General features: G+C 71.3%; 48 protein-coding genes and 1 riboswitch (2 of these 49 running past the window's edge). Of the genes, 30 read left to right on the top strand and 18 right to left on the bottom strand.

Features of this window, described 5'->3' with window-relative positions; genetic code table 11:
- Positions 1–657 carry the beginning of an AbgT family transporter gene (locus tag QM779_RS12110; RefSeq protein WP_428535528.1) on the bottom strand. 996 nt of this gene lie to the left of the window's left edge, so the window shows 657 of its 1,653 coding nt (coding positions 1–657); its start codon is at positions 655–657; the stop codon falls past the left edge of the window.
- Positions 658–872: 215 nt separating this feature from the next.
- Here QM779_RS12110 and QM779_RS12105 point away from each other — a divergent pair, with 215 nt between their 5' ends.
- Positions 873–2,609 (top strand): threonine/serine ThrE exporter family protein, encoded by a 1,737-nt coding sequence (locus QM779_RS12105; RefSeq protein WP_428535526.1) that lies wholly within the window; start codon positions 873–875, stop codon positions 2,607–2,609.
- 92 nt (positions 2,610–2,701) lie between these two features.
- Positions 2,702–4,519 carry an SLC13 family permease gene (locus tag QM779_RS12100; protein WP_428535524.1) on the top strand — a complete coding sequence of 606 codons (1,818 nt, stop codon included), beginning with the start codon at positions 2,702–2,704 and terminating at the stop codon, positions 4,517–4,519.
- Positions 4,520–4,540: 21 nt separating this feature from the next.
- Here QM779_RS12100 and QM779_RS12095 read toward each other — a convergent pair whose 3' ends face one another.
- Both QM779_RS12095 and QM779_RS12090 read right to left on the bottom strand, forming a co-directional pair.
- Positions 4,541–5,920, bottom strand: a complete 1,380-nt coding sequence (locus QM779_RS12095) for an MATE family efflux transporter (RefSeq protein ID WP_428535522.1) — start codon at positions 5,918–5,920, stop codon at positions 4,541–4,543.
- Positions 5,917–6,906: a phosphotransferase family protein gene (locus QM779_RS12090; protein ID WP_428535520.1), complete on the bottom strand. Its 990-nt coding sequence runs from the start codon at positions 6,904–6,906 to the stop codon at positions 5,917–5,919. The genes QM779_RS12095 and QM779_RS12090 overlap by 4 nt, the downstream gene beginning before the upstream one ends.
- 135 nt (positions 6,907–7,041) lie before the next feature.
- Between QM779_RS12090 and QM779_RS12085 the strand changes: the two genes are divergently transcribed.
- The gene (locus QM779_RS12085) at positions 7,042–8,103 is read left to right on the top strand and encodes a LacI family DNA-binding transcriptional regulator (RefSeq protein ID WP_428535518.1); all 1,062 of its coding nucleotides are present in this window, start codon (positions 7,042–7,044) and stop codon (positions 8,101–8,103) included.
- A 133-nt stretch (positions 8,104–8,236) separates the two neighbouring features.
- Here QM779_RS12085 and QM779_RS12080 read toward each other — a convergent pair whose 3' ends face one another.
- From QM779_RS12080 to QM779_RS12070, 3 genes are read right to left on the bottom strand one after another with little or no spacing between them, the layout of a single operon-like run.
- A complete protein-coding gene (locus tag QM779_RS12080) occupies positions 8,237–8,524 on the bottom strand; it encodes a DUF2249 domain-containing protein (protein ID WP_428535516.1) in 288 nt (95 codons plus the stop codon).
- A gap of 53 nt (positions 8,525–8,577) precedes the next feature.
- Entirely contained in the window at positions 8,578–11,265 is a 2,688-nt protein-coding gene (locus QM779_RS12075; RefSeq protein ID WP_428535514.1) for a multicopper oxidase domain-containing protein, read from the bottom strand.
- Entirely contained in the window at positions 11,262–12,434 is a 1,173-nt protein-coding gene (locus tag QM779_RS12070; RefSeq protein WP_428535512.1) for a hypothetical protein, read from the bottom strand. The genes QM779_RS12075 and QM779_RS12070 overlap by 4 nt, the downstream gene beginning before the upstream one ends.
- A gap of 55 nt (positions 12,435–12,489) precedes the next feature.
- Between QM779_RS12070 and QM779_RS12065 the strand changes: the two genes are divergently transcribed.
- The 3 genes from QM779_RS12065 to QM779_RS12055 all read left to right on the top strand — a co-directional run bounded on the left by QM779_RS12065 (position 12,490) and on the right by QM779_RS12055 (position 15,466).
- Positions 12,490–13,116, top strand: a complete 627-nt coding sequence (locus QM779_RS12065; protein WP_428535510.1) for a helix-turn-helix transcriptional regulator — start codon at positions 12,490–12,492, stop codon at positions 13,114–13,116.
- Positions 13,117–13,218: 102 nt separating this feature from the next.
- Positions 13,219–13,776, top strand: a complete 558-nt coding sequence (locus tag QM779_RS12060) for a PadR family transcriptional regulator (RefSeq protein WP_428535508.1) — start codon at positions 13,219–13,221, stop codon at positions 13,774–13,776.
- Positions 13,777–13,783: 7 nt separating this feature from the next.
- Positions 13,784–15,466: an ABC1 kinase family protein gene (locus QM779_RS12055; protein ID WP_428535506.1), complete on the top strand. Its 1,683-nt coding sequence runs from the start codon at positions 13,784–13,786 to the stop codon at positions 15,464–15,466.
- A gap of 102 nt (positions 15,467–15,568) precedes the next feature.
- Here the strand turns inward: QM779_RS12055 and QM779_RS12050 are convergent, their stop codons facing one another.
- Positions 15,569–15,763, bottom strand: a complete 195-nt coding sequence (locus tag QM779_RS12050) for a DUF5652 family protein (RefSeq protein ID WP_428535504.1) — start codon at positions 15,761–15,763, stop codon at positions 15,569–15,571.
- A gap of 177 nt (positions 15,764–15,940) precedes the next feature.
- Between QM779_RS12050 and QM779_RS12045 the strand changes: the two genes are divergently transcribed.
- The 4 genes from QM779_RS12045 to QM779_RS12030 all read left to right on the top strand — a co-directional run bounded on the left by QM779_RS12045 (position 15,941) and on the right by QM779_RS12030 (position 19,657).
- On the top strand, positions 15,941–16,711 hold the full coding sequence (locus tag QM779_RS12045; RefSeq protein ID WP_428535502.1) for a carboxymuconolactone decarboxylase family protein: 771 nt from the start codon (positions 15,941–15,943) through the stop codon (positions 16,709–16,711).
- A gap of 67 nt (positions 16,712–16,778) precedes the next feature.
- Positions 16,779–17,987: an MFS transporter gene (locus QM779_RS12040; RefSeq protein ID WP_428535500.1), complete on the top strand. Its 1,209-nt coding sequence runs from the start codon at positions 16,779–16,781 to the stop codon at positions 17,985–17,987.
- A 96-nt stretch (positions 17,988–18,083) separates the two neighbouring features.
- Positions 18,084–19,031: an FKBP-type peptidyl-prolyl cis-trans isomerase gene (locus QM779_RS12035; RefSeq protein WP_428535498.1), complete on the top strand. Its 948-nt coding sequence runs from the start codon at positions 18,084–18,086 to the stop codon at positions 19,029–19,031.
- 179 nt (positions 19,032–19,210) lie between these two features.
- Positions 19,211–19,657: a hypothetical protein gene (locus tag QM779_RS12030; RefSeq protein ID WP_428535496.1), complete on the top strand. Its 447-nt coding sequence runs from the start codon at positions 19,211–19,213 to the stop codon at positions 19,655–19,657.
- A gap of 185 nt (positions 19,658–19,842) precedes the next feature.
- On the opposite strand, the gene QM779_RS12025 is transcribed toward QM779_RS12030, so the two are convergent.
- Positions 19,843–20,601: a DeoR/GlpR family DNA-binding transcription regulator gene (locus QM779_RS12025; RefSeq protein ID WP_428535494.1), complete on the bottom strand. Its 759-nt coding sequence runs from the start codon at positions 20,599–20,601 to the stop codon at positions 19,843–19,845.
- 54 nt (positions 20,602–20,655) lie between these two features.
- Here QM779_RS12025 and QM779_RS12020 point away from each other — a divergent pair, with 54 nt between their 5' ends.
- The 10 genes from QM779_RS12020 (at position 20,656) to QM779_RS11975 (ending at position 31,913) form a co-directional block, all read left to right on the top strand.
- Positions 20,656–21,873, top strand: coding sequence for an MFS transporter (locus QM779_RS12020; protein ID WP_428535492.1), 1,218 nt, complete (start codon positions 20,656–20,658; stop codon positions 21,871–21,873).
- Complete coding sequence (locus QM779_RS12015) at positions 21,870–22,703, top strand: Cof-type HAD-IIB family hydrolase (RefSeq protein WP_428535490.1); 834 nt, start codon at positions 21,870–21,872, stop codon at positions 22,701–22,703. The genes QM779_RS12020 and QM779_RS12015 overlap by 4 nt, the downstream gene beginning before the upstream one ends.
- 128 nt (positions 22,704–22,831) lie before the next feature.
- Positions 22,832–24,034, top strand: coding sequence for a phosphoserine phosphatase SerB (serB, locus tag QM779_RS12010; RefSeq protein ID WP_428535488.1), 1,203 nt, complete (start codon positions 22,832–22,834; stop codon positions 24,032–24,034).
- Between the two features lie 332 nt (positions 24,035–24,366).
- Entirely contained in the window at positions 24,367–27,717 is a 3,351-nt protein-coding gene (locus QM779_RS12005; RefSeq protein WP_428535486.1) for a S8 family serine peptidase, read from the top strand.
- 167 nt (positions 27,718–27,884) lie between these two features.
- Positions 27,885–27,955, top strand: a riboswitch (Fluoride riboswitch).
- 33 nt (positions 27,956–27,988) lie between these two features.
- Positions 27,989–28,531 (top strand): universal stress protein, encoded by a 543-nt coding sequence (locus QM779_RS12000; protein WP_428535484.1) that lies wholly within the window; start codon positions 27,989–27,991, stop codon positions 28,529–28,531.
- Complete coding sequence (locus QM779_RS11995) at positions 28,525–29,007, top strand: FluC/FEX family fluoride channel (RefSeq protein WP_428535482.1); 483 nt, start codon at positions 28,525–28,527, stop codon at positions 29,005–29,007. Before QM779_RS12000 ends, QM779_RS11995 begins: the two co-directional genes overlap by 7 nt.
- Positions 29,004–29,372, top strand: a complete 369-nt coding sequence (locus tag QM779_RS11990; protein WP_428535480.1) for a fluoride efflux transporter FluC — start codon at positions 29,004–29,006, stop codon at positions 29,370–29,372. The genes QM779_RS11995 and QM779_RS11990 overlap by 4 nt, the downstream gene beginning before the upstream one ends.
- A gap of 114 nt (positions 29,373–29,486) precedes the next feature.
- Positions 29,487–30,065 carry a metalloprotease gene (locus tag QM779_RS11985; protein WP_428535478.1) on the top strand — a complete coding sequence of 193 codons (579 nt, stop codon included), beginning with the start codon at positions 29,487–29,489 and terminating at the stop codon, positions 30,063–30,065.
- Between the two features lie 87 nt (positions 30,066–30,152).
- Positions 30,153–31,205 carry an NAD(P)-dependent alcohol dehydrogenase gene (locus QM779_RS11980; protein WP_428538423.1) on the top strand — a complete coding sequence of 351 codons (1,053 nt, stop codon included), beginning with the start codon at positions 30,153–30,155 and terminating at the stop codon, positions 31,203–31,205.
- A gap of 75 nt (positions 31,206–31,280) precedes the next feature.
- On the top strand, positions 31,281–31,913 hold the full coding sequence (locus QM779_RS11975) for a sulfotransferase family 2 domain-containing protein (protein WP_428535476.1): 633 nt from the start codon (positions 31,281–31,283) through the stop codon (positions 31,911–31,913).
- A 101-nt stretch (positions 31,914–32,014) separates the two neighbouring features.
- On the opposite strand, the gene QM779_RS11970 is transcribed toward QM779_RS11975, so the two are convergent.
- The 5 genes from QM779_RS11970 to QM779_RS11950 all read right to left on the bottom strand — a co-directional run bounded on the left by QM779_RS11970 (position 32,015) and on the right by QM779_RS11950 (position 37,533).
- Positions 32,015–34,243: a 6-phosphofructokinase gene (locus QM779_RS11970; RefSeq protein WP_428535474.1), complete on the bottom strand. Its 2,229-nt coding sequence runs from the start codon at positions 34,241–34,243 to the stop codon at positions 32,015–32,017.
- A gap of 16 nt (positions 34,244–34,259) precedes the next feature.
- A complete protein-coding gene (locus QM779_RS11965) occupies positions 34,260–35,024 on the bottom strand; it encodes a M15 family metallopeptidase (protein WP_428535472.1) in 765 nt (254 codons plus the stop codon).
- Positions 35,021–35,989: a hypothetical protein gene (locus QM779_RS11960; RefSeq protein ID WP_428535470.1), complete on the bottom strand. Its 969-nt coding sequence runs from the start codon at positions 35,987–35,989 to the stop codon at positions 35,021–35,023. Before QM779_RS11960 ends, QM779_RS11965 begins: the two co-directional genes overlap by 4 nt.
- A gap of 123 nt (positions 35,990–36,112) precedes the next feature.
- Entirely contained in the window at positions 36,113–37,024 is a 912-nt protein-coding gene (locus QM779_RS11955) for a DUF4031 domain-containing protein (protein WP_428535468.1), read from the bottom strand.
- Between the two features lie 41 nt (positions 37,025–37,065).
- A complete protein-coding gene (locus QM779_RS11950) occupies positions 37,066–37,533 on the bottom strand; it encodes a YbhB/YbcL family Raf kinase inhibitor-like protein (protein WP_428535466.1) in 468 nt (155 codons plus the stop codon).
- Positions 37,534–37,614: 81 nt separating this feature from the next.
- On the opposite strand from QM779_RS11950, the gene QM779_RS11945 reads away from it, so the two are divergent.
- Complete coding sequence (locus QM779_RS11945) at positions 37,615–38,220, top strand: hypothetical protein (RefSeq protein WP_428535464.1); 606 nt, start codon at positions 37,615–37,617, stop codon at positions 38,218–38,220.
- 147 nt (positions 38,221–38,367) lie between these two features.
- Here the strand turns inward: QM779_RS11945 and QM779_RS11940 are convergent, their stop codons facing one another.
- A complete protein-coding gene (locus QM779_RS11940; protein WP_428535462.1) occupies positions 38,368–38,688 on the bottom strand; it encodes a hypothetical protein in 321 nt (106 codons plus the stop codon).
- A gap of 189 nt (positions 38,689–38,877) precedes the next feature.
- Between QM779_RS11940 and QM779_RS11935 the strand changes: the two genes are divergently transcribed.
- The 6 genes from QM779_RS11935 (at position 38,878) to QM779_RS11910 (ending at position 47,268) form a co-directional block, all read left to right on the top strand.
- Positions 38,878–39,852, top strand: a complete 975-nt coding sequence (locus QM779_RS11935) for a hypothetical protein (protein WP_428535460.1) — start codon at positions 38,878–38,880, stop codon at positions 39,850–39,852.
- Positions 39,853–40,032: 180 nt separating this feature from the next.
- Complete coding sequence (locus QM779_RS11930; protein ID WP_428535458.1) at positions 40,033–41,835, top strand: CDP-glycerol glycerophosphotransferase family protein; 1,803 nt, start codon at positions 40,033–40,035, stop codon at positions 41,833–41,835.
- 95 nt (positions 41,836–41,930) lie between these two features.
- On the top strand, positions 41,931–43,610 hold the full coding sequence (gene pgi, locus QM779_RS11925) for a glucose-6-phosphate isomerase (RefSeq protein ID WP_428535456.1): 1,680 nt from the start codon (positions 41,931–41,933) through the stop codon (positions 43,608–43,610).
- A 92-nt stretch (positions 43,611–43,702) separates the two neighbouring features.
- On the top strand, positions 43,703–44,548 hold the full coding sequence (locus QM779_RS11920; RefSeq protein WP_428535454.1) for an ABC transporter permease: 846 nt from the start codon (positions 43,703–43,705) through the stop codon (positions 44,546–44,548).
- Positions 44,541–45,386 carry an ABC transporter ATP-binding protein gene (locus tag QM779_RS11915; protein ID WP_428535452.1) on the top strand — a complete coding sequence of 282 codons (846 nt, stop codon included), beginning with the start codon at positions 44,541–44,543 and terminating at the stop codon, positions 45,384–45,386. The genes QM779_RS11920 and QM779_RS11915 overlap by 8 nt, the downstream gene beginning before the upstream one ends.
- Positions 45,364–47,268, top strand: coding sequence for a CDP-glycerol glycerophosphotransferase family protein (locus QM779_RS11910; protein WP_428535450.1), 1,905 nt, complete (start codon positions 45,364–45,366; stop codon positions 47,266–47,268). Before QM779_RS11915 ends, QM779_RS11910 begins: the two co-directional genes overlap by 23 nt.
- A gap of 15 nt (positions 47,269–47,283) precedes the next feature.
- Here QM779_RS11910 and QM779_RS11905 read toward each other — a convergent pair whose 3' ends face one another.
- The 3 genes from QM779_RS11905 to QM779_RS11895 form a co-directional block, all read right to left on the bottom strand.
- Positions 47,284–49,698: a hypothetical protein gene (locus QM779_RS11905; RefSeq protein WP_428535448.1), complete on the bottom strand. Its 2,415-nt coding sequence runs from the start codon at positions 49,696–49,698 to the stop codon at positions 47,284–47,286.
- 82 nt (positions 49,699–49,780) lie between these two features.
- Positions 49,781–51,424 carry a fibronectin type III domain-containing protein gene (locus QM779_RS11900; RefSeq protein ID WP_428535446.1) on the bottom strand — a complete coding sequence of 548 codons (1,644 nt, stop codon included), beginning with the start codon at positions 51,422–51,424 and terminating at the stop codon, positions 49,781–49,783.
- Entirely contained in the window at positions 51,421–52,887 is a 1,467-nt protein-coding gene (locus tag QM779_RS11895; protein ID WP_428535444.1) for a phospholipase D-like domain-containing protein, read from the bottom strand. The genes QM779_RS11900 and QM779_RS11895 overlap by 4 nt, the downstream gene beginning before the upstream one ends.
- A gap of 185 nt (positions 52,888–53,072) precedes the next feature.
- On the opposite strand from QM779_RS11895, the gene QM779_RS11890 reads away from it, so the two are divergent.
- Positions 53,073–53,774, top strand: coding sequence for a copper resistance protein CopC (locus tag QM779_RS11890; RefSeq protein WP_428535442.1), 702 nt, complete (start codon positions 53,073–53,075; stop codon positions 53,772–53,774).
- Positions 53,775–53,853: 79 nt separating this feature from the next.
- Here QM779_RS11890 and QM779_RS11885 read toward each other — a convergent pair whose 3' ends face one another.
- A complete protein-coding gene (locus QM779_RS11885) occupies positions 53,854–55,440 on the bottom strand; it encodes a glycosyltransferase (RefSeq protein WP_428535440.1) in 1,587 nt (528 codons plus the stop codon).
- 190 nt (positions 55,441–55,630) lie between these two features.
- Here QM779_RS11885 and QM779_RS11880 point away from each other — a divergent pair, with 190 nt between their 5' ends.
- On the top strand, positions 55,631–56,968 hold the full coding sequence (locus tag QM779_RS11880; protein ID WP_428535438.1) for a Gfo/Idh/MocA family oxidoreductase: 1,338 nt from the start codon (positions 55,631–55,633) through the stop codon (positions 56,966–56,968).
- A 52-nt stretch (positions 56,969–57,020) separates the two neighbouring features.
- Positions 57,021–57,671, top strand: the 5' end (the start) of a protein-coding gene (locus tag QM779_RS11875) for a CDP-glycerol glycerophosphotransferase family protein (protein WP_428535436.1). The gene runs 1,854 nt beyond the window's last position; only the first 651 of its 2,505 coding nucleotides appear in the window; its start codon is at positions 57,021–57,023; its stop codon lies off the right edge, out of view.

Here is a 57,671-nt window from a genome sequence, read left to right as displayed (position 1 = left end):
CGCGGCGAACACGCCGCCCACGCCGGCGAACGCGGCCGCCAACCCGGCCAGCGGATGCCGCCCCACCGAGTAGAAGGCGGCCGCAGCGAGCGGCACCAGGATGAGGTAGCCCGCGTCGGTCGCCACCGAGGACAGGACGCCGACGAAGATCAGGATGAACGTCAACCAGCGGGCGGGCGCCACCCGGACGATGGTGCGGATCAGGGCCCCCATCAGGCCTGCGTGCTCGGCGACCCCGACGCCGGCCATCGAGACCAGCACGACCGCCACCACGCCGAAGCCCGCGAAGTTGTCGACGAAGGACGAGAAGAAGAACCGGGCGCCCTCCACCGAGATCAGGCTGCGCACCGCGATCGTCTGTTCCTTAACGACGAAGTCGGGTACCTCGGCGGGCTCGCCCGTCACCGAGTCATAGATCGACCAGGTGCCGCCCAGGTGTTCGTTGATCTGGCTGAACTCGTCCTTGGGCACCGGGACCACCATCTCGTCGGTGACCTTCACTCCCGCCAGGGACAGCACGGCCGACAGGAGGGCGACGATGCCGATGAGATAGACGAACATGATCGTCGGGTTCGGCACCTTGTTGCCGACCCGCTCGATCCAGTCCAGCAACTTTGATGACTCGGCGGCGTTGGCGGCTGGCGCTGGTGCTGTCACGGCGGTGGCCCCATCTTGATCGGCGGAAGACTGCGGCAACTCGACTACCGGTGCTCACGATAGTGATCCAGCAGCGCTGGTGGGGGTCCCGCCGAGGCCGGTGGACACCTGGTTCGCCGAGCGCGCCGACGTCGGGCATGATCCGCCTGGGCCCCGCCGCCGAGGTGAGGGACGGTGGCCATAGGCTCGGACCAGTTCGTGGAGAGGAGCCCGACGTGGGCAGCTGGTGGCGTGGCCCCGCCGTCGCCCTCACGCTGGTCCTGCTCGCGGTGGGGCTCGGTGGGACGCCCGCGTCCGCCGCTCCTGGTGTTCCCCTGCCCCAGGAGACGGCCACGTCAGCGCCGGCGGAACCGTCGCCCACCGATGAGGCGACCGAGGCCGAGCCGGGCGAATCGGCCACCCCGACCGAGGACCCGACGTCGGACGAGCCGTCCCCGCCGGCATCGGAGCCACCGAGCGTCCCGACCCCGACGCCGACCGCGACCTCGGCCCTGCCGCCCCCTCCGTCGACGGTGTCGCCGAGCCCCGCGCCCACGGGTGGTCCGACCATCGGAGAGCTGGAGCCCGTGCCGCCTGCGCTGGCCGACCCTCCGGCGTCGCCGACCTCGTGGGTGCCGGCGGTCGTCGCACTGGTGGCAGGCCTGGCGATCGGACTCGTCCTGCGCAGGAGGCAGAGTCGTGCGGCGATTCGGCGGACGCCGGCTCCCGCGCCTCCCCCGCCGGCAGGCGACGAGTCGGCGGCGGCGCTCGCCGCGCTGGAGGCGATCGGCGAGGCGATGACGGACGCGGGCTACTCCATGGCGGCCGTCCGGCAGTCGCTGGAGGAGATCTCGGCCACCAACGGCTACCCGGCCACCGAGATCGTGGCCTTTCCGACGGCGCTGATCGTCTCTGCGCGCGGTCTCGGCGACGTGCGGACGGGAGCTGTCTCCAGCGGACGCCGCGAGCTGTTCTTCAGCCAGACCGACGCCCTGGACGACCTCGTCGTGGAAGCACGCACGACGCCGACGCGTGCCAGCGCGATCACGGCGCGGATCGCCGGGATCCGGGCCATGCCCGAGCCGTACCCGCTGGCCGTGCGGGTGCTCGCCTACGTCGCGGCGTCGGCGGGGATCGCCGTCCTGCTCGGTGCCTCGTGGGGTGGAACGGGCTTGTCGACGGTGCTGGGCGCGGGGGTCGGATGGGCCCAGATCTCCGCCGAACGGCTGCGGGAACAGTTCCGGGCCCTGGTCACGGTCGGCTCGGCGTTCGTGGTCACCCTGGTCGTCCTGCTGCTGACCACCGCCGGCCACGACCCGGGTCTGCTGCCGTCGGTGATCGGGCCGCTGGTGATCTTCCTCCCCGGTGGACTGCTCACCATCGGGGCGCTGGAACTGACCACCCAGCACATGATGTCGGGCGCCGGACGGGTGGCCGCGGGCGCGATGCAGCTGGTCCTGCTGGCCGTCGGGATCGTGGGCGCCGCCGCCCTCGTGGGCGTCCCCCGGCTCGAGCTGGTCGGCTCGGCCCAACCGATCGGCCCGGTCGGACCGTGGGTGGCGGTGGCCGTGTTCGGGGTCGGCATCGTCGTCCACCAGTGCGGACGGCTGCGTTCGATCGGCTGGATCCTGCTCGTGCTGTACGTGGCCTACAGCGCCCAGGTGCTCGGCGACATCCTGTTCGGCGGCGCCCTGTCAGCCTTCGTCGGGGCGTTCGCGATGACCCCGGTGGCCGCGCTGGTGGCCCGCCAGCCGTCCGGGCCGGCGGCGCTGGTGAGCTTCCTGCCGGCGTTCTGGCTGCTCGTCCCCGGGTCGTTGGGCCTGGTGGGTGTGGCGAGCATCCTCGACGGGAACGCCGCCGGGGTGAACACCCTGCTCACGACCGCCTCCACGATGGTCGCGATCGCCCTGGGCACGCTGGCCGGCGCCGCGGTGAGTTCCCGTCTCTCCCCGGACCGTCCGTCCTTGCTCTGAGAGCACGTCCCGCCCAGCGATCGGACGGACACCTTCGGGCTCGCCATCGTGAGCAAGTAGCGTGACCGCGTGCCGAACTGCTCGGAGTCGGGATGAACGCGCAGCTGGTGATCGTGCTCGCCCTGCTGGTGGCGGCGATCGTCCTGTTCGTGATCGGCCGCCCGCGGATGGACGTGGTCGCGCTGCTGGTGCTGGTCGCCCTGCCGCTGACCGGCGTCCTGACCGTCCCGGAGACGCTGTCCGGCTTTGCCGACCCGAACGTGATCCTGATTGCCGCGCTGTTCGTCGTGGGCGAGGGCTTGACGCGGACCGGGGTGACCTACCGCATCGGGGACTGGCTGGCGGCCAACGCCGGCTCCTCCGGCGCCCGGCTGCTCGTGCTGCTGATGCTGGCCGTGGCGCTGCTCGGCTCCGTGATGAGCTCGACCGGCGTGGTGGCGATCTTCGTCCCGGTCGCACTGGCCGTGGCCAAGCAGTTGGGGACGTCGTCGCGTCAGCTGCTGATGCCGCTCAGCTTCGCCGGTCTGATCAGCGGCATGCTCACCCTGATCGCGACCGCCCCCAACCTCGTCGTCAACGCCGAACTCGTCCGGCACGGGCTCGAGCCGTTCGGCTTCTTCGCCCCGACGCCGTTCGGGCTGGTGGTGCTGGTGCTGGGGGTCGGCTACCTGCTGCTGATGCGGGGACGCCTCGGCGGCGACGCCGAGAACTCGACGGCCGAGGGGCGCCGGACGATCCCCGACCTCCTCGCGGCCTACGGTCTGGACGAGGGCAAGGAGCGCCTGCGCGTGCTGCCGGGCTCCGAACTGGCCGACCAGCGGCTCGCGGACTCCCGGCTGGCGACGCGGTACGGGATCACCGTCCTCAACGCGGAGCGTGGTCCGCAGTGGCAGCGCTCGGTGGTCGCCGCCGACGCCGGCCTGCGGCTCGCCGTCGGTGACGTGATCACGGTCACCGGTGCGCTGCCGCCGGAGGCGACGCTGCGCGATCTCGGGCTGGAGGAGGTCGGCATCAGCACGTCGAAGTTCACCCAGATCTCTCGACGGCTCGGCATCGCGGAACTCCTCGTGCCGCCCAACTCTGCCGCTGCCGGAGCCAGGATCGGAGACCTCGACCTGGAGGGGACCTACCAGGTCACCGTCATCGGTGTCCGGCACAAGGGGAGACCCGGGGGTGAACTCCGACCGGAGCAGCGGCTGGACGTGGGCGACACCCTCCTGGTGGTCGGACAGTGGCCGGCCATCCAGCGGGTCGGGGGCCGCGCGTCCCGCTTCGTCCTGCTGGACACGCCGGAGGAGGCCGCGGAGGCGGCGCCCGCCGGTAGCCGCTGGCTGTACGCGGTGCTCAGCCTGCTGGTGATGGTGGTGCTGATGGTCACCGGCGCCGTGCCGAATGTGCTCGCCGCGCTGATCGCCTGCCTGCTGATGGGAGCCAGCGGCTGCATCGACATGCCGACCGCCTACCGCGCGATCCACTGGCCCACCCTGCTGCTGATTGTCGGCATGCTCCCGTTCGCCCAGGCACTGGAGAAGACCGGTGGTATCGACCTCGCCGCACAGGGCCTGCTGTCGGCGGTGGGCGGCGCGGGGCCCCGGGTGGTGCTGGCCGCGATCTTCGTCGCCACGGCGGCGATCGGGCTGTTCGTGTCGAACACGGCCACGGCCGTCCTGATGGCACCCGTGGCGATCGCCGTCGCGCCCCAGTTGGGGGCCTCCCCCTACCCGTTCGCGATGACCGTGATGCTGGCCGCGTCCGCCGCGTTCATGACCCCCATCTCGTCCCCGGTCAACACCCTGGTCGTCGAACCCGGACGCTACCGGTTCAGCGACTTCGTGAAGATCGGGACGCCCTTCACGCTGGTGGTGGGGCTCGTCAGCGTCCTGATGGTGCCGCTGCTCCTGCCGCTGTGACCGCCCCGGGGGTTGGCTGGTCTAGGCGTTGCGGGCGAAGCGCCGTCCATCGTCCGCTGACTCGCCCCTGTGCGCGTGGTGTCGCAGGATGAGGAGGGCCGCGACGGCGGAGAGGGCTTCTCCAGCGGGGATGCTGGCCCAGATCCCGAGTGGTCCCCACGCCGACAGGACGGCGACCAGGGGGATCTTGATCGCGAGGAGGGTTCCGATCGAGATCAGGTAGGAGGGGACGGGGCGTCCGATGGCCTGGAAGTAGGCCGAGACCAGGGGCGGGATCCCGGCGAAGGTGAAGGTGATGGCGACGATCCGCAAGGCCTCGGTGGCGGTGGCGACGGTCTGGGGATCGGTGACGAAGAGCCGGGTGAGCGGGTCCGCGGTGAGCGCGACCAGCAGGCCGGTGCCGGCCCCGTAGAGGACGGTGGCGCGCAGGGCGAGGGTGCGGGCGCGGGCGACCCGATGGGTGGAGCCCTGACCGTGGTTGTAGCCGACGACGGGTTGGACGCCCTGGGTGATGCCGGTCTGGGGCATGGCGATGAAGGTCTGGATGCGGGCGGTGACCGCGAACGCTGCGAGGGCGACGGCGGCGGGGACCAGGGTGTTGGTGGCGAGGCGGGCGTTGATCAGCACGATCAGCACCGTGGCGCCGAGGCCGGCGAGGAAGGACGGGGCGCCGATCCCGAGCAGGGCGCCGATCATGCCCAGTCGGGGGCGCAGGTCGGCCGCGGTGATCCGGTAGGGCCGGCGGCGTTGGAGGAAGAAGAACCAGACGGCCATGCCGGCGGAGACCATCTGTCCGCCGACGGTGCCGAGGGCGGCTCCAGTGACGCCGAGGCCGAGCCCGTAGATGAACAGCGGGTCGAGGGTCATCTGAACCAGGACCGGGATCACCCAGAGCAGGGTGGAGAACCGGAGCCGGCCCTCGGCGCGGACCAGCGCGGAGAAGCCGGTGGAGAAGATGGCGCCGGCGATGATGACGGTGGCGTAGGGACGTGCGTAGGCGAGCGTGTCGCCGGTCGCGCCGAGGATCGCGAGGAGCGGGTCGAGAGCCCACAGCCCGATCACGGTGACCGCGACCGCCGTGGTCCAGAACACGACGAACGCGTTGCCCGCGGCGTGGGCGGCATCCTGGGGACGGCGGGCACCGAGGCTGCGGGAGACCAGGGAGGCGCCGCCGACCCCGACGGTGGTGGAGACCGCGCCGAGCAGGAGCAGGACGGGCGCGACCAGATTCACCGCGGCGAGGGCGGTCTCGCCGACGCCGCGGGCGACGAACCAGGCGTTGGTCAGCGCGTAGATGCCGTACACCCCGACCGAGAGCGTGGTCTGTGAGCAGGCGTGCCACAGCACCCGGCCGACCGGCTGGGTGCCGAGAGCGTCGGCGCTGTCCAGGGAGGCGGTCATTCGGTGTGGCCGAACGCGCCCATCAGTTGGTCCAGCTGCGCGCGGGCCCAGTCGTACTGCGCCGGGGTCTCGTGGCCGCGGTAGTGCGTCTCGATGATCATGATCAGGATCAGGTACAGGGTGTAGAGGCGCCGGCGATGCTGCTCGGCCTCGGTGAGGGCGGAGTGGCCGTAGCCGCGCATGAACGCGGCCGGATCGCCGAACGCGGGCAGGTCGATGGCGGTGAACCCGGCCTCGATCAGCGGGTCGCCGTAGAAGGCACGTTCGTGGTCGATGATCGCCACGATCCGTCCCTCGCGGACCATCGTGTTGCTGTTCCACAGGTCCCACTCGACGAAGCGGGGCTCGGTGATCGCGTCGAGCACCGGCAGGTGGTCCGCGATCACCTGCCGCACCAGCGCGTAGTCCCAGCCCAGGTCCAGTCCGGCGCGTTCCCCGTCCTCGAGCACGTCGGAGATCATGGACGCGAACGCGTCCCGCCAGGTCGGGAAGCCGGGCCCGGCGAGCGGACCGTAGTGCGGCCCGACGATCGAGTTCAGCGCGGCGTTCATCGCGCCGAGCTGCTCGTTGTACGACTCGGTCTGCTCCGGGCTCAGCGCGCCCTCCTCGGCGAGGATCCCGAAGTTGTCGGCCTCGATGAACGGCATGAAGAACCACGGCGCGTCACACAGCTCGAGCGAGTCGTCGAAATGGTCGACTGCGGGGACCGGGACGCCGGTGTGGGCCTGGACGAGCTCGAGCGCGGCGACCTCGTTGCGCATCATGTCGTGCTCGTAGGTCATCACGCTGACCCCCGGCGGTGGCGCGATCTTCAGCACGACCTGCCGGCCGTCCCGCAACCCGATCCGGTAGGCGACGTTGAACCAGCCGTGCCCCAGCTCCACGGCGAAGTCGTCGGAATCGACGACCTGGTCGGGGCCGTACGCCCGGGCGACCATCCGCCGCAGCGTCTCCGGCGACTGGCGGTTCTTGGTGATGCTCTCCATGCGTGGTTCCCTTCCGGCAGCACTGCCGAGGTTCGTGGGCTGCCGGCTTCTGGGAGCGGCCGGGCAGCCCCTGCGGCTTGTCTTCTGTATCGATTAAGATTAGCGTCCTCTGTATCGATTGAGGAAGTGGTCGGGATGGTGCTGCCAGCAGAGTCGCCGGTGACGATGAAGACCCTCGCCCACCAGATCGGGGTGTCGGTCGCCACCGTCTCCAACGCCTACAGCCGGCCCGACCAGCTCTCGGCGGAGCTGCGTCACCAGATCCTCGCGACCGCAGAGGAACTCGGCTACGCCGGGCCCAGCGTCGCCGGCCGGGCGCTCCGCTCGGGCCGCAACGACGTCTGCGGGTTCCTGTTCGGCGGCGAGCTCGCCACGGCGTTCTCCGACCCCTACTCGGTCATCTTCCTCGCCGGGCTGAGCGAGTCCGTCGAACAGTTCGGGGCGTCGGTGCTGCTGCTGAAGGCACCGGTCGGGGACGGCGCGACCCAGGCGCTGCAACGAGCCCCGATCGACGCCCTGGTCGCGAACTCGACCGTGGCCAGCCAGACCGGCATCGAGATGCTGCGCGGGCGCGGGGTGCGGATCGTGCGGACCCGGCGCTGCGAGGACGGCGACTGGGTGGGCATCAACGACGCCAGTGCCGCCCAACTGGTCGCGCGGCACCTCTTCCGGCTGGGCCACCGCGACATCGTGGTCGTCGCTGCCGGCGCCAGCACCGGCGGCGTCGACGAGTGGGCCTACCATCCCGACCGGCCCGTCCCCGGCCTGGTCGAGGGCTCCTACGAGAGCGAGCGGATCCGCGGCATCTGGGACGAACTCACCCCCCGCGCCCTGCGCGTCGTCCGCGCCGGCGCCAACACCCGCGCCGCCGGCCGCACCGCCGCCGGGCAGGCCCTCGACGTCCAGGCCAGGCCGACCGCGATCGTGGCCCTCAGCGACGTGCTCGCGTTCGGCATCCTCGACGCCGTCCGGGCGCGTGGCCTCGAACCCGGCCGCGACATCTCGATCTGCGGGTTCGACGACATCCCGGACGCGAACTTCCTCGGCCTCACGACCCTGCACCAACCGATCACGAAGAAGGGCCGCCTCGCCGGGCTCCTCGCCATGGACCCCGACCACCCCCAACGGCACAACCCCCTGCCCGTCCAGCTCGTCGTCAGAGCCAGCACCGGGCCGGCCCCCACCCCGAGGAAGTAGAAGGGCATAGAACGGCTCGACCCTCTACACCGAACGCTGCTGCCCGGCTCCCAGCCAGGCCTTGCCCTTGTGGATGACCCGGAAGCGCCGGGAAGCTCTCGTGCCGAAGCGAGGATCGGACTCAGGCCGGCGGTCAGCCCTCGCGGGTGATCCTGAGCCGCCACTCCTCGGGGTCCTCGCGCAGGTACTCGACCTCGATCGGCGCGATCGCGGCGAGCTGGCCGAGCAGCGGCAGCGGGTTGTGCGGTGCGACCAGCACCAGCGCGCCGCCGGCAGGGATCGCGCCGAAGGCGCCGATCACCGTCGCGTGGCGGATGGCGTGCGGGATCGCCCGCACGTCGAGGACCGGGTCGCCCTCGTCGTGGTGCCCGCACGCGCAGCCGCCCACGCCGGCGTTCTCGAGGTGAACCGTCTTCTGCATCCTGATCCTGTCTCCTTCGGTTGTGCTCCGGGGGGAGCGGTGGGGGTGGCCGGTCAGTCGCCGACCTGGACGTAGCCGTGGGCGCCGCGCTCCGCGTCCGCCATCACGTGGGTGACGAACGGGTAGCGGCCCGCCTCGGTGAAGACCGTCTCGACGAAGCCGCCCTCCGCCGGCTCCAGCCCGAGCGCCTGCGAGCCGCCGTCGTCGGTGCCGAAGGCGTCCCGCCCGTGACGGAGCAGGTAGGCGCCCTCGCGGTAGACGGTGTCGAACTGGGCGCCGACGACGTGGAAGCTGCTCGCCCGGTTCGGGCCGACGTCCAGCACCCAGAAGCGGACGCGCTCGCCGACCCGCGCGGTGAGCTTCGCGGTGTCGTAACCGTTCGCCACGCCGTTGAACACCACGTAGTCGGGCTCGCCCGCGGCGTGGGCGCGGTCGGCGTCCACCTCGGTGGCGGACGCGGCGTCGGTGGCCTTCGTCTGCAGGTACACCTCGGACTGCACGAGGACGTAGGAGCGGTCGACCTCCGCCAGGCCGTCCGGCTCGATCACGACGGCGCCGGCCATGCCTGCCGCGATGTGCGCGCTCATCGGCATCGTCGAGCAGTGGTACATCCACACCCCGGCACGCCCGGCGGTGAACCGGTAGGTCAGGGTCTGGCCGGGTTCGATCGTCCGCATCGGGCGGTCGGGCGCGAGCGCCCCGGCGTGGAAGTCGATTGAATGGCCCATCGTGCCGTCGTTGACCAGCGTGATCACGAAGACGTCGCCCACCCTGCCGTGCAGCGTCGGCCCGACCGGCGAGCCGTTGTACGTCCAGCGCCGCTGCCACACCCCCGGCGCCACCTCGAGGGTGACCTCGCTGACCGTGAGGGTGAGGTGGTGCTCGCGCTCGTCGGTCAGCGGTGCGAGCACCGGGTCGACCACGTCGGACGCGGTCGCCGCCGCCGTCGGCTGCGCGGTCATGCCGGTCATGTCGTGGTCGGCGGTGCCCGTGCCCGTGCCCGTGGCGGACGGCGCGGGGGAGGGGGCGGCGGCATCGTCCACCACCACGTCGAAGACCATGCCCATCTGCCGGTGGCCGACGATCGAGCAGTAGCCCTGCACGGACGCGCCGATCACGCCGGCGTCGAGCTCCGTGCGGGCGCCGGGGGCGATGCGTCCGCTGTTGGCCTGCCCGATGACGAGGTCGTGGGTGGTGGTGTCGGCGTTGACGAGGTCGACGACCAGGCGGTCACCGCTGTTCACGTGGACCTCGGCGGGGGTGAACCGCATGTCCTTCGCCGTCACCTCCACCCGCACCACCCGTCCGGTCGGCGCGACCGCCGCGGCGACCGACGTGCCGCTCGCAGCCGCGACCGAGGGGTCGACGCCCACACCGACCACGACGGCGGTCGCCAGCGCGGTGAGCCCGGCCACGAGCTGGCCGGCGGTGAAGATCGTGGGGTGCGCCGGTGTGGGCTGCGGCTTCGGGGCCGCGGGCGTGTCCGGGGCGGTCCCGTCCTCGCCGGTCCGGGCGGCGGCCGCCACGGCGAGCTCGCGTCGCGCGGCGATGCTGGCCCGCAGGCCGAGCACCATCAGCGGCAGGAACGCGGTGGCCGCAGCCAGGGCGAGCAGCGAGCCGGCCACCTTCACCCAGCTGGGCGTCGGCAGCAGCCACAGGGCCAGGCCACCGTTGATCACGACCAGCCGGAACGCGCCCGCGCGGTTGAACCACGCCTGCCCTGCCCGGACGACACTCGGCCCTCCACCGAGTACCGACGGCAACAGGTACGACAGCGCCCCGGTGAGCACCTGGACGGCGAAGCCCGCGCCCAGGGCGGCCGCCGGCCACACGAAGCCGTTCCGTACCGCCGTCCAGTCCGGAGCGGTGGCCAGCAGCCAGCCCGCCCAGGCCAGGCCGATCACCAGCCACAGCATCGCCGCGGCGACGGAGGCGGCCGCGAACTCGCGGGGCGGCTTGGTGAGCGCGGGGCGGACGAGGCCGCGTCCCCACAGGACCAGCCCGCCGAGGTAGCCGACGATGCCGGCGGCGGCCAGCCACCCCACCCCGGCCAGGGCCCCCGCGACGCCCACGATGATGGCGGCACCGAGGACCGGAAGGGCGCTCCGCGTCCACCGCTCCGCGGAGGCGTCCATCGGCGTGCGTAGCATGGTCGGCCAGAGCGTGAGCAGCGTGCCGGTGAGGGTCAGGCCCACCCAGCCGAGCAGGTTGGCCAGCGCGTGCGCGACCAGCAGTCGGCCGTGCCAGGGGTCCGGCCAGCCCCACGCGAGGGTCACCCCGAACCCCACTCCGACCAGCAGGGACGCGGCCGCCCACACGTAGTAGCGAACGGTCACCCGGAACCGGGAGGGGAGCGCGCGGCGCAGCATGGTGAACAGCTCGTAGCCGTGCCCGCCGACCGCGAGCGCGACCAGGCACGCCCCGGTCAGGGTGAGCGGCCACCAGGTGGTCGGCACGCCGGCCAGCACCATGGCTGCCCCCGCGGTGAGGAGGCCGAGCCGACGGGTGTGCCTGCGGGCCTGGTCCTCGGACGCGGGGCTGCGGAGCAGGGTCTGGGCGAAGTGGAAGCTCCACACCACGATCGAGTGCGTGAGCGCACCGAGCAGTACCAGGTGCAGCATCAGCCAGTTGGCGTCCGGGAGCCAGCGGTGGCAGAGCGCGATCACGACCGCCGCGCCGAGCCATCCGACGAGCGGCAGGTCGCGCAGGCGGGAACGCCCGCGCGTGACGGGACGGTTCATCCCCGCACCACCAGGACGACGGCGGTGACCAGGAACGACAGCATCGCGAGCACGGTGACCACCCCGCCGGCCTGCCAGGCGACGGTGAGTCCGGCCAGGGCCCCGGTGAACCGCAGGACGAGCCCCGCGTGCAGGAGCAGCAGTGGCCCCCACAGTGCCGGCCGGTAGGGCAGCGGGCGGCCGAGGACCGCCGGCAGGATCACCGGCGCGTGGGCCATCACCATCGAGACCGCGAAGCCGAGGAAGACGCCGTGGACGACCACGTCGTAGGGGCCGGTGCCGCCGTAGAGCCCGAAGCCGGTGAGCACCAGCCCGGCGAGGACCAGATCGAGGTAGCCGGCCAGGAGGGCGGTGGCGAGGTAGCGCCGCTGGCCGGTGAGCCGCAGCTGGTGGCGGACCACGTCGTTGCGCAGCAGCCAGCCACCCGTGACGACCAGCACGATCCCGACCAGCCGGTCGCCGAAGGGCAGGACGAGCGCCGCGAGGACGGCGAGGGTGAGGGCCGTCGCGAGCCCGAGCACAGCGCGGTCGGCCCGAGGCCCCATCACGAGCTGGGCGAGTTCGGCGCGCTCCGCGGCGATCGTGAGCACCACGAAGCCGACCAGCCACGGCAGGGCGGAGGGGATGTCGACGAGCAGCGCGACCAGCGCGCCACCGAGCGCGAGGACGGCGGACAACACCTGCACGGCGACCAGCGGACGCGGCGCGCGGCGCCACAGTGCGACGTAGACCACAACGAAGAGCGCGCCGGCCTCGACGTGCAGCAACTGGCCGAGCTGGACCGGCGCGGGGCTGAGCAGGGCCAGCGCGCCCGCGCCGTAGAGGGCGGGAGCGAGGTAGGCCCAGTTCCGTCCCAGCGCCTGGGCGCGTTCGAGGGAGATGAGGGTGCCGAGGAAACCGAGGACCATGACCAGGCCGTGCACGTCGCCGGCCCGCTGGGAGGCGAGCGGTGCCCAGACCTCCAGCCGGACCAGCCCCGCGTCCAGCCCGCAGAGAAGGCTGACCCCGCCGAGGGCCACCAGCGGGATGCGGGTGTTGGTGGCCCTTCGGCGGGTGGCTCCCTGCGCCGGGGGGATGGCGGCGGGAGCGGGCGTGGCGGGGGGTGCCACGGGAGGGGAGGCCGGGGAGGTGCGCCGGTCGCTGCGGGCGGCGGGAGCCGGCGTCGGCACGAGCGCCTCCTTTAAGTACATGACGGTATGGAGAAAATAGCACTAGAGTGGCGCCGTGGTCACCTCTCCCGTCCAGCGCGGTCCGCGACCGGCACGGGACGACCGTCCGCGCGAGGCGTCGCTGCGGGTGCTGCGCGCCCTCGTCCAGCACGGACCGGCGACGCTCACTGAGCTCGTCGCGGAGCTGGGAGGGCACCCCAACACCACCAGGATGCAGCTCGAGAACCTGCTCGCCGACGGCTTCGTGACCGAGCACACGCTGCCCCCGTCGGGCCGCGGCCGCCCTGCGCGCGGCTGGGTGGCCACGGTCGCGGGGCGCCAGGTGGCGCTGGAGGATCCCGACCGCGGGGCCGAGGGTGCGCTGGTCGAGGCGATCGCCGATCACCTCGCCGCCGATCCCGACCCGGTGGCCGCCGCACACTCGGTCGGACGCAGCTGGGGTGACCGCCTCGTCGACGGCTCCGGGCGGGGCCTGTACGACATCCTCGCCGGGCAGGGCTTCGCCCCGGAGGAGACGCCCGACGGGCTCGCCCTGCGAACCTGCCCGCTGCTCGCGTCCGCCCTGCGGCACCCGGACGTGGTCTGCGGCATCCACCAGGGACTGGTCGACGCCGTCTCCCCCGAGCCGCGCCGCCTCGAGCCGTTCGCCGTGCCGGGAGCCTGCCTGATCCGTCCGGCATGACCGGCTCGCGGCCCGCTCCTGAGCTCCGGGGTGTTCACGCCGACTTGGCCATCGTCGCTACGATAGTTAACGACCTATCGCTATATGACGGGAAGGTGTGCAATGGCCCATTCACGCGGAGGATCTGTCTGGGGCAAGGACGGCGAGGCGCTGCTGCGCAGCCTGACCGAGTTCGGCCTGGGCTCGCTGCACCACGCAGGCTTCGGCCCGCACGGGAGGGCACGGCGAGGGGACACCCGCTCGGCGATCCTGCTCGTCCTCGCCGAGCAGCCGATGCACGGCTACCAGATCATCCAGGAGTTGTCCCGGCGCAGTGACGGGCAGTGGACCCCGAGCGCCGGTTCGGTGTACCCCGCCCTCCAGCTGCTCGCGGACGAGGGCCTGATCTCCGCCGCGGAGAGCACGGGCAAGCGCGTCTACTCCCTCACCGACACCGGCCGGTCCGAGGCCGAGGGCCTCGCCGAGGCGCCCGCGCCGTGGGACGTGGCCGTGGCCTCCGGCGGGATGAGCGGGCTGGTCGACCTGCGCAGGGCCGGCGGACGCCTCGCGCAGGCGGTCGCCCAGGCGAGCCGGACGGGGGACAAGGCGCTGATCGAGTCGACCGCCGAGATCCTGGACGCCGCCCGCAAGCAGGTCTACGCGCTGCTCGCCGAGAACTGAGCCGCCGGTGACGTCGGCACAGCTGCGCGCCCGGTACCGGCGCATCCTCCGCTTCTTCGGCCGGATGACGCTCGGGTTCATCTGGTGGGAGATCGTCCTGCCGCGGCTCGGCCTGGGCCGGTGGGCGGACTCCCGCCGGCCCGCGCGCAACCGCCGGACCGCCGCGAGCTTCCGGGGTCTGGCCGTCACGCTCGGCGGCCTGATGATCAAGGTCGGCCAGTTCCTGTCCACCCGCCTGGACGTGCTGCCCGCCGAGATCACCGACGAGCTCTCCGGCCTGCAGGACGCGGTCCCCGCCGCCCCCTTCGACGCCGTCCGCGCCGTCGCCGAGGCAGATCTGGGCCGGCCGCTGAGCGAGGCGTTCGCGTCCTTCGAGCAGACCCCGGTCGCCGCCGCCTCGCTCGGCCAGGCGCACCGGGCTGTCCTGCGTCCCGAGGACGCGGAGGAGGCCGGGTTCGCGGACGTGGTGGTGAAGATCCAGCGCCCCGACATCGACCGCATCGTCGAGGTCGACCTCGACGCCCTGCGCAAGGTCGCCGGCTGGCTCTCCCGCTACCGTCCCGTCAGCGACCGGGCCGACGTGCCGGCACTGGTGGAGGAGTTCGCCACCACCAGCATGGAGGAGATCGACTACGAGGGCGAGGCCCGCAACGCCGCCCACTTCCGGGAGGCCTTCGCCGACGACGGGCGCCTGCGCGTCCCTGAGGTGGCCTGGGAGAGCTCCACCCGCCGCGTGCTCACCCTCGAGGACGTCACCGCGATCCCGATCGGCGACCACGCCGCCATCACGGCCGCGGGCGTCGAACTCGCGCGGGTGGCGGACGTCCTGGTCGACACCTACCTCTCCCAGATCGTCGAGGACGGCCTGTTCCACGCCGACCCGCACCCCGGGAACCTGTTCGTCGAACCCGTCGGCGAGGAGGGCGACTTCCGGCTGACGTTCGTCGACTTCGGCATGGTCGGACGCGTCCCGGACACCCTTCGCGCCGGGCTGCGGGACGCCCTCGTCGCCGTTGCCCTGCAGGACGCCGCGCGCCTGATCGGGGCGTTCCGCACCCTCGACTTCCTCCTGCCCACCGCCGACACCAAGGGGCTCGAACTCGCCGCGGCCCAGGTGTTCGACCGGTTCGGCGGAATGGGGATGAACGACCTGCGCTCGATCAGCCACGACGACATGATGAGCTTCGGCCTGCAGTTCCGTGACCTGATGGTGAGCATGCCGTTCCAGCTGCCCGAGAACCTGCTGATGCTGGGCCGCAGCCTCATGATCCTCTCCGGCCTGTGCACCGGGCTGAACCCCGACTTCAACCTGTGGTCGGCGCTCACCCCCTACGTCAACCGGCTCGTGTCCGACGACGAGGACGGGGACAACCCGCTCATGTCGGGCCTGCTCGACACCGCCAAGGGCGCCCTCCAGACCCTGGTGGCGCTCCCGGGACGGGCCGACCGTGTCCTGGCCACGGTGGAACGCGGCGAACTCGCCGTGCGGATCCCGATGGTGGAGCTCAGCGCGCGACGCCTCGACCGCACCCTGAACCGGATGACCGCCGCGCTGGTCTTCGCCGCGCTGATCGTCGCCGGGGCCCTGCTCTACGCGGCCGAGCCCGTGCTCGCGAAGGTCCTGATGGGGGTCTCCGCGCTCCCGCTGCTCACCGTCCTGTTCGGAGGCCGCGGCCACCGCCCGCGCTGAGCCGCCGGCACGCCGGGGATGGTTCCTCACGTGCCGCGGTACGCGGGGACGGTTCCTTCGTGCCCGGCACGATGGGGACGGTTCCTGCCGTGCCGCCGCCGCTCAGCCGGAGCGGCGGCCCCAGAGCAGGTAGGCGGCGGGCAGCACGCCCGCGGAGTTCACGACGGCCAGGGCGACCGCCCATGCCGCCCGCGGCCCGTTCACCCCGGCCTGCGGCCGCTTCACCAGGTCGACGAGCGCCCACGCACGCAGCCCCACGTCCACCACGGCCACGGCGATCACGGCCCCGCGTGCCACAGGGCTGTCCGTCTTCGCGAAACTCCGGTGTCCATGCATCCTGGCCAGCACCTCCCTTACGGCCAGCGTAGCCGGGCTGAGGAGTACTGGTAGTGCCTTCCACAAGGGCCGCGAGCGTGGTGGGGTGGTCGTACCCGACGCGGCGGCCGCCGCGTCCCCGCTGTGCAGGAGGAGTGGATGGCTGTCAGTGACGCCGCCAGAGCGAACCACGACCGGTTGTTCGGGGACGGGGTGTCCAACCTCTCGGTGACCGACCCGGAACTGGTGGAGTACTTCGGCAACTTCGCCTTCGACGAGGTCCTCGCGCACGGCGACGTGGACGAGCACACCCGGCTGCTGGCCGTGCTGGCCGCGCTGGTCGCCTGCCAGGCGCAGGGGGAGTGTCGGGTGATGCTCGGTGCGGCGCTCACGAACGGCGTGAGCCCCGTCGAGGTCAAGGAACTGCTCTACCAGGCCGTCGCCTACCTCGGGATCGGGAAGGTGCTGGACTTCCTGCACCTGACCAACGATGTACTCACCGCGCGCGGCGTCGAGCTGCCGCTGCCCGGCCAGTCCACGACCACGCCGCAGACGCGGTTCGACCGGGGCTGGGACGCGCAGGCGCAGATCGTCGGCGAGGACCGCCTGCAGACGATGCACTCCTCGGCGCGTCCCGAGGAGAAGCACATCCAGGACTGGCTGACCGCGAACTGCTTCGGCGACCACTACACCCGCGACGGGATCGACCTGGTGACCAGGGAACTGCTCACCTTCGTGCTGCTGGTCGCCCACGGCGGCTGCGACCCGCAGGTGCGTGGCCACGTCGCCGGCAACCTGCGCATGGGCAACGACCGCCACCGCCTGATCGACGTGCTCAGCCAGCTCGTGCCCTACATCGGGTACCCGCGGACGCTGAACGGGCTCGCCGCGGTCAACGAGGTCGCCCCGGCGCAGGCGTCCGGCGAGTGAGCATCCGGCACGCGCCTCGGGGGTGTTCCGCCGGTCCGGACGCGTCCGAGGGGGAGCGGGTGCGGCGGTGCTGAAGCGTCCGCTCGTCCCGCTCACCGCACTGCTGTGGGGGCTGCAGTTCGCGTTCCTCAGCCCTGCGCTCGCCCTGATCCTGGTCGGCGTGTACGGGGCGACGCCGGGGGAGGTGGGCTGGGTGCTGGCCATCTACAACGCCAGCGGGTTCGTCTTCTCGCTCGTCCTGCCCGGGTGGGCGGACCGGCGCGGCCAGTACCTGCTGGGGCTGATGGCCTGCGCGCTGCTGACGGTCGCGCTCGCGATCGCCCTCGCCGTGGCGACCAACCTCGCGGTGGCCACCGTCGCGCTGGTGGTCCTCGGCGGCCCGGCCGGCGTCGGCGGCGCCCTGCTGTTCGCCCACCTGCGACACAGCGGCGCGCCCCCCGGCGAGATCGTGAACACCAGGGCGGTGATCTCGTTCGCGTGGGTGGCGGGGCCGCCGGTGGCGACCGCGTTGATGGGCTGGTTCGGGGACCGGGCCAGCCTCGTCGCCATCGCCGTGATCGGCACCGGGACGGTCGCGCTCACGCTCGTTATGCTGCGCCGCAGCCGGCGTCCGGAGCCCGCGGCGGCGCCCGTCCACGGCGGCGCCGCCAACGAACAGCCGGAGGCGGCCCGCGTCCCGAACGGACGGGTCGCGGTGATCGTGGTCGCGTTCGTCCTCGCCCAGGCCACCAACGCCGCCGCCGTCTCCGCGCTCACCCTCTACGTCAGCGAGTACCTGGGGTTGCCGGTGTTCTGGGCGGGGATCGCGCTCGGGCTGGCCGCGGCCCTGGAGATCCCGGCGTTGCTGGCCCTCGGCCGGCTCAGCGGTACCCGCTCGCCGCTCGTGCTGCTGCTCACCGGCTGCGCAGCCGGCGTCGTGTACTACGCAGGAATGGCCTTCGCGACGAGCGTCCCGGTGCTGCTGGTCCTCCAGGTCCCGAACGCGTGGTTCTTCGCCGCGATCTCCGGGGTCGGGCTGACCCTGTTCCAGGACCTCATCCCCCGGCCGGGCATCGCCACCGGGCTTTACACGAACACGCGTCGGGTCGGCTCCATCATCGCCGGGCCGGTGATCGGCATCGCGTCCACGCCCTGGAGCTACCCGGGCGTCTTCGCCACCTGCGCAGCAATGACCCTCGCCGCGGCGCTGGCCACGGCCCTGGCTGGACGCGCCGGTCGTCGCCGCCGAGCCGACCCGCGCGACGACTCACAGGTTGCGCACAAGCCGGTTGGCTAGCCTCGGGGGAGAGCCACTCTGTCCCCAGCCGGGACCGACGCCGGCTCCAGTACCCGACCCGCAGCTCGCGTGCGACTGCAGAGAGTTCTCCCCACGATGACACCACGAACGCTGTCCACCGCCCTCCTCGGGCTCGTCCTGGCCCTGACCGGCTGCTCGGCGCCGACGGACGCGTCCAGCCAGCCGTCGACGTCGGCGTCCGCGAGCGCAGAGGTCGACGCCGACGCTCCCGAGGTCGACCGCGACCCGCAGGGCGAGCTCCCCACGATCACCTTCAGCGCGAAGGGGATCCCGACGATGAAGACCGTCGAGTCCGATCCCCCGAGCGTGATCTCGGTGAAGACGCTCACCGCGGGGGACGGGGCCGTCGTTGGCTCCGACGACTACGTGACCGTCAACTACGCGGGCTTCCTGTGGAAGGACGGCACCCAGTTCGACTCCTCCTACGACAGCGGCGAGCCGGCCGGCTTCTCGCTCAACCAGGTCGTGGAGGGGTGGAAGTACGGGCTGGCCGGCACCAAGGTCGGCGACCGCGTGGTCATCGTGGTGCCCCCGGACTACGGCTACGGCGACGAGGCGACCGACTCGATCCCTGCCGGGTCGACGCTGGTCTTCGTCGTGGACGTCCTCTCGACGACAGCAGTGACCACCGAGGCGCTGAGCTCTGCCACCCTGACCGGGGCGGCTCTGCCCGACGGCGTCACGGTCACAGGGGACCTCGGCGCGGAGCCCACCCTCACGTTCGCCGACGGCAGCTCCGCTCCGGAGGAGGAGAAGGTGGTCGTGATCGCGGAGGGGACCGGCGCGGAGATCACCGACACCGACACGGTCCTCTACCAGGCGGTCGGCGGCTACTGGGGAGGGGAGACGTCGTCCAGTTGGTCGAGCTCCTACCAGACCGTCACGTCCGGTGGCGGCTCCGCCACCGTCGGCAAGAAGGTCGGCTCCCGGATCCTGCTCACCTTCGCCGCCGACGAGGACAGCGGCACCCAGGCCCAGGCCCTGGTGATCGACATCCTGGCCGCCATCCCCGCGTCGAAGTAGGCGCTCGGCCGCGCCGGCCGGCCTGGACGCCCCTCCGCTACGCGTTTGCTCCCGAAAGGCGGCCTTGCTCCCCGAACTCCGGGAGCAAGGCCGCCTTTCGGGAGCAAACGCGGGGCTGGACGGCGATTCGCTCCCGGCGGCGGACGGGGGGCTCCGCCCCGAGTGTCACACTGGAGGTCGTGAACCGCTTCGCATCGGTGACCACTTGGGGTCTCGCGGCCGCGACCGTCGTCGCGACAGCAGTCGTCGCCGGACCGCCGGTCGTGGGCAGGATGCTGCACCCGCGGGACGTCGACGCCTATCAGAACTATGTCGCCACCTACATGCTCAACCCGGGCACCGCGGCGGACCTGGCCTGGGCAAGGGCGCACCCGGCAGAGGTCCTGGCCGAGGGCGACCGCGCCTGCGAGTGGCTCTCCCGCCGTCCGTCCGCGCCGAGGATCGACCCCAGCGGTGATTCGGAGGTGTTCGTCCTCACCAAGCGCTACTTGCGCACGACGAGGGAGACGACCGTGCTGCCGTTGACCAAGGAGGGACGCCGCCGACTGGTGTCGGGCGCGTGGGCGTACCTGTGCTGGTCCGAGCGCGAGGACAGGAGCGCGCCGATCAGCGACGAGGACGACTGATCGCCGGCGTGGTCGCCTTCGGCGAGAGGTTGGTCTGCGCCCCGAGGTCGCGGGACCCCGTCCACCCGTGCCTGAGCACGCGTCCTCTCTCCCCCCCGCGTTTGCTCCCGAAAGGCGGCCTTGCTCCCCGAATTCCGGGAGCAAGGCCGCCTTTCGGGAGCAAGAACGCCGAGCGGGCACTTCGGCTACACCGTGATGACCTCCACCCCGTCCTCGCGGAAGAGGGCGAGCAGGTCGGCGGACGCGTCGTCGGTGATCACCAGGTGGGTGAGGTCGGCGGGGACGCCGAAGCGGAAGTTGGACGTGCGGTTGAGCTTGTCGGCCACGGTGACGAGGATGCGCCGGGTGGAGGACTCGATGCTCGCCCGCTTGATCAGCGCGTCCTCGTACAGCGTGGACGTGAGCCCGCGGGTCGCGGACGCCGAACAGGCGCCGATCACGAGAGCGTCGGCGCGCATGCTGCGCACCGCGTCGATCGCCTGGCTGCCGAGCAGGGCGAGCGTGTCGGGCTCGACCGGTCCGCCGGGGATGATCACCCGCGCCCCCGGCGTCGAGCCGAGCGCGACGGCCGCGTGGAGGGACAGGCACAGCGCGGTGATCGGACGCCCGGCGAGTTCCTGAGCGACCGCGTGGCAGGTGGTGCCGTTGTCGATGATCACGGACTCGTAGTCGGCGATCAGCCCCGCCACCGCCGCGGCGAGCCTCGCCTTGACCTCCCTGTCCTCGGTGATCCGGACGCTGTACGGGACGGCGCCGCCGTCCTTGACGGTCCGTGCGGCACCTCCGGGGACGCGCCGCAGGGCGCCGTGGGCCTCCAGGTCGACGAGGTCGCGCCGGATCGTGACCTGGGAGGCACCGGTGAGGTCGGCCAGCTGCTCGACCCTGAGGAGGCCGCTGGTCTGGAGCGACTGGATGATCAACTTGTGCCGAATTGATCGTTGCACATGATCATTCAGTCACATACCTTCTCAAGGGTGCAAGCTGACGGAGGTCCTGACATGACGGCGCAACCGAGGGCGACCGGCGCGGTCGCGTCCGCCCGCACCGGCGACCTGGTGGTGTTCGCGGTGAACGGCTTCGCGTTCGCGTCCTGGATGTCCCGGGTGCCGGACGTGAAGGAGGCGCTCGCCCTGACCCCCGGCCTGCTGGCGATCCTGCTGCTCTCGGTCTCGATCGGCTCCCTGCTCGGCCTTCCCGCGGCCGGACGGATCGCGCACCGGATCGGCGCGGCGAACACCGTCCGGCTCGGCATGGCGCTCGTGGTGCCGGGTATCGCGTGGGCGGGGATCGCCGTCCAGGCCCACCTCGGCATGTACCTGGTGATGCCGGGGCTGTTCCTGCTCGGCATGGGCTCGGGGATCTGGGACGTCGCCCAGAACCTCGAGGGCACGATCATCGAGCGGGCCCTCGACCGGGCGATCATGCCGTGGTTCCACGCGGCGTTCAGCGGCGGCACCGTCCTGGCCGCGCTGATCGGCGCGGGCCTGGTCTGGCTGCGGGTCCCGGTGGCCGTCCACCTGGGCGTCGTCGCCGTCCTCACCGCCATCGCCGTGGTGTGGGGCACCGCGCGCTTCCTTCCGGCCTTCGATGAGGGTGGCGAGAGCCCGGACGCGTCCGTGGCACCGGTGTCGCAGCGGTCGGCGTGGCTGGAGCCGCGCACCCTGCTGATCGGCCTGATGGTGCTGGCCGCAGCCTTCACGGAGGGCACGGCGAACGACTGGATGGCGGTCGCCTTCGTCGACGGTCACGACCTCGACAACGCGCTCGGCGTGGTGGCCTTGGCCGTGTTCCTCTCGTTCATGACAGCCGGCCGGATCCTCGGCACCGGGCTGCTGGACCGGTACGGCCGCGTCCCCGTGCTGCGGGTGCTGTTCGGCGCGGCGATCCTCGGTTGCCTGCTGGTCGTCTTCGGCAACACCACGGTGGCGTTCATCGGCTGCGCGATCTGGGGGCTCGGGGCGTCGATGGGCTTCCCGGTCGGCATGTCGGCCGCGGCGGACGACCCGGCCAGAGCGCCGATGCGGCTGTCGGTGGTCTCGACGCTGGGCTACACCGCGTTCCTCGCCGGGCCCCCGCTGCTGGGCTTCCTCGGTGACCACTTCGGCGTGCTGAGGGCGCTGCTGGTCGTGGGCGTGGTGTCGGTGCTGGCCCTGCTCGTCGTCCCCGCGGCCCGGCCGCCGGCACGCACCACTCCGGCACGGGGCGGTGCGGAATGACGGTGTCCGTGCACCCACGCGTGGTGCTGCTCGACATCGACGGGACGCTGCTCAACTACCGGGCCGAACTGCCGGCCAGCGCCGCGGCCGCTGTCTGCGGAGCCCGGGCCAACGGGCACAAGGTCTACCTGTGCACGGGACGCAGCCGCGCCGAGGTGTACCCCGAACTGTGGGACCTCGGCGTGGACGGGCTGATCGGCGGGAACGGCAGCTACGTCGAGGACGCCGGCCGGGTCGTGTTCCACCAGGCGATGGACGCGGACGTCGTCGCGCGGGCGATCGCGTGGCTGGACGAGCGGGCGCTCGGTTACTACCTGGAGTGCAACGCGGGACTTTTCGCGAGCGCGAACCTCCCCGAGGCCGCCGCCGTGGCGATCGGACGTCCGGGCGCCGACGGGGAGGCCTTCGTCCGCGGGGTGTTCGCCGGCATGCACTACGGGACGGTGACCGCGCGGGCGGACGTGAACAAGATCAGCTTCGCGCTCGTCCCCGGCCTGGACCTCGACGGCCTGGCCCGGGAGTTCGCCGGGCGGGCCCGGATCGACACCTGGAGCGCGACGGGCACCGGGCCGGAGTTCGGTGAGTTCGGCCAATTCGGGATCCACAAGGGCGCCGCCGTGGAGCGCCTCGCCGCGCACCTCGGCGTCCCGTTGAGCGACCTGATCGGTGTCGGGGATGCTCGCAGCGACCTCGAGCTGCTCACCACCTGCGGTACCGGCGTCGCCATGGGCAACGCGCCTGAAGAGCTCAAGGCCGTCGCCGACCTCGTCACCGACCACGTCGACGACGACGGACTCGCCCACGCGTTCGCAGCCCTCGGCCTGGTCTGACCGCGCCGGCCAGGCACCGGTTCACTGTGAGTTCGTCCACCGAACACGGTGGGTGAACTCACAGTGAGCGGCGTCCGCGCGCCGGGTCCGCGTCCGGGTGCCCGTCGCGGCCGTGGAAGGATTCGTCCATGGCCGAGTCCGCCTACACGCTTGCCGCCACCATCACGGGGGTTGACCACCCCGGTCAGCTGACCAGGGTGCTGGACGCGATCGCGTACTCCGAGGCTGAGGTCCTCGACCTCGAGCAGACCGTGGTGCGCGGCCAGCTGAGCATCGGCGTCCTGCTGGCCGTCCCCGCCGTCGGCCACGACCGGCTGCAGGACCGGCTGGCCGGCTCGTGCGCGCGGCTGGGACTGTCCGTCCAGCTCACCGAGGGCGTCGGCGACAACCCGCCACGGCACAACCGGACGATCGTCACCGCGCTGGGTCGGCCCCTGCGCACCGGGCACCTCGCGATCGTCACCCGCATCATCGCCGAGCACGGCGGCAACGTCGACCGCAGCCGACGCCTGTCCCGCACGCCGCTGACCAGCATCGAGTTCTGGGTCTCCGGTGCCGACCCGGCTGCGCTGCGTCCAGCCCTCGCCGCGGCGGCCGCGGCGTCCGGCTTCGACGTGTCGATCTCGCCGGCCGGCCTCGCCCGCCAGGGTCGGCGCCTGATCGTGATGGACGTCGACTCCACCCTGATCCGCGACGAGGTGATCGAACTGCTGGCCGCGCGGGCAGGGTGCGAAGCGCAGGTGAGGGACGTCACCGAGCGGGCGATGCGTGGCGAGCTCGACTTCGCCGACAGCCTGCGGGAGCGGGTGTCGTTGCTCGCGGGGCTTCCGGTGAGCGTGTTCGACGAGGTCCGCGCCGAACTGCGGCTCACCCCCGGCGCCCGCACGCTGGTGGCCACCCTTCGGGACCTGGGCCTGTCGATCGGGCTGGTCTCCGGCGGCTTCATCGAGGTGGTCGGTCCGCTGGCCGAGAGCCTGGGCATCACCTACGCGCACGCGAACGCGCTGGAGGCCGTCGACGGCCACCTCACCGGGCGGGTGTCCGGACCGGTCGTCGACCGGGCGACCAAGGCGGCGAAGCTCCGCGAGTGGGCGGTCGCCGAGGGGCTGCCGCTGTCCCGCACGATCGCGATCGGCGACGGAGCCAACGACCTCGACATGCTCGCCGCCGCCGGCCTCGGCGTGGCCTTCAACGCCAAGCCGGCCGTGCGCGCGAAGGCCGACACGGCGCTCAGCCTTCCCTACCTGGACGCGGTCCTGTTCCTGCTCGGCCTCTCCCGCGAGGAGGTCGAGGACGCCGCCGCCCTCCGCGCCACCACCGACGAGACCTGAACCGACTCCAGCGACGGCACGTTAGGAACCGTCCCCAACGATCCCCCGGCACGATGGGGACGGTTCCCAGCGATCTCCCGGCACGATGGGGACGGTTCCTGGCGTGCCGGGTCCGCGGGGACGGTTCCGCCTGCGGCACACCCGCCGGGGCGGGCCCCGATCCGCTCCCGACTGCCCGCCGACCGGTGCGTCCGGCGAGCCCCCGCGGCACAGGGCCGGCTATTCGTCAACCGTTGACCGCAGCGGATGCGGCGCTTAGCCTGCGGTCTTCCGCGTCCGCGCGGCCGCTTTCGTAGTGCCCCCCTCCGCTTCACGAAAGGTCAGGTAGCACCTTGTTCCGCAGAACCCTGATCGCCTCGGCCGCGCTGGCCCTGGCGTTCGCCCTCCCCGGAGGCGCGTCCGCGACACCGACCACCAACGCCGCCGACCGGTTCGAGAAAGCACCCTCGTCCGGCAAGATCGACAGCTCGCTGCGACCCCGCAGCCTCACGAAGGACACCACCGTCTCCGCGATCGTGGAGGTCAAGGGTGACCCCGTGGCCGTCGTCGAGGCGCGGCAGGGACGCAAGCTCTCCACTGGCGAGCGCAGCACCGTTCGGAAGGCGCTGATCAAGACCCAGGACGAGGTGGCGAAGACCGTCACCGCGCGCGGCGGCAAGGTCCAGTACCAGATGCAGTCGGCCTACAACGGCATGCGGGTGCGGATCAACAGCTCCCAGCTCGACGCGGTCGCCGCGCTGCCGGACGTCGTCGCGGTCCACGCTGTCCAGACCTACACGATCGACAACGCGACCTCGGTGGCCTTCCTCGGCGTCCCGCAGGTCTGGCAGGACACCGGCTACACCGGTCAGGGTGTGAAGGTCGCGATCATCGACACGGGCGTCGACTACACGCACGCCAACTTCGGCGGCCCCGGCACCACCGAGGCCTACGAGGACGCGCACGCCGCCGAGGCGTCGGCCGCCGACCCGGCGCTGTTCGGCCCGGACGCGCCGCGCGTGAAGGGCGGCTGGGACTTCGTCGGCGACTCCTACGACGCCGACCCGACCAGCGCCACCTACCAGCCGACGCCGCACCCGGACCCCAACCCGCTGGACTGCAACGGCCACGGCAGCCACGTCGCCGGCACCACCGGCGGCGACGGCGTGCTGTCCGACGGCAGCACCTACACCGGGCCCTACGACGCCAGCACTCCGTCGAAGGACTTCCGGATCGGCCCGGGCGTCGCGCCGCAGGTCGACCTCTACGCGCTGCGCGTGTTCGGGTGTGAGGGGAGCACGGACGTGATCGTCGAGGCCATCGACTGGGCCGTCGCGCACAACATGGACGTGATCAACATGTCCCTGGGCTCGACCTTTGGTCGTGCCGACAGCCCGGACGCCGTCGCGGCGTCCAACGCGGTCGGCGCCGGCGTCGTGGTCGTCGCCTCCGCGGGCAACTACGGCCCCAACCCCTACATCGTGGGCTCGCCGTCGGTGGGCAACGGCGTGATCTCCGTCTCGGCCGTCGACTCGACGAAGTCCTTCCCCGGAGCGCTGCTGAACTTCAGCAACGGCACGTCGGTGGGGGCCGTCAACGCCAACGGCGCGGACCTGCCGTCCACCGCGCTGAACGTCGTGGTGCTGTCGGGCGCCAACGCTCTGGGGTGCTCGGTGGACGCGTTCACGAACGCGGGCATCGTCCCCGGCGGCAACCAGCTCGCCGTCGTCACGCGCGGCACCTGCGCCCGGGTCGCCAAAGCCATCTACGGCCAGCAGGCCGGGGCGGCTGCGGTCCTCCAGATCAACACCGACGCCGGCTACCCGCCGGTCGAGGGACAGATCACCAACAACCCCGACACCGGGGAGGACTACACGGTGACCATCCCGTTCCTCGGCGTGCGCTCCACGGACCGCGCGGTCGTCGTTGCCGCAGCCGGAGGCACGGTGACGCTGGGATCCGAGCCACTGCCCAACCCCGGCTACACCAAGTACGCGTCGTTCAGCTCGGGCGGCCCCCGCACCGGCGACTCGGCGATCAGCCCGGACGTCGCTGCGCCGGGAGTGTCGATCGTGTCGACCGGCGTCGGCACGGGCTCGGACTCTGCGACCTTCTCCGGGACATCCATGGCGGCTCCGCACGTCGCGGGCGTGGCTGCGCTCGCCGTCCAGGCGCACCCGACGTGGAACGCCGCGCAGGTGAGCTCGGCGATCACGTCCACCGCCGACCCGGACAAGGTCGGCGACCAGTCCCTGGTGCGGGGCGGCGTCGGGCTGGTGGATCCCGCACAGGTCGTGGCGACACAGGTGGTGGTGGGCGGGGACGCCTACCGGACGACCGGCGGCTGGGCCCGCGAGCCGTCGCTGTCGTTCGGCTTCGCCGAGCCGAGCGCGACCTACGTGGGGACGAAGGTGCTGGCGATCCAGAACCTCGGCGCGAGGACCGTCACCTACCGGCTGTCGTCGGTGGCCGAGGCAGTCTCCAAGCCGGCGAAGGTGATCCTCGGTGCGAAGTCGGTGACCGTGAAGCCCGGCCGGACCGCAAAGGTCCTGGTCGTGCTGAAGGCGGACGCGAGGGCGCTCGGATCGTCGTCCGGTGACGACCAGTTCGCGTTCCACCAGGTGTCCGGGGACATCGTGCTCACCTCGTCCACGGGGGTGCTGCAGGTGCCCTACCTGCTGGTGCCGCGCGCGCAGGCCCGGGTCACGGACCTGAACAATGGCAGCTTCCCGCTCTCCCAGTGGGGGACGCCGTCGCCGACCGCTTCCCCGACCGCGAGCGGGAGCGCGTCCGCCACGGCGGGCCCGACCGCCTCGTCCAGCCCCTCGGGGTCGACGAGCCCGACGGCCGGCCCCACCGCCACGGGGGCGCTGCCCCAGGGCGGGGGCACGGACGGCCACGGAGGTCCCGGCAACGGGGGTGGCGGCAAGCCCACCCCGAAGCCGACGCCCACCCAGGTGCCCGCCACGTCCGCGACCATCAAGCTGGTCAATCCCGGCGGTGCCCTCGACGCGGACGCGGACTTCTACACCTGGGGCCTCAAGGACGCCAGGGACGTCCCGAAGGGCACGGACGGCAGTGGCTTCGACCTGAGGGCGGCCGGCGTGCAGTCGTTCGCGACGTCGTCGACCGACGCCCTGGTGGTGTTCGCCGTGAACAACTACTCGCGGTGGTCGAACGCGGTCGAGAACGAGTTCGACGTCCAGGTCGACACCAACGGTGACGGCTCGCCGGACTGGATCGTGATCTCTGCCGACTCCGGGGTGGGTCGGACGGGCACGCCCAACGGCCTGACCGAGGTGTTCCTCTACAAGGTGGCCACTGGTGACGTCTACGCGTCCGGCCTGCTGGCGACGGCGCCGACCGACAGCAGCACGATCCTGCTGCCGGTGTACGCGTCCACCCTCGGCCTGACCCCGACGGCGGGAGCGTTCACCTACACGGTGGAGAGCTACTCGTCCGCCGGGACGGGGACGGGGAACGACGCCTTCGCCGGCTCTGCGTCCTACAACCCGTGGGCGAAGGCGATCGAGGACGGCCAGTACGCGACCGTGGTCGCTGCGAAGCGGAAGCTCCCGGTGTCCGAGGTCACGGCGGCCATCGACCCGACCCTGTGGGCGGAGCAGAAGCCGCTGGGCCTGATGGCCGTCGTCCTGGACAACAAGGCCGGTCCCGACGAGGCGCTCCTGCTGGCCGGCAGGTGAGCTGACACCCCGCAGCCGCGGGGAGGGCACACGGGGACGGTTCTTTCGTGCCGGGCACGAAAGAACCGTCCCCTTTGTGCCGTCGGCGGATGCGTCTGAACGCGGCGTCTGCGGAGGAGAGCCCATAGGTCTCAGGACGCTGCCGTACGGACAACGGATTCGCTATCGTGCGGGGAGGCGATGGATCCCGCCCGGGCTCGTCCCGAACCGCCGGCAGGCTGATGGTTCCTGCTCCGTCGATGGGCGCGGAGCGTGCCCGCAGGAGGTCGACATGGCGTTCGGTCGCGTACCCCAACCCAGTCCGCAGCGCATGGTGCCGGTGCCCGGCCACCCGATCGTGGTGGGGGTGGTCCCCGGTCAGCCCGAACTCGTGGCGCTGACGGCGGCCGCGTGGTCGGACGCGCTCGGCGGGGTGCCGCTCTACTTCGGCTACTCCGATCCGTCCCGCATCGTCGACAGCGAGGACGCGGACGGTACCGTCCGGCACTCGGCGATCAGCCCCGACCAGGCCGACGACTCCTGGCAGGAACGCGAGGCGCTGATCCGCGGCTTCCTCGCCACCGTGCTCGCCGACCACACCGGCCCCTGGGAGTTCCGCTACCTCGCCGGACGCGCCGACCGTGCGCTCACCCACCTCGCCAGGGCCGTGGACGCGTCGGCGATCGTCGTCGGCGCCAAGCACCCGTCCTCCACCGAACGGTTGCGCGAGTTCATCGCCGGCTCGGTCGCCGTCCGGCTCGCCCGGCACCAGCACCGTCCGGTCGTGATCGTCCCGCTGGCCGTCGTCGACTGGAAGGCCCCGGCGGCGTGGTAGCAGCGAACGACGGCGGCCACGCCGTCCCGGGCCTGCGGATGCTCCGGATCCCGGTGCGTCCGGTGTGGCTGGGGGTGATCCTGGCCGGCGGCACCGTAGGGACGGCCGTCCGCGCCGCGCTGGAGTCGGCCTGGCCCGCGGTGCCCGGCGAGTGGCCGTGGACGACTTTCTGGATCAACGTGTCCGGCGCGCTCGTCCTCGGCGTCCTGCTCGAGGTGCTGGCGGCCAGCGGCCCGGACCGCGGCTGGCGGCGTGGCCTGCGACTGGGGGTCGGCACCGGCGTCCTCGGCGGTTACACCACCTACAGCACGTTCTCCGTCGAGACGGTCTCGCTGCTGCGTTCCGGAGCGCTGCTCACCGGCGTCGGCTACGCGCTGGTGAGCGTGGTCGTCGGGGTCGTCCTCGCCGTCTCGGCCGCGAGCATCACCCGCCGGCTGCTGCGCGCGTCCCGGCGCGGACGGGGGGGTGCGCGGTGATCCCCGTCCTCGCGGCGCTGGCAGGGGGCCTCGGTGCCGTCACCCGGTTCGTGGTGGACGCGCAGGTGCAGCGGCGCACGACGAACTGGCGGGTGCCGCTGGGCACGGTGCTGATCAACGTCACCGGCTCGATCCTCCTCGGCCTGATCACCGGTTGGTGGACGTTCCACACCGGTGGCCCCGGGGTCCGGACAGTACTCGGGACCGGCTTCCTCGGCGGCTACACCACCTTCAGCACGGCCTGCGTGGAGGCGGCCAGGCTGACCAGGGCGGGCATCGTGTGGGGAGCCGTCGCGCACGCCCTCGGCATGCTCGTGCTCAGCGTCGCCGGCGCCGCGCTCGGGTTCTGGCTCGGCAGCCTCTGACCGGCAGCGCGCGACTCGCGACGCGGTGAAATTGCCCGTGGACCGGTCCCCCTTTCGGGGGACAGGACGGGTATGGTGGGCCTCACCTGAGCGACACGCAGTGGAGGAGGCGAGGTGGACGAGCAACCCGGACGCGAGTTCGAGGTGGACGTCAAGCCCGGTTTTGCCGTCACGATGGCCCTGCTCGTGCTGGTGTTCGCGTGGTTCCACTTCGTGGCCACCCGGCGGTTCGGTGCGCCGGTGCCACTGGCGGAGTCGCTGAACTGGGGCGCGTCGGTGACCGTCCTCGTCCTGCTCGGGACCATGATCCACGAGCTGGGTCACGTCGCCGCCGGCCTCGCCGCCGGCCACCAGTGGACGAAGGCCGTCCTGAACGGCGCCGGCCTCGGCGTCGTCATCGAGCCCCGCCCCCGCGGCTGGGACCGCGTGCTGCGCAGCGCCGCCGGGCCGTTCGCGCACCTGCTCTTCGCGTTGCCGCTCCTCGCGGTCGCCTGGTTCAGCACCCCGGGAGGGGAGCTCACGGCCAGTGCCACCCAGACCTCGGTGTGGTGGGTCGGCGGCATCAGCAGCCTGTTCCTTGCCGTCCTGAACGCCCTGCCCGTCCCGGGTTTCGACGGGGCGAAGATCCTCGAGGGCGTCCGCGAGCTGTCCCCGCGGCGCACGGTGGTCGCCCGCCGCTTCGCCAAGACCTGACCGCTGACCGCGTCGGCCCGGGGCGGTCGGCGGGTACCTGCACCGGCTGGCACAATGCAGGTGTTCCCCGCAGACCAGGAGTTGCACATGCCCGAGGCGATCGCGTACGCCATCGACGGCCCCACCGGCCGTTTCTCCCGCACCACCATCCAGCGTCGTGAGCCCGGACCCACCGAGGTGTTGTTCGACATCGTCTACGCGGGCATCTGCCACTCCGACATCCACACCGCGCGAGGCGAGTGGGGCCCGGCAACCTACCCGCTGGTGCCCGGGCACGAACTGGCCGGTGTCGTCCGGGAGGTCGGGGCGGACGTGACGCGGTTCGCCGTCGGCGACCGCGTCGGCGTCGGCTGTTTCGTCGACTCCTGCGGCACCTGCGACCAGTGCCGGGCCGGTACCGAACAGTTCTGCGAGGGGCCGGGCGGCACCGTCTGGACGTACAACGCGACCGGGCGGGACGGCCTGCCGACCGCCGGCGGCTACTCGACCTGCATCACGGTCGAGCAGGACTACGTCTGCCGGATCCCGGACGGCATCGAGCTGGTCAACGCCGCGCCGCTGCTGTGCGCGGGCATCACGCTGTACTCCCCGCTCAAGCGCTGGGGCGCCGGCCCGGGCACGCGGGTCGCAATCGTCGGCATGGGCGGCCTGGGCCACATGGGCGTCCAACTCGCCGCGGCGATGGGTGCCGAGGTCGCGGTGATCAGCCAGACCCGCTCCAAGGAGGAGGACGGACGCCGGTTCGGGGCGTCCGAGTACTACGCGATCTCCGAGCCCGGGACGCTGCGCGGGCTGAGGGGCAGCTTCGACCTGGTCATCTCGACGGTCTCGGGCGACCAGGACCTCAACGCCCTGGTCCGCACCCTGAAGGTCGGTGGCGCGCTGGTGGACGTCGGGCTCCCCGAGCACCCCGTCGCACTCAACCTGTCCGGCCTCGCGGCCGGCAACCGGATCCTTGCCGGCTCGCAGATCGGCGGCATCGCCGAGACCCAGGAGATGCTCGAGTTCTGTGCGGAGCACGGCCTGGCCGCCCAGGTGGAGGTGATCGGCGGCGAGGACATCAACGCGGCGTACGACCGTGTCGTCGCCTCCGACGTGCGCTACCGGTTCGTGATCGACACCGCCACGTTCACGTCCTGACCGGCGGGGTGGGCCGCGTGTACGGTGGGTTGACGCCCGCAGCGGCGTCCACGACAGGACGGAGTTGAGGTCCAGATGCCGGTCTATCGCAGGGACGGACGGTCGGTCCTGTTCGTCCACATCCCCAAGACGGGCGGGACGTCCGTCGAGCAGCTGTTCAAGGCCAGCGGCTGGGAGGCGTCGTACTTCGATGCGCGGTACGGGGCGGGGACGCTGAACAACCTGCGCTGGTGCGGTCCCCAGCACATGCACGGGGCGGTGCTGAAGGACCTGTTCCGGATCGACCGCTTCGACCTCGTGTTCGCCGTCGTGCGGGAGCCGGTGGCGAGGTTCCGCTCCGAGTACGTGTGGCGCCACCGCAAGCTGGACGAGGCCGCCACCGACGCCGCGACGGTGTCACGGTGGCTCGCCAAGACCCTCGTGGCGTACCAGAAGAACCCCTACCTCTACGACAACCACCTCCGTCCGCAGCACGAGTTCCTGGTGCCGGGGACCAAGGTGCTGCGGCTCGAGGACGGGCTGGGCGCCGCCCTGCGCGACCTCAGCGACGCGCACGACCTGGGTCTGGACGGAGAGGTCGAGCGGTTCAAGGACAGCAGCGCCGGGCCGAGGAAGTCGGGCGACGTCGAGGTGTCGGCGGCGACGAGGGGCATGCTGCACCGCTTCTACAAGCGGGACTTCAGCACGTTCGGCTACCCGAAGCCCTGACGACCCGCACCACGATCTGGCGCAGAAGTGGAACCGTCCCCGATGACGCGCCGGCTGGCAACCGGGGACGGTTCTCCTTTCGCGCCAGAGCTCTCCGCCGGTCAGACGGCGGCGTCCGAGACCGCCTTCAGGACGGGGCGGAGCGCCAACCACCACTGTTCCTTGGGGCGCCGGTAGCGCAGGTCCATCTCGGCCATCATCTGGTCCATCGGGAACGCGGTGACCTTCGACTGGACCAGACCGAGGTAGAAGCTCTCGCTCGTCCCCGCGCCGAGCTGGCCGCTGATCAGGTCGAGGGCACGGGAGACCAGCCGGACGGCCAGCAGCCGGTCGAACGGCGTGGGGCAGCCGCCCTGCTGGACGTGGCCCAGCACGTTCTGCCGCACGTCGTAGAGGCCCTGGCCCTCCTGCTCCAGCAACCGGGCGAGGAAGTCGGTCGTGTACAGCGGGTTGGCCAGCTCGTTGCGCATCGCCAGGAACAGCTTGCGGCCGGACGCGAAGCTGTTCCGCAGCCACGTCAGGTCCTGCGACAGCGCGTCCAGGCTGATCCCCTCCTCGTGGAGGTACACCCGCTCGGCGCCGCCGGCGAGCGCGCCCATCAGCGTGAGGTAGCCGCAGTAGCGGCCCATCGTCTCCACCACGAACGCGCGTTTGGCCGCGCTGCCGGACATCTTGATCCGGTCGATCGCCTCGGTGATCACGTTCAGTGCGGTGTCGGTCCCGATCGCGAGCTCGGAGCCGGGGAGGTTGTTGTCGATGGACGCGGGCACGCACACGATCGGCAGCCCGCAGGCGGGGAACCGGTCGCGTTCGGAGTGCAGCAGCTCGGCGGCCTGGTAGCCGTTCCAGCCGCCGATCATCAGCAGGGCGTCGATGTGGTTGTCCTCGATCGTCCGGCTGATCCGGTACAACTCCTCCACGGTCGGTACCGTCCGCCGCACCCCGAGGTCCGCGCCGCCATCGGTCAGCCAGCCCTCGACGTCCTCCCACACCAGCTCGACGACGTGACCGTCCCGCAGCCCGGGGAACCCGTCGTGGATGCCCAGCATCGTGTGGCCACGGCTGATCCCGAGCCGGACGGCGTCGCGCGCGGCGGCGTTCATGCCGGGGGCGAGGCCGCCGGCGTGGATGACGGCGATCCGCCGGGACGTCTCCGGGGCGTCGATCCGGCTCGGCTCGACGAGCTCCTGGAGGATCCCGTAAGCCTCGACGAACGAGCCGCCCCGCTGGGCCATCGCCGCGTCGTAGTCACCGGACGCGATCAGCTCGGGCACCTTCCTGGTGGCGGCGACCGCCTCGACGAGCGGGACGCGGTGGACGCGGTTGCCGCGGAAGCCGAGCACAGGGCCGGGGACGTCGGCCGTGGCCCCGAGCACCTCGAGCACCGCCTCGTAGCCGAGCCAGGTCGACGCCCAGCGGTCGTAGGCGCTCGGCGCCCCGCCGCGCTGGACGTGGCCGAGGATCGTCACCCGCGCGTCCTCGTGCAGCTGGTCCTCGATCACCTGGCGCACGTAGGCGGACGTGATCGGGTTGCCGTCCCGGTCGCACGCGCCCTCGGCGACGACCACGAGGGAGTCCCGGCGTCCGGCGGCCCGGCCCCGGCGGAGGGCCGCGCACATGTGCTCCTCCCAGCCGGGCGCGGGCGGCTGCTCGGGCAGCAGCACGTAGTCGCAGCCGCCGGCGATCGCGCTCATCAGGGCGAGGTAGCCGCAGTGGCGTCCCATCACCTCGACGACGAAGCTGCGCTGGTGGCTGGCCGCGGTGCTGGCCAGGTCGTCGATCGCGTCGACGATGCGGTGCAGTGCGGTGTCGGCGCCGATCGTCATGTCGGTGCCGACCAGGTCGTTGTCGATCGAGCCGACCAGCCCCGCGAACAGCAGGCACGGGTGGGCGTCCGCCACCTCGCGGCTGAGGTCACCGGACGCGACCAGCTCGTCCAGCAGGTCGGGCCACTCGGCGCGGAACTGGTCCAGGCCGGACAGCGACCCGTCCCCGCCGATCACGATCAGCCGGTCGATCTCGTGCTCGAGCAGGTTCCGGGCGGCCCTGCGGCGTCCGTCACGCTCGCGGAAGTCCTTCGACCGGAACGTGCCGATCATCGTCCCGCCCTTGTGCAGGATGCTGCCGACGTCCTCCCACGCGAGCTCGCGGATGCCCGTCCCGCCGTCCACCATGCCCTGGTAGCCCTCGTAGATCGCGAAGACCTGGGCGCCGAGGCTCACGGCCGTGCGGACGACCGCGCGCACGGCCGCGTTCATGCCCTGCGCGTCGCCACCGCTGGTCAGGATGCCGATCCGCTTGCCCGTGCCGGGAGGGGTGTCGATGGTCATGCCGCCATTCTTGCGCTCACGCGAGGCCGAGGTACTCCTCGAGGGTCAGCTTGTTGTTGCCGAACTGCATGGCGTCCTTCTTGCCGATGTAGCGGTAGTGCCACGGTTCGTAGTGGTAGCCGGTGATCTTGGTCTTGCCGTTGGGGTAACGCAGGATGAAGCCGTACTCGTGGGCATGCGTGAAGAGCCACTTGCCGGTGGCGGTGTTGGCCATCGGGAGGCTCCACGTCACGCCGTCCCACAGGTCGACGGCGAGGCCGGTCTGGTGCTCGCTGGCGCCGGCGGGGGCGTAGAAGCTGATGTTCTGGGGGTAGTTCTTCAGCGCGCGCTGGTAGCTCGCGTTCTGGGTGGCCCAGTTGCGGTAGCCGCTGTGGACGCGGATCGTGACCCCGTCGGCCTTCGCCGCGGCCGTCATCCGCGTCAGCGCCTTCGCCGCCGCGGCTTCCAGGTGGTACGGCCCGGTGGGGTTCTTCGGCCCGTACGCGGCGGTGATCCGGTGCTTCTTGGACACCACGATGATCCCGTTCACCTCGAAGGGGGTCGCCAGCTGCTTGCCCTTGCGGGTGTCCTTCGGCGGCGCGGTGTCGGTCGGGGTCGGGGTGGCCGTCGGTGTCGGGGTGGCGGACGCGGTCGGCGGGACGGTGGGCGTGGCCGATGGCGTGGTGGCCGAGGCGGCCGGCTCCGGCGTGGACGTCAGGTCCGATGACGGCGAGACGGCGCAACCGGCGACACCGAGGGAGACGGCGACCGCAAGGCAGGCGAGGGTGTGCGCGACCCTCACGAGCTCTGCTGGGTCGACGTCCCGCCCGACGAGTCGGGGGTCTGGGACGCCTGGGAGCTGGACTCGGTCGAGCGGCTCGTGCCCGCGGACGACTTCACGCCCTCGACGTGCACCGCGTAGTCCGAGTTCTCCTTGCGGGCGGGCTCCGCCGGCTGCGGGTCGGTCTTGGTCGGTGTGTCCTGGCCCTGCCCCGAGGAGTCTTCCGTGGTGGCGGCGTCGTCGCCGGTCGCCTCCGCTGTCGTTCGCGCGGACGTCGAGGGACCAACGCTCGGGGTCGGCGACGCGGACGGCCGGGAACTTCCCGTGGGACGGGGCGACGGTGAGGCGGTCGCCGTCCCCGTGGGGGTGGCGGACGCTGTCGGCGATTCCGTGGCGGTGGCGGTGGTGGTGGGTGTCGCCGTGGTGGTGGGTGTCGCGGTGGTGGTCGGTGTCGCGGTGGTGGTCGGGGTGGCCGTGGTGGTGGGTGTCGCGGTGGTCGTCGGTGTCGCGGTGGTCGTCGGGGTGGCCGTGGTGGTCGGCGTTGCCGTGGTGGTGGGTGTCGCGCTCGTGGTCGGAGTGGCGCTCGTCGTCGGTGTCGCGCTCGTCGTCGGTGTCGCGCTCGTCGTCGGTGTCGCGCTCGTGGTCGGAGTGGCGCTCGTGGTCGGCGTGGCGCTCGTGGTCGGTGTCGCCGTGGCGGTGGGAGTCTCGGTGGGCGTGGGAGTCGCGGTGGGCGTCTCCAGCGGATCCGTGCTCGGCGTCTCGGTCGCGGTCGGGACGGTCACCGTCGGCTCGGACGTCGCGGTGGTGGTCGTCGTCGTGGTGGCGGTCGCCGTCGCGGTGACGGTGGCTGTCGCTGTGACGGTCGCGGTGGGCTCGGACGTGACGGTCGGAGTGACCGTGGTGGTCGGGATCGTCGGTGACGGCGAGGTGGGTGCGCTCGTCGGAACTGCGACGGTCGGCTGGACCTGGTCTCCGGTGGTGGTCAAGGGCACGCCAGATCGCGGTGGCGCCACAAGGGCGCCAGCGGCTACGCATGCCGCCGCGGCAAGCCAAATACTTGCCTTTGCCATCGCGTACCCCCCGCAAGCAGTGGCTAGTGCTCCTGAAAGCTACTGTACCCACTTCGACGTCGCAAAACGCAGCCATCTGCGACGTTCTGAGACAAGATTTCTGGCCGCCTGCCCGGCCCAGGCCTCCCGAGCCGCCGCGGAGGCGTACAGGGAGGGCCTCGCCAGGAGGGTGTCGAGCACCCTCAGGCGGCCGTTCGCGAAGTCCTGGTCGCTGTACTGCGGGTACTCCAGCCGCACGTCCCGCGCGTAGACGTGGTAGCGCCCGGGGAGCTGGCCGAGGATCGAGAGGTCGGCGTCGACCAGCTGGATGCCGGCCACGTCATCCGGGCTGGGGGAGTGGCCGGCCGTCAGCCGAACCAGCCGCGCCACCTCGTCTACCTCGTCGTGGGCAACCCCCGCGGCGGGCAGCACCTCCTCGGCCAACAGGGCGGACGCCTCCTCATCCGCCCCGGCCACGCCTTCGTACACCGCGTCGTGGAACCACGCGGCGAGCGCGACGGGACGGGCCGGGCCGCCACCGGAGAGCTGCCGCAGCGCACCGAGGACCTGCCACAGGTGGCGCACGTCGTGGTAGTGCCGCAGGGGTTCCTGCCAGCGCCGGAGCAGGTCCGCGCCGAGCTCGGACCGTCCGGGCAGCAGCCGGTCCCAGGCGGCGACCAGGCCGGGCAGGACCTCGGCACGCTTCGGCGTGCGCTGTCGTCTACGCACGCGCAATCCGGACGCGACCAGCCGGCGGACGAGTTCCGGGGACGGGACGGCGAGCGCGCCGGCGGCCACGAGCTCGTCGTGGCGCTCCTGAGGGACGTCGTAGTGGTCGTGGTCGAAGGCCCGCATCGGCAGGGCGAGCCGGTCGGCGAAGTCGAACAGCTCATCGAGGGAGGTGTCCGAGACGAGGTGGCAGAACAGCGTGCCGTGCGCGGGCCAGCGCGGCGCGTCGATCAGCAGCGCCACGGGCGGCGCTCCGGGACGGCGTGCGCGGACCCGGGCACGGCCTAGCTCGACGGGTTCTGGAACGTCGCGGTGAAGGCGCCCTGGTCGAGGACGTTGAAGCTGAGCGTGAGCCGCGCAACGGCGCTCGTCGCCTCGTCCGGTACGTCCAGGCGTTCCACGCCGACCGCGAACACCGTGAACACGTAGTGGTGGGCGGGGCCCGGCGGCGGCCACGGTCCTCCCCAGCCGGCATAGCCGTAGTCGTTGGGCCACGTGCGGGCGCCGGCGGGGAGGGGAGCGCCCTCGGCGAGCGAGGTCACGTCCGCGGGGATGTCCGTGACGACCCAGTGCCACCAGCCGCTGCCGGTGGGCGCGTCCGGGTCGAAACAGGTGAGGGCGTAGCTGAGGGCGCCGTCAGGCGCCCCCGTCCACGCCAGCCCCGGTGAGGTGTTGGCGCCGCCCACCCCGGGCTCGGCGTACTTCAGGTCGATGCCGGCGTCGGCCGCGATGCCGTCGCTGCTGATCTCCATGGTGACTCCTTCGCAGGCTCCGCGCCCAGCTAACCACGGGCGCCTCCACGTGTCATCGTCCCGATCGGGCAGGATGGGCGCGTGGCTCCTGAGTTGCCCGGGTTGGGCGTGCACAACGTGATCGTCGGCCTGCCCGACCTCGACGCGGACGAACTCGTCCCCGCGTGTGAGGTGCTGAGCCAGGAGGGTTTCAAGGTCTGGACGGTGTCGCCGGGGCAGGCCGCCCAGCTGCCCGGCTTGCTGCGGGTGTACCGCCGGCGCGCACGGATCGGCGTCCACGGCGTCACGACTCCCGACCAGGTGCGGGCCGCCGCGGACGCCGGCGCGTCCTTCGTGACGGCGAACTTCCTGCTGCCCGAGCTGGTCGGGGTGGTGCCCGAACTTCCGGTCGTGCTCGGCGGGATGACCCCGTCCGAGTTGCGCGCGGGGATGGACGCGGGCGCGGCCGCCGTCCAGCTGGTGCCGAGCGAGGCGTTCGGGACCAGCTACCTCCGGGTCCTGCCCTCGCTGCTCGCGCCGATCCCGGTGATCCAGGCCGGCCGGGTCGAGCGCTACCAGGCCGAGCTGTGGCTGGAGGCGGGTGGGCTGGGCGTGTTCCCGCGGGACATCCTCGGCCCTGAGGCCGTGCTCGGTGACAACCTCGACGATCTCCGGGTCACCCTGCAGCACTGGCGTCTCGGCGACTGAGGCCCCGTCCAGCTTGTGGTGGACGGTTCTGCCGTGAACTCGCGATGAAGCGTCCACCTTGTGGTGGACGCGGGGAGCGGGCGCGACACAGTGGACGGTTCTGCGGCGTACTCGCGCTGAAGCGTCCACCGTGTGGTGGACGGGAGCTCAGCGTGGCTTGCGGCGGACGAGGGCGCCGATGCCGAAGAACACCAGGACACAGGCGAGCAGGCCACCGCCACCGATGGCGGCGAGCTGCACCCAGCGGTCCCCCTCGTCGTCGACGGGACGCCGGGTCGGTGCAGGCGTCGGCGTGGGGGTCGGCGTGGGTGTCTTCTTCGCCTTCGGCGCCTTCTTCTTCGTGGCCTCCGGCAGGGGCTGGCGGCCGTACGCGAGCGCCGGCGCGGCGGTGAGGGGAGCCGTGGCCACGACGAGGCCCGCACCGAGCGCGACGGCGATGACGGTGAGCACCACCACAACTGACCTCATCGACCCCCCCGATCGCTCGCGACCCCGTTGGTGCTGCCGGACCAGCCGGCCCTCTGCCCTGCCGCCGGACACCCGCCCACCCAGTATCCAGCCAGCCGCCGCGCGCCGGGCGGATCGGGGCAAGGCTTGTCGTCTGAGAATCCTTAAGTTAACCTGAGAATCTACGTTCAGCGTCGACAGGACCGGTGTGTGATGTACCAGCCTCGACGGGTCGCAGACCCGATCGCGACGGCTGTGCCGACCCCACCCGCCGGTGTCGACCCCGTCGACCCCGGTCTGGCCGCGTTCCACCGCGCTCCACGTCGGGCCCGGCGGACGATGGCCGACCGGCTGCTCGCGCGGGGCGGGCTCGCCCTCGCCGTGGTGACCGCGTCCGCGACGGCCGGAGCGGTGGCGCTGGGGAGCGGGTTCCCTTCCGCGGAGGCGGTGGGAGCGAGTGCGGTGGCCGTCGCACCGGCCGCCGTCGCGATCGCCGACGACGCGTCCCTGGCAGCAGCACCGGCGCCGGCCAGCGGGATGACCGCGGACGAACTCGCCGCACCGGCGGCGAAGAAGGCCAAAGTGGCGGCGAAGGCGCTGGTGAGCGTGACCCCGATGTACGCCGCGGCAGCGGTGAACGTCCGCGAGTCGGCGTCCGAGAAGTCCGACCTGCTGGGCACCATCGCGCTGGCGGCGCGGGTGAGCGCGACCGCGACGATCGACGGCAAGTACCGTCAGGTCGAGTACTCCGACGGCTACGGGTGGGTGCTCGCGTCCCAGCTCACCGACGAGATGCCGATCGAGGCGGCCGGGACCACCTGGGACCCGTGCCCGCGCGGCTCGGCCGTCGAGAACAAGCTGCGCAAGGACACCATCCACATCTACCGGTCGGTGTGCCCGCTCTTCCCCGCGGTCAACTCCTACGGCGGCTGGCGGGCCGGCGGCATGCAGTTCCACAAGAACGGACGCGCGCTCGACATCATGCTCACGCCCCACGCGGAGACCGCCCTGGGCCACCGGATCGCGAACTACCTGATCGCCCACGCGAAGGTGTTCAACATCGACCACATCATCTTCGAGCAGCACATCTGGACGCCGAGCACCCCGCGGTGGCGCAAGATGGCCGACCGCGGCAGCATCACCGCCAACCACTTCGACCACGTGCACGTGGCCATCAAGGCCTGATCGCGCAGGACCCGGGCTGCGAAGCGGCACGCCAGGAACCGTCCCCATCGTGCCGCGACCGTGCGCCGGTCCGGACGCAGGGCGCTCCCGGCCGGTGGCCCCGGCGTCCGGGCCTGCGAACCGCTAGGGACGGTTCCTGTCGTGCCATGGCCGCAGCGGCGTCCGGGCTAGGCTGAGCGGGTGAAGCGCGGCGGTGGCATCCAGAGCCTCGGTCGTGCACCCGTCCCGGAATGGGAAGAGGTCGCCCGCGCCGCGTGGCCCGGACGCCTTCCCGCGGGCATCACCACCCTCGCCGGCCGCAGCCACCTCGTCGTCGTCGTGGCCGGCCTCGCCCTGCTCGTTCTCGCCGCGTGGCTGCGGCTGCCGTGGCTCGGGCTCGCTGCGTGGACGCTCGGCGCAGCGGGCGAGTGGCTGGCCACCCCCGCCGACACCGCCGTGGCACGCCTGCTCGACCTCGTCGGCTTCCGCGCCCAGCTGCGGGCGTTGCTGCGCAGCCTCGTGGCGGCGGCACTGGTGTTCGCCGCGTCCCCGGCGCCGTGGGCGGGCCTCGGCTACGTCAGCGCCGTGCTCGTCCTCCAGCTGGCGTGGACGGCCCAGCCCGTGGCGGCCACCTGGCTGTCCCGTTCGGCTCCGCCGCTGCGCTACGTCCCCGGCGCGGACGTACAGCCGCAGCCGTTCACGGCGCACGCCCGCGCCTACTCCCGTGCGGTCGGGACGCCCGGCGTCCTCGTCGCGGGGGAGTTCGTCGTCCTCGGCTCTGCCCTCGGTGCGTCGACAGGCGCGGTGCCGAACCCCGTCGCGCTCCTCCTCGCAGCCCTCGTGGCGCTCGGGGCGCTGGTCTGGCTGGTCTGGACCCTGGACGGGGTGCGCCGAACCCGCGGGAGGGCGAACGCATCGGCGGCAGAACTGTTGGCCACGCTCGCGGACGCCCGGCCGACGTTCCTCGTCTACGTGTCGCTGGCGGCACGGCAGTCGAGGTACATCGTCAACCAGTGGCTGCCCGCGCTGGACGCGCTGCCGCAGGACGGCGTCCTCGTCGTCCGGGAGGCGAGCCAGCTCGGCCCGCTGTCCCGCACCCGGCACCCCGTCGTCTACGCGCCCGGCCAGCGGGATGTCGAGCGGCTCCTCCTGCCCGGGATCCGCGCGGCCTTCTACCTCGCCTACGGCGAACGCAACGGGCAGCTCCTCCGGGAGCCCCGGCTCAGGCACGTCATGCTCCTGCACGGCGACTCCGACAAGGCGACCAGTGCCAACGGCATGGCTCGCGCGTTCGACGAGGTGTGGGTGGCCGGCCCCGCCGCCGTCCAGCGGTACCGGGCAGCCGGGGTCGACCTGCCCGAGGACCGGTTCGTGCAGATCGGACGACCCCAGGTCGCCGGGCTGCCGGTCGGGCCGAGCGGACGCACGCCGCCCGTGGTGCTCTACGCGCCCACCTTCGAGGGCTACTACGACCAGACCTCGCACAGTTCGCTCGACACGATGGGCGTCGACCTCGTCCGCCGCCTGCTGGCCGACGGCCGCACCCGGGTCTGGTTCCGTCCGCACCCGGCCAGTGGCGTGTCCCGTCCGGCCATGCTGGCCGCGATCGCGCAGATCGAGACGATGCTCCGCACCGCCACCGGGGGCCACGTCGTCGTGGCCGACCGCGGGCTCACTCTCCCGGAATGCCTCGCCGAGGCCGACCTCCTCGTCTCCGACATCTCCAGCGTCGCCACCGACTACCTGTTCACCGAGCGGCCCGTGATCACCTGCGATCCCGCCGGGCTGCCGAGCGCGGAGTTCGTCGCCGCCTACCCGACGCAGGCAGCGTCCTACCTGTTGCGGCCCGGCCTCGCGGACTTCGACACCGTGCTGGACGCAGCACTGGGCGCGGACCCGCTCCACGACGCCCGCGTGGCGATGAAGAAGTTCGTCCTCGGCGACCCGGCCGGGGGGCCCCAGGCCGCCTTCGCAGCGAGCGTCGCGCGGATCACCGCCGACTGACATCCGGCGGTGTGGGTTCCCCTGCCACCGGGGCCGCCGAGGCGGCGCTGCCCGCGGGGCGAGCGGTGCGGACGGGAATCACTAGGCTGGGCCCCATGAGCGAACTGGTTGATCCCACCACCACTCCCGCCTGGGAGCAGCTGACCGAACTCGCCGCGGCACTGGAGCCGGACCTGCGTGGCTGGTTCGCCGAGGACGCCGACCGCGCGGACCGATTCAGCTTCACCGCCGCCGACCTCTTCGTCGACCTGTCGAAGAACCTGGTCGACGACGAGATCCTCGCCGCGCTCGTCGCACTCGGCGAGCAGGTGGGCCTCGAGGCGCGCAGGGACGCCATGTACGCCGGCGAGCGGATCAACGTCACCGAGAACCGGTCGGTCCTGCACACCGCGCTGCGCCGTCCGAAGGGCGACAGCCTCGTCGTGGACGGGGTGGATGTGGTCGCCCAGGTGCACGAGGTGCTGGAGAAGATCTACGCGTTCGCCCACCGCGTCCGCAGCGGGGAGTGGAAGGGCGTCACCGGTCAGCCGATCAGGACCGTGGTGAACATCGGCATCGGTGGCTCCGACCTCGGCCCGGTGATGGTCTACGAGGCGCTGAAGCCGTACGTGCAGCCCGGCCTGGAGTGCCGCTTCGTGTCCAACATCGACCCCACCGACGTGTTCGAGAAGACCCGCGGCCTGGACCCCGCGACCACGCTGTTCATCGTCGCGTCCAAGACCTTCACCACGCTCGAGACGCTCACCAACGCACGGATGGCCCGCGACTGGATGCTCGCCGCGCTGCGGGAGGCCGGAGCGATCGACGACTCCGACGCGCAGGCCACGGACGCGATCGCCCACCACTTCGTCGCCGTCTCCACCGCCCTGGACAAGGTCGCGGCCTTCGGCATCGACCCGGAGAACGCGTTCGGCTTCTGGGACTGGGTCGGCGGCCGCTACTCCGTGGACTCCGCGGTCGGCACGTCGCTGGCCGTCGCGCTCGGGCCGGACAACTTCGCCGACTTCCTCGCCGGCTTCCACGCGATCGACACCCATTTCGCCGAGGCCCCGCTGGAGCGCAATGTCCCTGCCCTGATGGGCCTGCTCAACGTCTGGTACGTGAACTTCCTCAAGGCGTCCAGCCACGCCGTGCTGCCCTACGCGCAGTACCTGCACCGGTTCGCCGCCTACCTGCAGCAGCTCACGATGGAGTCCAACGGCAAGGGCGTCCGGCTGGACGGGTCGGAGGTCGTCACCGAGACCGGCGAGATCTTCTGGGGCGAGCCGGGCACCAACGGCCAGCACGCGTTCTACCAGCTAATCCACCAGGGCACCCAGCTGATCCCCGCGGACTTCATCGCGGTCGCCACCCCCGCCCACCCGATCACCGACGGGGACGCGGACGTGCACGAGCTGTTCCTGTCGAACTTCTTCGCCCAGACCAAGGCGCTCGCCTTCGGCAAGACCGCCGACGAGGTGCGCGCGGAGGGCACGAGGGAGGAGATCGTGCCGGCGCGGGTGTTCACCGGCAACCGTCCGACCACCTCGATCATGGCGCCCGCGCTGACCCCGTCCGTGGTGGGCCAGCTGATCGCGCTGTACGAGCACATCACGTTCACCGAGGGCACGGTCTGGGGCATCAACAGCTTCGACCAGTGGGGCGTCGAACTGGGCAAGCAGCTCGCCCTCCAGATCGCCCCGGCCGTCGCGGGGGACGCGGAGGCGCTCGCCGCGCAGGACGCGTCCACCCGCGCCCTCGTCGGCTACTACCTGGCACACCGGGACCGTGGCTGAGCCCGCGTGGGCTCGGGACGCGGCCCGGGTCCGGTAGAATCGGCGAGTCCGCGGGCCGGTCCGGCCACAGATCTACGGGATGGCAGGAGCGCATGAGTCTGGCCGAGGTGGCCGCCGAGCACGGTCTGCACCGTGTGGGCGCACGACCCCGATTCGGGCACTACCTGCGGGAGGCCTGGACCCGGCGGGACTTCGTCATCGCGATGGCCCAGTACCGGCTGCGGGCCGATCTGGAGGGCAATCGCCTCGGCGTGCTGTGGCTGGTGCTCCAGCCCGCGCTGAACGCGGCGATCTACGGGGCGATCTTCGGCCTGCTGCAGGGCAACGCGCGCGGCGCGGACTTCCCTGCGCACGTCGTCATCGGCGTGTTCCTGTGGCAGTTCTTCGCCAAGTGCCTGACGAACGGCGCCAAGTCGATCACCGGCAACCAGGCGCTCGTCCAGTCGCTCGCCTTCCCACGGATCACCCTTCCGATCAGCGAGGTGATCGAGCAGTTCCTCTCGCTGATGCCCTCGATGCTGCTGCTGGTCGTGATCCTGCCGTTCTTCGGCCACTGGCCGACCTGGAGCTGGCTGCTGATGATCCCGCTGCTGGTCCTGTACTCGCTGTTCAACACCGGCATCGCGCTGATCGCCGCGCGCCTGACCGTCCACGTCCGCGACCTCACCCAGCTGCTGCCGTTCATCTCGCGGATCCTCTTCTACACCTCGGGGGTGTTGTTCAACGTCGACAACATCTTCAAGGCGCACCCGCTCGTGGTGCGGCTCTACGACTTCCACCCGCTGTACCAGGTGCTCCAGATGGCCCGGTCGAGCCTGATGGGCGGCCACGACTACAACCCGTTCTACTGGCTGTACTTCTCGGTCTGGGCGGTCGTCGTCCTGGTCTTCGGGCTGCTGTTCTTCTGGGTCGCGGAGGAGAGGTACGGACGTGACTGAGCCGATCGAGGCAGCCACGACCCCGCCGCCGTTCCAGGCCGACGCCGCCGGGCGGCGTCCGGTCGTCGTGGTGGACGGGCTGCACGTCAAGTACCGGGTCTACGCCAGCGGGAAGGCGATCAAGAACAAGCGCCGCCGGGGGGTGCTGCGGGCCACCGGACGCGGCGTCCGGGTCGTCCACGCCCTCAAGGGCGTCAGCTTCGTGGCCTACGAGAACGAGTCGATCGGTGTGATCGGCTCGAACGGCTCGGGCAAGTCCACGCTGATGCGGGCGATCACGGGTCTCACCCCGCCTGACTCGGGCGCGGTGTACGCGTCGTCGCGGCCCAACCTGCTCGGCGTGGGGGCCGCGCTGATCCCGGACCTCTCCGGCGAGCGGAACATCGTGCTGGGTGGTCTGGCGCTCGGCCTGACCCGCAAGGAGGTCGAGGAACTCCGCGACCCGATCGTCGAGTTCGCCGAGCTCCAGGACTTCATCGACCTGCCGATGCGGACGTACTCGTCCGGCATGCAGGCGCGGCTGAAGTTCGCCATCGCCACGATCAAGCACCACGAGATCCTGATCGTCGACGAGGCGCTGTCGGTCGGCGACCGGCGGTTCCGCCAGCGCAGCGAGGACCGGATCCGGGAGATCAGGGACAACGCGGGCACCGTCTTCCTCGTGTCGCACTCGATGACGTCGATCCGGGACACCTGCTCGCGCACGATCTGGCTCGACAAGGGCCAGCTCGTGATGGACGGGGCGACCGACGAGGTCGTGGCCGCCTACGAGGCGTCCCGCAGCGGCGGAGGAACGAACCCGAGGAGGAGGCCAGGTGAGCGACGAGGAAAGCCCTGACAACGAGTCCGAGGACCCGAAGGCTGTCGATGCCGCGCAGATCGTGCGGATGCCCCAGCACTTCGACTTCGCGCGCGCCGTCCTCGGTACCCCCCAGAACCCGGCCTGGCTCGGCTGGCTCGACCGGCTGCTGGCGTCCCACTACCTCGCCGTCACGGCCGTCCTGTGGGGCCTGCTCGCGCTCGACGTCCTCCTCGGCTGGGTGGAGGTCGGCGCCGTCGTCTTCGTGCTGGCCGTCCTGATCGACTGGCTGGCGTCCCGGACGTGTGTCAGGGACACGCTGCTGCTCCGCCGGCTCGCGGTCCCACCGCACGTCCGGCAGCTCATCCGCGGGGTGCTCCTGATCAGCCTGCTGGTCCGCGGGGAGATCACCAACCTCGCTGTGGCGGTCGCCGCGGTCGTGCTGGCGCTGCAACTGGCGCAGCAGGTGCTCTGGGTGGGCACGGCCTGGCTGAGCAGTCGCCAGCCCGCGCTCGCGTTCCGGACGGACGGCTCACCGCAGCCGGAGGCCAGCGTCGCGTTCGCCACCGCCTACCGGTTCTCCTCCTGGCAGCACTCGATCACGGTGGCGGCGGAGGTCCTGATCGGCGTCTGGGCCGGCCTGGCGTTCGGCAGGGACTGGGCGCTGTGGCTGAACTTCCTGATCGCCGCCGTCACGATCGGCGTCCTCGGAGCACTCGCAGTGCGCTACGCGCTCACGCTGCGCCGGCTGGGATCGGACGCATCGGTCGAACGCATCCAGGCGGACGTGACCGCAGAGCTGGACGCGAACGCGCCCGAGGCGCTCGTGTACATGTCGGCCGACGCGGGGCAGTCGCAGTACATCCTCAACCAGTGGGTGCCGGCGATCGAGGCACTGCACCAGAAGTCCTTCATCATGGTCAGGGAGGCGAGCCACCTCGCGCCGATCGCACCGACGCCGATCCCGGTCGTCTACGCGCCGAAGACCCGCCACGTCGAGGAACTCACCCGCCCGTCCACCCGGGTCGCCTACTACCTCGCGAACGCGGGCAAGAACGTGCACCTGCTGCGCGAGGCCAGCATCCGTCACGTCTTCCTCAACCACGGCGACTCCGACAAGTCGACGTCGGCGAACCCGGTGTCGCGGGTGTACGACGGCGTCTGGGTCGCGGGACAGGCCGCGATCGACCGCTACGAGGCGGCGGGTATCCACATGCCGGCCAGCCAGTACGCGATCATCGGCCGACCGCAGGTCGAGGGGCTCCACGTCGGTCCGGTCGCGGGCGAGCACCGCCCGACGATCCTGTACGCCCCCACCTTCGAGGGCTACTACGAGGAGTCCAACTACTCCTCGCTCGAGCGGATGGGTCCGCAGATGATCCGGCGAATCCTCGAACTCGTGCCGGACGTCCGGATCGTGTTCAAGCCGCACCCGGCGAGCGGGGTGCAGCGCCCCGGCATGGCGCAGGCGAGGGTCGAGATCGTCGAGATGCTGGCTGCGGCGAACGCCGGCCACCTCTACGTGGGTCCCGAGGCGAGCATCACGCTGTACGAGTGCTTCGACATGGCGGACGCCCTGGTCTCGGACATCTCGAGCGTGGTGACCGACTTCCTGTACACCGAGCGGCCGCTGATCACGTCCAACCCGCGCGAGCTCGACCGGGACACCTACTTCCGGACGTTTCCCACCCAGCGGGCGAGCTACATCCTCGAGCAGGACCTGTCCAACCTCTCCGAGGTCCTCACCGATGCGCTCGGCGAGGACAGCCTGAAGGCAGAGCGGCTGACCATGAAGCACTACGTGCTCGGCGACCTGCCCGCGGGGCCGACGGCCGCCTTCGTGGCCGAGGGCGACCGGATCACGCTCGAGTCCGCCGCGCACGCCGCGTCCATCAAGAACGAGTTCCGCGTCAAGTCCTGACGCCGTCGTCCGCGCTCAGCCCGCGTGGTCGTCGAACACGTCGGACCACCCGAGCTGGGCGATCCGGAACCCGTTGACGATCGCTGCGGACGGATCCGGCGTCTCCAGCGCGATGCTGGTCACGACATCGGGCGGCAGCGGCCGGCTGCGGCCGGCCAGCACGATGTTCAGGGCCTCCGACCACGAGGCACCGTAGGTCTCGACCAGGTCCCTCGCCCATCGCCGCCACCCGGCCTGCTCCAGCCGGGGCAGGGAGACCAGGGCGCCCTTGGTGTCGAAGGACTGTGCGCCGTGCCCGCTCAGCCGGTGTGCGCCGGCGAGGAAGGTGAGGGCTGCCGGCCAGTCCTGTGCCTGTCGTGCGCTCACCCTCCGCAGCAGGGAGGACACGTCGCCGCGGTTGCGGCGGAGGTCGGGACGCGCGAGGACCGCGTCCTCCCCGAAGGCCTCGCCCAGGAGCCCGGACAGGTCACGCGTGACCCTCGCGTAGCGGGAGAGGAGGAGTGCCCGCTCGACGCCCGCTGCCGACAGTCCGGCCAGCACCGACGCCATCAGCAGGTCGTGGCCGCCGCCCGTCGATCCACCTCCGGCGTCCCCCGGGACGCAGAACGTGCCATCCGGGCCACCGGCCGCTCCGGCTCCGACCAGCACCACCGGCACTCCCGGCGCGAAGCGCGCCAGGGCGGCGACCAGCCGGGGCACGTTGCGTGCCGGTGACACGGCGTCGATGACGATCACGTACTCCGCCGTCGGCAGGCCGGTGACGGGCAGGTCGAGGGGTGCCTCGGCCCACCGGTGGGCGGCGAGGGAGCGGGCCGACGCCGCCACGCGGTCGGCGCACAGCGCCCGCCAGTGGCGGTACACCGCCTCCTCCGCCGCGCCGGTGCCCAGCAGGTCGAGCACCGAGCCGAGCAGGGCCAGGATGTCCTGCCGGATCGCGTCGTACGCGTCGTCCTCGATGTCGATCAGCCCACCGAACCGCGGGTCGCTGGGGTTGTCGGGCTGGAAGTCGACCGTGCAGCCGACCGAGCGGGCGGGCAGGTAGGAGTGCAGCCGGCGGGTCACGACGGTGGCGTACTCCTCGTGGTAGCGACCCACCCACTGCCTGGCGAGGGAGAGGTTCTCCACGAGGCTGTGGCGACGCACCGCAGGGATGGCCTGGGCGAGGTTGGTCGCCCCCTCGGGGCACGCGCGGGCGTCCACGTAGAGGGTTCCCGCACGCTGGTCGGGCGTGCTCCGCGCGAAGACGGTGTCGACCGTCGTGGTGATGCAGCCGGAGAAGAACGCGGGGACGTCCGCGGCGGTCAGGAGCGCCACCGTCTGCCAGTCCCGACACCCGACCGGGCCGTACCGGCGCAGGTAGGCGATCGCGTCCGCGGTGAGCGCCTCGGGCTTGTTGAGGTGGAAGCTGACGAACAGCGGGCGCACCGCGGGGTGGAACGGCAGGTTGAACCCGCCGACGAAGGTGGGGTGCAGGTACCAGCCGAAGGCGAGGGCCCAGGTCGGAGCGGGGAGGTCCTGGTACACCGACCCGTCGCGGTGCAGCTCGACGAGCTGGACGACCGCAGGCTCAGCGGGAACCCGTCGTTCCGGCTTCACGCAGGGCCGCAGGCTCTCCACGAACCCGACGAGGTCCGGGTCCCCGACGAACTCGAGGTGGTCCCTGCGCACGAGGTGGCCGAGGCTCGCCAGGGTCTGGATGAAGTCACCGACGTTGCTGGAGCAGTAGTCGGGTTGCTGGTAGTTCAGGACGCCGAACCGGAAGGTGGCCTCCTCGACGTCCACGGGACGGGTGTGGGAGCCTCCGGGCAGCCACCCGGCGAGCTGCTCGCACGCGGCAACCTGGCCGGAGGTCAGGCCGCCGAACCGCCCCTGCTGCGCGGCGGCGAGGAGGGTGGCGGCGAGGTCGGTGCACCCCACGGAGAACGCGTTCTGCGCGATCCCGAGCACCGCCTCCGGAGCCGGGTGGGTGGCGGCGGGAGCGGTGAGCAGGAGTCGCGCCCGTTCGGCGGCGACCGCTGCGTCCGTCGCGAAGCCGGCGGCGAAGTACTCGGGGCTCGCTGCGGCGACCACCTCGAGGTCGGTGATCCCGGCGAACCGTTGCCAGGCCTGCGCAGGTCCGGACGCGTGCAGGTGACCCAGCCCGAGGACGACGTCCCCGAGGGATCGGGTCCGGGAGTCCCTCCTCAGCGCGTACCCCAGCACGAGGACGTCACTGGCGCGGTCGGCGGCGAGCAACTCCCGCGCCGTACCCGTGGCCGCCGCCGCGGGGCCCTCCCCGGAGGCGAGCCGAAGCCGGTACTCCTCCAGGACGGCCGGGGCCGAGGACCGGAGCGGTCGCACGGGCCGGCCGGTGGCCCGACGGAACAGGCGGCCCAGACGTGCCCGCGACCGTGCCCACACCGTGGTGTCCCGTTGCCGGGGTGCGGCCATGGGGGGTCTCTCCTCAGGCGGTTGGTCGAACGCAAAGGGGCCCCGAACAGTCTGCACTGTTCGGGGCCCCCTGTCGCCGGGTTCAGCTGAACGCGATCGTGGTGACGCTGTTCGTCGAGCCGGCCGCGCCGGTGCTGAAGGATCCGCTGGCGGACTTCGGGCTGTAGGTGTCGGTCGAGGGGTCGGCCCGGATGTAGTAGTCGTGGTTCGGCACCAACCCGGTCAGGGTGTACGTGCCGTCCGACCCGGTCTGGCCCATCGACTGCACCTCGCGCACCGTGTCCGTCCAGGCGTCGCGGGCGGAGACGTAGACGTCCCGGACCGCGGTGCCCTTCGAGTTGGTGACCTTGCCGGTCAGCGACGCACCCGCACCGACGGTCGCACCGGGGGCGACGGTCGGGGTGTTGCCGATGTTGACGGTGATCCCGGTCGCCAGCTTGGCCTCGTTGAGCGTGTAGGTCTGGCCGGACCCGTTCAGGAACACCGAGTAGTAGTTGCCCGACCCCACGTAGATGATCTGGACGAAGTACTTGCCGGGGCGGAGTTCCAGCTTGTACGCGCCCCCGCTGCTCACGGCGACCTGCTGGTTGACCTCGCCGTCGCTCGCCGCGTAGGCCACCGCGACGTAGTCGGAGAGGACGCTCCCGCTGACGCCGCTCACCGTCCCGGAGATGAACCCCTTCGGGGAGCGGGTCTTGGCCATGATGTAGTCGCTCCGGTCGGAGTCGGCCGTCGTGACACCGTTCACCACCGCGAACATCCGGACCCGCACGTAGTAGTTCGTGTTGGAGTCCAGGCCGGTGATCGTGCCCGACGAACCGGTCAGGTTGGTGGACGTCACGCAGTCGGCCTTCATGATCTGGTCCTCGCAGGCCGTCACCTTGAACACGTCCCTGCTGGAGCTGTAGCCGCTCGGCGTCGTCCAGGAGAGCGTCAGGCTCTGGTGGTCGCGGTCGGTCATGGCGAGGCCGGTCGGCGCGTCGGCGACCGAGATGGACGAGCCGTCACCGAGGGTCACGGTGGAGGCGTTGGTCGTGCCCGTCGCGGACGCGGACGAGTACCCGCTCATCCGGACGCCGGGGACCGTGTCGTACCCCGAGATGAGGAGTCGGTTCGCGATCGTGAACTTGTACTTCGTGCCGGGGGTGAGGCCGGTGAAGGTGGTCGAGCCGTCGTAGCCGATCTGGTACTTGTACGTCTTCGTCGTGTAGTTGTACGCCCGCATCACGTAGCCGGGCGACCCCGTCACGGTCCGCCAGGTGATCTCCGCCGTGGTCTTGCCGACGTTCGCGACGTGCACCTCCACCGGGGCGTAGTACGCGTAGGACGACGTCTTCACCTTGTCCGACGAACTGAGCTCACCGGTCGACGTCCCCGTGCTCTTCGCCTCGCTCCACGGCTGCACCCACACGTAGTAGTAGGTCTTGGTGGTCATGCCCGAGGCCGACAGCGTGGCCGAGGTCCCGGTGACGTAGGTCGAGTAGGACGCCTTGGAGGAGCTCGAGCTGGTGCCCCACGTCACCTTGTAGGCGACCGGGGTGCCCCCGCTGGGAGCCTTCCAGGTGACGGTCAGGCCGTTGGAGCCCGAGATCGCCTTGGCGTCGACGCTGGTGGGCTTGCCGAAGGCGGCCTCGGCGGTGGTGGCGGGGACGATCACGCCGAAGGCCACCACGAGGACGCCGAGGAGGGCGACAGCGGCCCTGCGCAGGGAACGGTGCGTGGTCACTTGCATGCCTTGCTCCCCTGGTTGAGTTCGTTCCAGCCGGCCTGGTACACGCCGATCGCTCTCCTGATGTCCTCGGACGTACTGTCGTCCGCTCGTCGGGAGTCCATCGTGATCACGTGCTCCTCGCTGTACCTCAGGCCTGAGGTGGTCATGTTGGCGGTGCCGAACATGGCGCGTCCCGCATTGCTGGTGGACGGGGTGATCAGGATCATCTTGGTGTGGATCGGGATCTTGGTGCACTTGACCATCGAGCTCGCGCCACCCTTCTTCAGGATGGACAGGGCCTTCTTGGAGATGGTGGTCGCGCCGCCGCTCTGGGAGAGCAGCACCTTCACGTCGCACCCGCGGCTCTTCAGGCTGACCATCGTCTTGACGAAGTTCTCCGCCCTGGTCACCGTCAGTCGGTACATCGCGACCCGGATCTTGGAGTCCACGATGCAGTCGACGTCGTCGAACTGCGAGGAGTAGTAGTCGTTGATCACCTCGCCGCTCGTGTCGTAGACCGGCTGCGGGCTGTAGGAGACCGTGGTGCCGCGGCCGCTGTCGGTGTAGTGCCGGTACATCAGGTCGACCCAGATCCCGCGCTGCTTCTTCATCGTCACGCCGTCGTTGGTCGTGCTGACGAACTTCCCGCCCTTGCAGTTGTTGATGTAGTCGGTGCTGGTCCGCGAGCCGGAGCAGGTCTTCATGTTGGCGTACCGGTCGGCGAAGTTGCGGTACAGCAGCACGTCGTCGTAGATCAGCGTGGCTTCCTGCCAGTAGGTGCGCACCTGGCTGCGGGCGAACTGGCCCGAGGACGAGAACACCGCCGGGTGGGTCGTGGTGTCGTCGTTCGCCCAGATGGTGTCCGACATCGTGACGAACTTCTCGTGGTTGATGGCGTAGGGGAAGACGCTGCTCTTGTTGGTGTTGAAGCAGCCGTTGTAGCACCAGTAGATCTTGGCGATCCCGGTGTCGACCAGGCGCTTGACGATGTTCGACTTCGCCGACGCCGGGGTGATGCTGCCGCCGTCGAGCACCATCCCGATCGTCACGTTCCGCTTGGAGTGCACGTAGTCCATCGCCCGCCAGATGATCTCCGCGTCCGACTCCGGCCGGGCGGTCGTACCGATCGCGCGGATGAAGTACATCCCGATCATGATCTTGGAGTTCGCCTTCGCCCCGCAGATGATCTGCGCGAGCTTGTTGGCGTAGCTCCACGGGCTCTGGTCGTTCGCGTCCAGGTAGCCGCGGTACTCCATGTCATCGGTGTTGAACCACGCCTCGACGGCGCGGGGCTCCGAGGTCAGCGTGGGGCAGGACCCGAGGTCCTCGGGGACCGCCTTCGCCTCGCTGGTCGTCGGGTCGATCGTGAAGTCGATCGCCATCGCCGGCGCTGCCGCCAACGACATGACCAGGGCAGCCGTGCCCAGAACGGCCAGGGTGCGCTGGCGCCAGGTCGATTTTGTTGCCGATTGCGGCATCCATCCCCCTGCGGGTCGAGCAACGTCCCGACCCTGGGGCGGGGTGGCGTGGCGGGGCCGGGACGCGTGCGTTATCAGGATTTCTTCAGCCAATATAACCCAGCATTCTGTGGCACCGGACCGTTCCATGGGCCGGGGGTACGCTGGAGAGAGTCCCCCACCGACCGAACCAGAGAGGCAGCGAGATGTTCTGGAGGCGACTCGTCGCGACGGTCGGACTGACGATGGTGGCGCTCGGCGCCGCCGCCACACCTGCCCTGGCCGTCGAGGACCCCTACCTGATCCTGAGCTCTCCGCAACGCCACGCGCAGACCGATCTGATGCCCGGCTGGGTGACCCTGGTGTTCAAGACGAACTCCAGCGCGAAGGTGGCGAAGGTCCTCGTGCTGGACAGCGACGGCAAGAACGTCACCCAGGGCGGCCTGATCGTCGAGGGCACCAACGTCACCAGCCAACTGGAGTTCGACCTGCCGAAGGGCACCTACACGGTGATGTACCGGACGGTCGGCTCGGACGGCGCCCCGCGCGGCGGCGCCTACCAATTCGCCTACGGCAAGGGCAACTGGACGACCCTCGAGAACGAGGTCTGGGTCGGCGAGGCCGAGCAGCCGCCGGTGATGGCCAACCCGGACCCGAACGCGACGACACCGGCGACCGACGAACCGACGGCTTCCGCGTCGGCCACGCCGACCGCGACGGAGTCGGCGTCGGCGACCGGGACGGCCTCGGCCGAGCCCACCGGGGTGGCGACAGGGACAGCCGGTCCGCAGCCCGGCGCGGAGGGTGCGGGCAACGGCCTGTGGCTGGGTCTCGGCGCTGTCGTCCTCGTCGCTGCCGCGGGGACCGGGGGCTGGCTGTGGTGGAGGTCGCGGCGCTCGGCGGAGTGAGGCGCGTCCGCGCGAATCTCACCTCGACCCGTGGTCGAGGGATCGGCCCGTCCGGAGCCGGTTCTCGTTCCGGACCGGGTCACGCGCCCGCGCGCGGTTCCCAACCCCTGGTGTCGAGCTCGCTGAACAGTTCCCCCCAGCGGGCCGCGAAGGCGGGCTCGCCGAAGTCCGCTGCGCGAATCCTGGCCGCAGCCGACAGCCGGCCGAGCAGATCCGGGTCCTGGAGGGTGGCGACGATCCGGTCGGCCATCGCCGTCCGGTTCCCGTAGGGCACGAGCAGGCCACTCACGCCGTCCTCGATGATGTCCGCCGGGCCGTACCGCAGGTCGTAGCTGATCACGGGGCAGCCGTAGCTCATGGCCTCCTGCACCGTGAGCGGGGCGCCTTCGTAGCGACTCGTCATGATGCACAGTGATCCGCGCTGGTAGGCCAGGCCGGGCTGCCTGGTGAAGCCCATCAGCTTCACCTGCCTGCCCACACCGAGGTCGGTGACGAGATTCCGGAGCGCGGGCAGGTCGCTGCCCCGGCCGTAGATCTCCAGCCGCGCCTCAGGGAGACGCTTCACGACCCGGGCGAACGCCTCGATCGCGTGGTCGACCTGCTTCTGCTTGTCGAGCCGGGCCATCATCACGACCAGGTTCGGGTCGCGCGGGACACCCGGCTCCTCCACGGCGGGACGCACCGAGTGGGGGAGCACCCGGAACGACTCGGTGCGCCCGTAGCGGGCCTCGGCCTCCGCGCGCTGCGTCGCGGTGAGGAAGACGATCGCGTCGACCCGGTCGCGCGCCTCGAACAGGGTCCGGTAGCTGGGCCGGATCGCCCGGATGTCGTCGTACGGCTCCTTGATGTGGGCGTTGTGCAGGACGTAGATGCTCTTGGCCCTGCGATTGGCGTAGGTGAGCAGGTAGCGATCGATGTTGCGGTCCTCGACCATGATGAACGCGTGCCGGTCGCCGATCAGCCGGTCCAGGCAGAGGTGGTTGATGGGGTCGAGCGTGTCGTGCACCTCCACCGGCCTGCCTTCGCCGTCGAACACCGTCACCCGTTCGACGCTGCGCTGCAGGGTGTCCGGGTCGATCACCCACCACACGGTGAACGACGGGGTCTGGTCCGCGCGGTAGTGGACCTCCTGCCGCGGCAGGTTGAAGTGGAGGTCCATGTAGATGCGCCGGCGCAGGGTGCCGTTGGTGCGGAACTCCTCGCGGAGCGTGCGGCAGCGGTTGGCGTTGAAGAAGTCGCGCACGATCATCCGCCCGGCGTGGTCGTAGCGCTTGTAGAAGCGGTAGACGCCCTCGGCGTCGAAGAACCGGTAGATCTCGTAGTCGGGATCCTTGATCCAGTGGAACCCCGGCTCCTCCAGCGGGTAGGTGACGTCCTCGCCCGTCCAGCTGGTGTCGTCGGGGTAGTAGTCGTGGAGGCACACGAACGTCGTGGTGTCCCCGATCACCCCCCGTTCGCGCAGGCCGTGCTCGATGTCGGCGAGTTCGCTGGAGTGCAGGAAAGTGACGAGCGTCGAGGGCACGCCCGCCTGTTCGGCGAAGATGCGGGCCTTGGAGATGATCGAGGAACTGCGCCCCGCGTAGTTCCTCGGGATCGCGTTCACGGCGTACAGGTACAGCGCGTCGGGGTACGGGACGGCGGCAGGGACGGGTCCCAGTGGCCGCACGGCGAGCGCGGCATCCTGCGTCTTCGCAGGCGTGGCCGGAGCGCCGGTGAGCGCGCGCGCTACCTTTCGGATTGCTGTGCGTATGCCTCCGGGTAGCCCCACGGCGCCACTCCTCAGGTCGGATCTGCGACAATCTAAGCATGCTGCGGCCGGCCCGGGCGGGGCAGCGACCACCGTCGGAAGGATCGGAATGCGGGTCATCACCTACGGGACCTTCGACCTGTTCCACGAGGGCCACCGGCGCCTCCTGGAGCGTGCCAAGGCTCTTGGCGACTACCTGATCGTCGGTGTGACGACGGAGAACTACGACGACTCGCGTGGCAAGCTCAACGTCCGGCAGAGCCTCATGGACCGGATCCGCAACGTGCAGGAGAGTGGCCTCGCCGACGAGATCATCATCGAGGAGTACGAGGGCCAGAAGGTCCAGGACATCCAGAAGCACAAGGTCGACATCTTCGCGATCGGGTCGGACTGGCTCGGCAAGTTCGACTACCTCGGGGACTACTGCACGGTCGTCTACCTCGACCGGACCAAGGGCGTGTCGAGCACGCAGTTGCGCAATGAGACCGCCGGGGTGATCCGGCTGGGCGTGATCGGGTCCGGACGGATCGCCGCCCGCTTCGTCGCCGAGGCCCGGTACGTGTCCGGCGTCTCTGTCGAGGCCGTCTACAGCCGCCGCTTCGAGTCGGCGAAGGCGTTCGCGGAACGACTCGAGCTGGAGTGGGCGAACGAGAACGTCTCCGACCTGCTCAAGCACGTCGACGCGGTCTACGTCGCCACTCCCCACGACACCCACTACGACTACGCCCGGCAGGCGATCGAGGCCGGGGTGCACGTCCTGTGCGAGAAGCCGATGACCCTCACCAGGGCGCAGACGACCGAACTGTTCGAGCTGGCCGCCCAGCGGGAGGTCGTGCTCCTCGAGGCGGTGAAGACCGCCTTCGCGCCCGGCTTCCAGCGGATGGTCGCCGTCGCGCGCAGCGGGTCGATCGGTCAGGTGCGGTCCGTCGACGCGACCTTCACCAAGATCGTGAAGGAGGGCAGGGAACTCCACGGCGAGGACGGGGGCAGCATCTCCGAACTCGCCACCTACCCCCTGCTCGCCGTGATCAAGCTGCTCGGGACCGACTACACCCGGGTCACCACCCACTCGTTGCGGCCCGAGGGCTCCGAGGTCGAGGTGTACAGCCGTATCGACATCGACTACCCGCACGGCATCGCGTCCGCCCGCACCGGCATCGGCGTGAAGGCCGAGGGTGAACTCGTCGTGGCCGGCTCCCGCGGCTACGTGTACGTCCCGGCGCCGTGGTGGCTGACCGAGTACTTCGAGACCCGGTTCGAGGACCAGTCGAAGAACAAGAAGTACTACTACAAGTTCGACGGCGACGGGCTGCGGTACGAGTTGGCCGAGTTCGCCTTCATGATCCGCAACCGCACGCCCGAGTCGTTCAAGCTGCGGGCGGCGGAGTCGATCGCGATGGCGGACATCATCGAGCGTGCGCGCACGGACGCGGAGACGTTCGACTGAGCGACCGGCTGGCGTGGAACAGACCAGATCGGCGAGTGAGGCAGGCTAGCTAGTGGCCCAGAAGTTCAACCGGGTGGAGACCCTGGCGCGGAAGGCGAAGAGGTCCAGGTTCGGGTTCGCCTACGGCGGCTACCTGCTGGGCCGGCGCGTCTACCGCTCGGTCGTGAACAGGTTCACGAGCCGACAGGTCGGCTGGGTCGCCTGGGTCCAGGCCGCGCGCTGGGTGGGCGAGACCTCCTTCGAGGTGGTGGGCTGGGCGTTCGAGCGGGGCTCGGGGAGCAACGAACGGCGTCCGAAGATCACGGTGACCTGCCGCAACCAGCGCACCCGGCAGAAGCTCGTCGCGACGACGACGCTGCGCTATGACAGCTCGGCCAACATCCGGGCCCGCCTGATGCCGGTCGACTACGGGAACTTCGCGTTCCACTCGGTCCTCGACCTCGCCCCGGTGCTGGAGGGCAGGGACGGGGACGAGTGGCAGGTGAGCGTCCGGGTCGACAGCGGGGACCGCGTGGTCTCCGGCACCTTCCTCAACCGGGCCAAGACCTCCACCAGCGGCTACCTCGTGGCTCGGACGGTGGGGGAGCGGCAGGTCCTGCCGGTCTGGGAACTCCCCGCCGGGCTGGTCTTCCGGCTGCGGACGCCGGAGGCGCTCGCCGACGAGGTGACGTTCGACGGCGAACGGATCGGCGTCGCGCTGCAC

Origin of the sequence: Propionicimonas sp. (genome assembly GCF_049840635.1) — a bacterium.
Taxonomy (GTDB): Bacteria; Actinomycetota; Actinomycetes; order Propionibacteriales; family Propionibacteriaceae; genus Propionicimonas.
This window is presented reverse-complemented; position numbering and strand designations above follow the sequence as displayed.

Bases quoted from the DNA above. Each gene is read 5' to 3' on its own strand.
- QM779_RS12000 (WP_428535484.1), top strand. From the start codon at position 27,989: ATGGCGTTCGGTCGCGTACCCCAACCCAGTCCGCAGCGCATGGTGCCG.
- QM779_RS11975 (WP_428535476.1), top strand. From the start codon at position 31,281: ATGCCGGTCTATCGCAGGGACGGACGGTCGGTCCTGTTCGTCCACATC.
- pgi (WP_428535456.1), top strand. From the start codon at position 41,931: ATGAGCGAACTGGTTGATCCCACCACCACTCCCGCCTGGGAGCAGCTG.
- QM779_RS12075 (WP_428535514.1), bottom strand. From the start codon at position 11,265: ATGAACCGTCCCGTCACGCGCGGGCGTTCCCGCCTGCGCGACCTGCCG.
- QM779_RS12045 (WP_428535502.1), top strand. From the start codon at position 15,941: ATGGCTGTCAGTGACGCCGCCAGAGCGAACCACGACCGGTTGTTCGGG.
- QM779_RS12080 (WP_428535516.1), bottom strand. From the start codon at position 8,524: ATGCAGAAGACGGTTCACCTCGAGAACGCCGGCGTGGGCGGCTGCGCG.
- QM779_RS11920 (WP_428535454.1), top strand. From the start codon at position 43,703: ATGAGTCTGGCCGAGGTGGCCGCCGAGCACGGTCTGCACCGTGTGGGC.
- QM779_RS11970 (WP_428535474.1), bottom strand. From the start codon at position 34,243: ATGACCATCGACACCCCTCCCGGCACGGGCAAGCGGATCGGCATCCTG.
- QM779_RS12095 (WP_428535522.1), bottom strand. From the start codon at position 5,920: ATGACCGCCTCCCTGGACAGCGCCGACGCTCTCGGCACCCAGCCGGTC.
- QM779_RS11940 (WP_428535462.1), bottom strand. From the start codon at position 38,688: ATGAGGTCAGTTGTGGTGGTGCTCACCGTCATCGCCGTCGCGCTCGGT.
- QM779_RS11905 (WP_428535448.1), bottom strand. From the start codon at position 49,698: ATGGCCGCACCCCGGCAACGGGACACCACGGTGTGGGCACGGTCGCGG.
- QM779_RS12015 (WP_428535490.1), top strand. From the start codon at position 21,870: ATGACGGTGTCCGTGCACCCACGCGTGGTGCTGCTCGACATCGACGGG.
- QM779_RS12060 (WP_428535508.1), top strand. From the start codon at position 13,219: ATGGCCCATTCACGCGGAGGATCTGTCTGGGGCAAGGACGGCGAGGCG.
- QM779_RS11980 (WP_428538423.1), top strand. From the start codon at position 30,153: ATGCCCGAGGCGATCGCGTACGCCATCGACGGCCCCACCGGCCGTTTC.
- QM779_RS12020 (WP_428535492.1), top strand. From the start codon at position 20,656: ATGACGGCGCAACCGAGGGCGACCGGCGCGGTCGCGTCCGCCCGCACC.
- QM779_RS12085 (WP_428535518.1), top strand. From the start codon at position 7,042: ATGGTGCTGCCAGCAGAGTCGCCGGTGACGATGAAGACCCTCGCCCAC.
- QM779_RS12035 (WP_428535498.1), top strand. From the start codon at position 18,084: ATGACACCACGAACGCTGTCCACCGCCCTCCTCGGGCTCGTCCTGGCC.
- serB (WP_428535488.1), top strand. From the start codon at position 22,832: ATGGCCGAGTCCGCCTACACGCTTGCCGCCACCATCACGGGGGTTGAC.
- QM779_RS11880 (WP_428535438.1), top strand. From the start codon at position 55,631: ATGCGGGTCATCACCTACGGGACCTTCGACCTGTTCCACGAGGGCCAC.
- QM779_RS11890 (WP_428535442.1), top strand. From the start codon at position 53,073: ATGTTCTGGAGGCGACTCGTCGCGACGGTCGGACTGACGATGGTGGCG.
- QM779_RS11895 (WP_428535444.1), bottom strand. From the start codon at position 52,887: ATGCCGCAATCGGCAACAAAATCGACCTGGCGCCAGCGCACCCTGGCC.
- QM779_RS12100 (WP_428535524.1), top strand. From the start codon at position 2,702: ATGAACGCGCAGCTGGTGATCGTGCTCGCCCTGCTGGTGGCGGCGATC.
- QM779_RS11950 (WP_428535466.1), bottom strand. From the start codon at position 37,533: ATGGAGATCAGCAGCGACGGCATCGCGGCCGACGCCGGCATCGACCTG.
- QM779_RS12090 (WP_428535520.1), bottom strand. From the start codon at position 6,906: ATGGAGAGCATCACCAAGAACCGCCAGTCGCCGGAGACGCTGCGGCGG.